Genomic DNA, 53,840 nt, shown 5'->3' with positions numbered 1-53,840 from the left:
CTCTTGCTTGCGTCATTTTAACCCCAAATCCAAACCACATTATAATCCAGTCCACGGCTGTCATTCACAGCCTGAGTTTCAGATCATGCTTACAAGCGCCACTGCGCAAGAAACATTCTTCCGATCACTGTTGTATCCAGATCCCCTCAACTAACCTCAGCGGTTGGAATCCGGATACAAAGGCGAACGCTTTCGCTTCTCCAGAATATTTATTGCTCCGTTGACTCTGTCCGTTATTAGTCTATAAACATAAACATAACTACTTAAACAAAAATACGAAAATATAAACAGCTCTATCATTCACAGCCTGCATTTAAGATCATTGCATATAACCACCACTGCTATATCATCTACTAACGGGATTGCCTAACTAATTGTTGCAACTCCTAATGAGCATTGCACAAAGCAAAACAAAAAAGCGATGCCAGGAGTCGCCTCCTTAGCACCGCAATATTTTGCTCTATCGGTGAAGCTATTACTTCGTCATTGCTGCAACGATCAGATCGCCCATTGCCGTCGTGCCAATTGCTTGGCTCTTGTCGACAGCAATGTCACCTGTACGGTGGCCAGCGTCAAGGACGTTTTTGACTGCATCTTCAATCGATTTCGCTGCATCATGGTAGCCAAACGTCAGGCGGAACATCAATGCAACGGACAGAATCGTTGCGATCGGGTTCGAGATGCCTTGGCCTGCGATGTCAGGAGCAGAACCGTGTACCGGCTCGTACAAGCCGAAGCTGCCTTCGCCCAGGGAAGCAGAGGACAACATACCGATGGAGCCCGTCAGCATTGCCGCTTCGTCGCTCAGGATGTCGCCGAACATGTTCTCCGTTACGATAACGTCAAAGCTGGATGGACGGCGAAGCAATTGCATCGCACAGTTGTCGACCAGTACATGCTCAAGCTCAACCTCAGGATATTCAACCGCAACCCGGTTAACTACTTCACGCCACAGGCGGGATGTCTCAAGCACGTTTGCCTTGTCGACAGAAGCCAGACGCTTGCCGCGAGTCATGGCGATATCGAACGCTTGGCGTACGATACGCTCAACTTCTTGTACGTTGTATACGCAAGTGTCAACGGCTTCTTCGCCGTTTGCGCCTTCGCGGCGGAATTTCTCGCCGAAGTAGATGCCGCCCGTCAGCTCGCGCACGACGATCAGGTCTGTGCCTTCCAGAACTTCAGGCTTAAGCGTAGACGCATCCTTCAAGCAATCGAATACCGTTGCTGGACGGATATTGGAGAATAGGCCAAGCGCCTTGCGAATGCCAAGCAGGCCAGTCTCTGGACGCAGCTCCTTGGAGTTGTTGTCCCATTTTGGACCGCCTACCGCGCCAAGCAGAACCGCGTCTGCCTTCTGGCAAAGCTCAAGCGTATCCTGCGGAAGCGGAGTGCCTTTCTCATCAATCGCGATGCCGCCGAATAAAGCATGCTCCGTTTCGAATTGATAGCCGAACAATTCCTCTGTTTTTTTCAAAACTTTCAACGCTTCGCCAACAACCTCAGGGCCGATGCCGTCGCCGCCTAGAACCGCAATTTTTTTAACGTCTGCCATTTTCACGAACACTCCTCTATATCATTCTCAGTCTATTATCATTTGTACCACAAAAGAGAGTCTAACACAAAGATATAAAATCTATGAACTTTATAGTCATTAACTATAAGCTAATTGCCTATTGCTTATTCCAGAAACAGATTACATGCAACCCCTGCGGCTTTTGGTTCGTTTAAGCTTTTAAGAATATGAGAAATAAAAAGTAACATGGAAGCTATAGTAGAGGATTGAAACCAATGACTACCAAATGGAACTTGAACGACCGCAATAAAGCGAGAATCTTATTTTTCTCGTTTCTGGCTGTGCTGCTGGCAACGGATCATGCATATTCCTTTTTGCTTTTTAATTCTTTTCTCGCCTATGCAGCACTGGAAATCTCTTATCTCCTGCCCTTATTCCGTCCCAAGAGCAAAGGCGAATGGCCTGCAAGCCTGCTGGTGTATCTGCTGTTTCTGCTTATGTCACCCAATATATTCTATATGGTCACGGACCTCATCCATCTCAATCTGTTCCCGTTCCGCTATACAGCCGGGCTGGTTATGAGGGAATGGTGGAACTTCTTCCTGCTCGTTACAGGCGTGCTGCTAGCCATATTTTATTATGTCACGATGATTAAGGGCATTCGCAGCCTGCTCGCTGGCAGCAGATGGAGCGGAGTCATCCTGCTCTTGTTCATTATCCTCCAAGCTGTAGGGATCTTTATCGGGCGATTCCTTCGTTTTCACTCGGTGCATCTGTTCACCGAACCGCTCTCGTTGCTGAGAGAATTCCTGAATGCAATCACAAGAGATGCCCTGATGTTTATCGGATGGATCACCATCCTCCAACTAATAATCATTTGGATGTTTTCATCTTCGCCAAAGGAGCAGACCCATGAGTGACTGGAATATTTATACGATTATGACCGGTTTGTTGGTTTTAACGGCCGCATTCCAAATCTATGTATCTATCGTTTTGTACCGACTGGAACGTTCAGCAACATGGACACTAATCGGCTTGCTGCTCCCGTTCGGGCTCAATGTACTGCTCTATCAAGCCGTCAAATTGGAACCTGCCGCAAGCTGCGATCTGGGTGAGCTTCCCGCAGACAGGCGCAAGCTGTGGAGAAGGACTCATCTTCTATTGCTGCTGCAATACATGATTCTATTCGGAGTGGTCGGCTGGTTCCTGTCTCCAGCCTGAGCTGGACGAACTATGTCTGGATTCAATGTAGTATCCGCTAAGGTCGATCAGAGCGACACACCCTCGCATACAAAAAAAGCACGATGGATCAATGCGCGGAACGCGGCCGATAAGGCAGCGTAACGTGCATGGTCCTTCGTGCTTTTTGCTATAACGCTTTAGATCAGGCTCATCTTGTCGCGGCGGCCCGGCGACTTGCGCTTGTCAATCAGACGATTGACCGCATCCAGGTACGCTCGTGCGCTCGCTTCCAGAATATCCGTGCTGAGACCGCGGCCTTGCGCCGTTACTTCGTCCTGCTTGAGAACGACATGAACTTCGCCAAGCGCGTCCTTGCCTTGGGAGACGGACTTGATGGAGTAGTCCTCCAGCTCGACCACTTCCTTTGTCGCTGCGTCAATTGCATTGTAGATCGCGTCGACGGAGCCGTTGCCTTCAGCAGTCTCTTCACGCACTTCGCCTTCAGCCGTACGAACGCGTACAGTCGCATTCGGCGTAGATTGATTGCCGTAGTGAACCTGGATCGTCTCCAGTGTGAACACTTCCGGCGTATCCGTCAGCTTTTCTTCGAGAAGAGCGCGAATATCCTCGTCATTAACGGCCTTCTTGCGGTCAGCCAAATCCTTGAACTTGGCGAACGCCGCATTCACCGCTTCATCCGCAAGCTCGTAGCCAAGGTCGATCAGCTTCTCGCGGAATGCATGGCGGCCGGAATGCTTGCCAAGCACGAGCTTGGATTCCTTCAGACCGATTGCGTCCGGGGAGATAATCTCGTACGTCGTCTTCTCCTTCAGCATACCGTCCTGATGAATACCGGACTCATGTGCGAAGGCGTTGGCGCCGACGATTGCCTTGTTGCCCGGAACAGGCATCCCTGTCAGCTTGCTGACAAGACGGCTGGTCTTCGCAATTTCCTTCAGGTTCAACGTCGTCTGGGCTCCGAAGAAGTCTGGACGAGTCGCCAGCGCCATAGCCACTTCTTCAAGCGCTGTGTTGCCCGCGCGCTCGCCGATGCCGTTAATGGTGCCTTCGATTTGATCCGCTCCGTTCATAATCGCTGCCAGCGAATTCGCTGTCGCCATACCGAGATCGTCATGGCAATGGGCGCTTAGCTGAATTTTCTCGATATTCGGCACCTGCTCCTTGAGCGTCTTGAAGATGTTGCCGAATTCCAGAGGATTCAAATAACCGACCGTATCCGGAATGTTGACGACAGTTGCGCCAGCCTTGATCGCCATATCCGTTACCTGGCAGAGGAAATCAAGCTCCGTACGGCCCGCGTCTTCCGGGGAAAACTCGACTTTGTCAAAGTATTGCTTCGCATACCGAATAGCGCGATCCGCCGCTTCCAGCACCTGCTCCTTCTCCATCCGAAGCTTATGCTTCCGGTGGATCGGGCTTGTCGCCAGGAACAAGTGGATGCACGGATCCTGCGCGCCTTTCAGCGCTTCACGTACGGCATCGATATCCTGCTCGCGCGAGCGGGACAAACCGATAACGGTAGCGTTCTTCACCGCGCGCGCAACCGCGTTAACGGCTGCCAGGTCGCCCGGGGATGCCGCAGGAAAGCCGGCTTCCATACGATCCACACCCAGCTTCTCCAGCTGCAGTGCGATCTCCACCTTCTCCTTCGTATTCAGGTTAACGCCAGGAGATTGCTCGCCGTCACGAAGCGTTGTATCGAAAATATAAATTTTCCGCATTATGTCCTCTACCTCCGTGAACAGAATGATCCCGATTGCACACAGAGCGGACATGCAAGGACGCAAGAAGCGGGCCTTGCATACGCTCCGGTGAACCGGGATTGATTATTCTTATTACATCAAGTATATGACTTAATGCGTAATTATTTCTTGATCCAGTGCATCAGTTCGCGAAGTTGCGCGCCTGTTTGCTCGATTGGATGAGCAGCTTCGTTGCGGCGAGTAGCCGTCAGCATAGCGCGGCCGGATTGGTTCTCCAAGATGAAGTCGCGAGCGAAACGGCCGGATTGGATATCTTCCAGAACGCGTTTCATTTCTTTCTTCGTCTCTTCAGTCACGATACGAGGACCTGTTACATAGTCACCGTATTCAGCCGTGTTGGAGATGGAGTCGCGCATTGTAGCCAGACCGCCTTCGTACATCAGGTCAACGATCAGCTTCAGCTCGTGCAAGCACTCGAAGTAAGCCATCTCAGGCGCGTAGCCAGCTTCAACCAACGTCTCGAAGCCTGCTTTAACAAGCGCGGAAGCGCCGCCGCAAAGTACTGCTTGCTCGCCGAACAGATCTGTTTCTGTCTCTTCTTTGAACGAAGTTTCGATAACGCCCGCACGCGTACAGCCGATGCCTTTTGCATAAGCCAGTCCGATTGCTTTTGCGTTGCCAGTAGCGTCTTGATGAATCGCGATCAGACCAGGAACGCCGAAGCCTTCTTGATACGTACGACGAACCATGTGGCCTGGGGACTTAGGAGCAACTAGGAATACGTCTTTGTCCGCGCTTGGCACGATTTGTCCGTAATGGATATTGAAGCCGTGAGAGAACATCAGAGCCGCGCCTTGCTTCAGGTTTGGTTCGATTTCTTCTTTGTATACTTTCGCTTGCGTCTCATCCGGAAGCAAGATTTGAACCACGTCAGCCACTTTAGTCGCTTCTGCAACTGTCAATACTTCAAAGCCGTCTTTCTTGGCAACGTCTGCGGATTTGCCCGGACGAAGACCGATTACAACTTTCAAGCCGCTGTCGCGAAGGTTTTGTGCTTGTGCGTGGCCTTGGCTTCCGTAACCGATAACTGCGATTGTTTTACCTTGCAGTACGCCTTGATCGGCGTCTTTTTCATAATACAATGTAACTGCCATGAGAATAATTGCCTCCTTTAATTTAACCCTTTTGAGCGGGTGTTTAAGCGGAGAGCCGAGAAACCAAGGTCTCCGTGCTTCCCCTCTTAAACTCCCGCTCAAAGCGGGATTTGACGATAATTGTTTTTGATAGGACAAGCTAGATTATTATTATTGCTTCACATTACCGCGGTTAAGTGCGGTTACACCAGTGCGTGAAAGCTCGCGGATGCCATAAGGCTTCATCAGCTCGATCATGGCATCTATCTTCTCGGTGTCGCCTACGACCTGCACCATTAGCGAGTGCGTGCCGATATCGACGACTGCGGCACGGAACGTCTCGACGACGCCCAGAATTTCCGGACGGGATGACGGCTCCGCATGCACCTTGATCAGCGCCAGCTCGCGCGCTACCATCGCATTGGCGCTCAGATCGATAACTTTGATCACATCAATCAGCTTATAGAGCTGCTTCGTAATTTGCTCAAGCGTATGATCGTCGCCAGAGGTCACGATGACCATGCGCGAGAGACCTTGCTCTTCGCTTGTGCCTACTGTGATGCTTTCAATATTGAAGCCGCGGCGTCCGAACAAGCCGGATACGCGCTGCAGAACGCCGGGCTGGTCATTGACGATAACTGCAATCGTATGCTTCTTCATTCCGCATCCCCCATGATCATTTGATCGATGGTGCTGCCTTGGGCTACCATCGGATACACGTTTTCGTCTCTGCGTACGACGAACTCGACAACCGCCGGACCCGGATGACGAAGCGCTTCCTCCCATGCCGTGCGTGCTTCTTCCTTGTTCGAAGCGCGGAAGCCTTTTACGCCGTATGCCTCAGCCAGCTTGACGAAGTCAGGGCTGCCTGCCAGATCAATATGACTGAACCGGTTCTCATGGATCAGCTCCTGCCACTGTCTAACCATGCCTAGAACCTGGTTGTTCAGAATAACGACTTTAACCGGAATATTGTTGATCGCGCAGATCGCGAGTTCTTGCGCACACATCTGCATGCCGCCGTCGCCGTTGATCGATACGACTGTGCGGTCCGGATTCGCCATCTGTGCGCCGATCGCCGACGGGAAGCCGAAGCCCATCGTGCCAAGGCCGCCTGAAGTTACCCAGGAACGCGGCTTGTTGAACGGATAATACTGCGCGGCCCACATCTGATGCTGGCCTACGTCTGTTGTCACGATCGCATCGCCACTCGTCGTTTCATGAATCATTTCCACAACCCATTGCGGCTTCAATTCCGTCTCGGAATCGATGTAACGGAATGGATATTGCTTCTTCGAAACCTGAATGTCCGCTCTCCATGCGTCAGCTTTGTCAGCGCGTACGGCTAGCTTGTTGGCTTGTGCCAGTACTGTCTTGACGTCGCCTACGATCGGAATGTCCGTCGGAACATTCTTGCCGATCTCCGCCGGATCGATATCGATGTGGACGATTTTTGCATTTGGCGCGAAGCCCGAAAGCTTGCCAGTTACACGGTCATCGAAGCGAGCACCGATATTAATGAGCAAATCCGCCGATTGAATCGACATATTCGCGGTATACGTGCCATGCATGCCCGGCATCCCGATCCATAGATCGTTGCCGCTCGGGAATCCGCCAAGACCAAGCAAGGTCGTCGTAATCGGAATTTCCGTCTTTGTTGCGAATTCCAGCAATTCCTCATGCGCCCCGGAGTAGACTACGCCGCCGCCAGCCAGAATAAGCGGTTTTTTCGCTTCCTGGATCGCTTTGATCATTTTGTCCACTTGCAGCTTGTTCGGCGAGATGGTCGGATTGTAGCCGCGGATGCTGACTTCATTCACCGGCTTGAACAGCGTCTTCGCTGCCGATACATCCTTCGGAATATCAATTAATACCGGGCCTTTGCGTCCTGTGTTGGCAATATGGAATGCCTCATGGATCGTACGCGGCAGATCTTCAACATTGCGAACAAGGTAGCTGTGCTTTGTAATCGGCATGGTAATGCCGGTAATATCCGCTTCCTGGAAGGCGTCTGTGCCGATCAAGGTCGACATGACGTTGCCCGTAATGACGACAAGCGGTACAGAATCCATGTAAGCTGTTGCGATACCGGTCACGAGGTTCGTCGCCCCCGGTCCCGAAGTAGCGATACATACGCCTACTTTGCCGCTGGCCCGGGCGTAGCCGTCCGCAGCGTGGATCGCGCCTTGCTCATGTCTGGTGAGCAAGTGATTGAAGTCGGGATTTCCGTGCATTGCGTCATAGATGTAGAGAACCGCGCCGCCCGGATAACCAAATACGCAATCTACGCCTTCCAGCAGAAGACTGCGAAGCAGAATTTCCGAACCCGAAATCACTTCAGGCTTGGAGAGCTTCTCGATTAATTCCTCTTTCGACTTTAATGTTGCACCTTGCATTGCCATCAGTCTTCCTCCTCTCAAGAAAAAACAAAAAAACCTTTCGTCCTCAGCCTCAAAGCTGAAGGGACGAAAGGTTGATCTTCCGTGGTACCACCCAAATTCGTTATATATCTCCCGATATATAACCTCCACAGGTTAGAACGCTGTGCACATATCGACGTTCTACCGTTGGCACTGTAACGCTTGCCCTGCGATACTCCCTAATACGCAACCCGGGTTGCTTTTCAGGAGGATAGCTCCGAGGTGAGCTCGTAGAAAAGGGGTTTTGGCGTCGGTTGCAGCTGATCCGATCGCTCTCTGAGCAAAAGAGCCCTTAACACTTCGTCCTCATCATTGCCGATTGATATGACTTTTCATTATTATATGCCGATTCTGACAGTTCGTCAAGAACAAGGCTCCCGTTATTTTACCGCATCCTTTAGCGACTGCACACAACCTTGCGCGAATGCTCATATACTAGTGTAGCCCTAGAGCGGCAATCCCATGCAACTGCGCCCTATAATAGCGCAGCGTAGAATGGAAGGATACCATGATTCGCGCACGCAAAGCAAGAACCGATGATGCCGAGCTTGTCCGGCTCATCCGTACAGAGCTGATTCCGATGTCCCATACCGCGAGGCCGCTGGATGCCCGTATGATACGCGAGCTGCCGAAGCGCTTCCGCAAAGGCATAACGTATGTCGCGACTAGATCCAAATTCGGGCCTCCGGTCGCCTTTGTTCATTTCTATGTGCATCAACAGCAGTTAATCGTCGACATGCTCGTTACGCATCCGGAGCATCGCGGACGGCATTATGGTACTGCCTTGATGGCGCATGCCGAGGCCTTCGGCAAAGCGCGTCATTGCCATATGGCCCGACTGTTCGTCGACCGGATCAATGGCAGAGCCCATCATTTCTACAACAAGCTCGGCTATCACACCGTCCGGTATGTTCCGGAGCTTCAATGTTATGAACTGCTTAAACCGCTGGCCTCGCCATCCTAGTAATTAAACCTTATCAGTACCCGTTGAAATATCCGCCGCCGGGATAGCCGCCTCCGCCATAACCGCAGCCGCCGCAAGACGGCACGCCGCAGCCACAGCCGCCGTATCCTCCGCCAAAGCCGCCTCCAAATCCGAAGCCGCCGCCCCAGAACGGAAGTGTTCCGATGGCGAGCAGATCAAACAGAAGCAGCGGCCATAAGAAGAAAGCCTTTGTTCTTGCTTTCTTGCCCTTCGAACCTTTTCCTTTGCCCTTAGACATAATGAGCCGGTTGCCCCGAAGCGCGACCAGCTTGCCCGAGACAACGGAACCGTCCTTGCGCATTGCATAGATGGATTTGCCGACCAGTTTCCGCACTTGTGCCCTGGAAACATTATTACGCATGCCAAATCCCTCCTTTCCCGTTATTCTTCAATGTATTCAGAGTGGCTTCGGCATGCCTGTATGTTTGTCCGCGGGCAAGCGCAAAGAGGCCTCGCCTCCGTCACGTTTGTGACGAAAGGCGAGGCCTCTTGAAACGCTCAGTATCGACTAAGCGTTGATTTTTTGTTTGGCAACGCCAGCCAGGGAGTTGAACGATGTAATATCGTTAACAGCCAGGTCAGCAAGCATCTTGCGGTTAACTTCTACGCCCGCAAGCTTCAAACCATGCATGAATTTGCTGTAGGACAGGCCGTTCACGCGAGCTGCTGCGTTGATACGAACGATCCACAGTCTGCGGATGTCGCGTTTTTTGTTACGACGGTCGCGGTAAGCGTACATAAGGGACTTGCCTACTTGCTCCTTCGCTGTTTTAAACAGACGATGTTTCGAACCGAAATAACCTTTAGCCAGCTTTAGAATTCTTTTACGACGACGAGCGCGGACAAAGCCGCCTTTAACTCTTGCCATGAGTGGAAACCTCCTGTGGGTTGAATTTGTATCTTAAACGATGATTATTTCAGGTTGGAAAGACCTTGCTGCAAACGGCGAACGTCGCCAGCGGCCATAAGCGGTTGACCCGCAAGAACGCGTTTTTGACGTCCCGATTTGTGCGAAAGCAAGTGGTTTCTGTAAGCTTTGTAGCGTTTCACTTTACCAGTACCGGTAATTTTGAAGCGGTCCTTCAGACTGCTGTGCGTTTTCATCTTTGGCATGTCAGTTTATCCTCCTTAATGTTGGTCCAGCCGTTAGCTGTTGGTTTTTGGTGCCAAAATCATAATCATGCTCCGGCCTTCCAGCTTGGGAGCGCGCTCGACATTGCATATTTCGGCAACCTCTTTGGACAGACGTTCCAGAATCTTCTGGCCGATCGACGCATGCGTGATCTCGCGGCCGCGGAAGCGTACGGAAGCCTTCACCTTGTCGCCTTCATTCAGAAACTTGACGACGTTGCGGAATTTCACTTGATAGTCATGTTCCTCAATATTGGCGCGGAACCAGACTTCCTTCACGTCAACGATTTTCTGATTCTTGCGCGCTTCTTTGTCTTTCTTCTGTTGCTCGTAACGGAATTTGCCGTAGTCCATGATGCGGCATACCGGCGGTTTGGCCGTCGGCGCAACGTTCACCAGATCCAGACCAGCGTCAGCAGCAAGCTGCAACGCGTCGCGAGTCGATTTAATGCCGATCTGCTCTCCATCCGCTCCTACCAAACGAACTTCTCTGGCCCGGATTTCATCGTTGATTTGATGTTCTCTGCTAATAACGTGCCACCTCCAAAATGGTATACGATCTTATTGATCCAAATAAAAAAAATGCGGATTCGCTAGAACCCGCATCTCATAACCGTTCATTGATTCTGCTAGTGCCGCTCCCGAAGGAACGTCAGCATACCCATCCGATTATCGCGAACCAGTCAGCCAAGCCGAAAGGTGAGAAGCGGGCGCTTCTGCTTGTGCGAATATGTCATAACACAATACTGAATTACTATAGCATACCGCCTATTGCATGTCAACAGCGGCGATTGCTTTATTTGCTCTGCACTTCTTCGATACGGACAACGCGCGTATGCTGCGTGTGGCTCCATGTCTTGTTGTTTTGCGTGAAGAACGCGTAGAACGTAATGGGCCACCAGGAGATCAAGAAGAATGGCAGCGTCAGCAAGTGCATGTACATCTTCTTGCTTCTCACCTTCTCCATCATCATCGCTGCCGGGAATTGCAGGACCGTAGCGGCAATCACTATTCCGATCAGCCACCATGGCAGGTACCCATAGAGCGAATGGATGACGTTAGGAGCCGGAAGCGCCATATCGATCCACATCACGGCTGTCAGCAGGAAGCCGAGCAGCGTATTGTAGACGGAAATCGTATAGATTGCGGCGTCGAACTTGACCAGGTTGCGTTCCTTAATGCTCGCCCATAGAAGCGGGAAGAAGTAATTGCGGGCCACGTTGAAGTGTCCCTGCATCCAGCGCAGTCGCTGTCTGGCAGAAGCGCGGAACGATACCGGCTTCTCGTCGTACACCTTGGCGTCGTAATTCAGGATCGGATAGATATTGCGCTTTACGCAGCGCATGGAGAACTCCAGATCCTCCACAAGGCTCGTTGCGCCCCATCCCATTTCCTTCAGCAGATTGGATTCGAAGCACATGCCCGTTCCACCCAGGAAGTTACTCATTTTCAAGTTGGTTCTCGACAACTGCCACAAGCGGTTGCAGTACCAGTACGTAATGGCGTAAGCTGCCGTGATCCAGGAATCGCCCGGATTTTTGGTATCGAGGTAGCCTTGAATGACTTGATGGCCCTCGCACAGATCGTCGTTCATCAGCTGCAGGAAGTCGCGGTTGACCAGGTTGTCGGCGTCGAACATGACGATTGCGTCATATTGGCGCGGCATCGCCCATAGCTCCTTGAGCATCCATTCGATCGCGTAGCCTTTGCCCCGCAGATGGTAGTTCGTCCGCTCGCAGGCGTGCACGCCCATGCTTCTGGCAATATCGGCTGTGCCGTCTGTGCAGTTGTCGCAGATGACGAAGATGTCGAACAATTCTTCCGGATAATCAAGCTTCTTCAAATTTTCGATTAGGGCGCCAACTACCTTTTCTTCGTTGTGCGCGGCTACGAGCACGGCGAACGATTTGTTTGGCGCATGGCGCTTCCTGCTCTTATTCTTCATGAATCCGAACAGGGAGAGCGAGAATTGGTACACCGCGATACAGGCCAGTACAACCTGAAAAATAATAAACACTACGGTAAAAATCATACGGTATTGCCCCCTTAAAACCCCATTTTGTGTGTGCCCGCTCCTTATCTCTATACGAGTCGGGCTTTCTTTTTGTTTTCAGTCAGCCGATGTGAATTTTTAACTTTCTTATGACTTCCTGATTTTCTACGGAAACCTCCCACTTTGTCAAAATGGGAATTTGACTTATTTACGCTTAATTCCGTCAGAAAAACGCTTGCATTCAATCGGGGGAGACTGTTCCCCTCGCTTTTCGTCGCTTCCGTCTTATTCTCAACCAAATGCTTCGTTTTTAGCACAAATGTCCTTGATTGTTTCGATCTTATTAAAATTAATTAATCTGCCTTTCCCGAACAGCTGGGATCTCATGCCAGGATGCCGCGGCAATCGTCATACAACTCGCAAGAAGGGTGTCGAATATCGCGTCCCAGGATTGCGACAGGCTATAGGCATGAGCATTCCGCCCCAGCCTCTCCCTCAGTTCCTCGTCGGCAAATAGGAGCCCAAGCGCTTCAGCGAAGTTTTCCGCGTCGCCGGGACGCCTGAGCAAGCCATTCTCCCCATCTCTTACCGTATCGCGCACACCGCCTGCATCCGCCGCGATAACCGGCGTTCCGCAGGCCATTGCTTCTAGAGCGACATTGCCGAAGGTTTCAGTTGGCGAAGGAAAAAGCAGCACGTCGGCGGAGGCGTACCAGCGCTGCAGCTCCCCGGCGTCGGCGAAACCGATAAACGTAGCATTCACGCCAGCACGTTCACATCTGTCCATCAAAGCAGCGGCGGATGGTCCATCGCCCGCAATAACGAACACCGCATCCGGAGCCGACGCTCTCTGGAACATGGCAAAGGCATCAATCGCGGTCTCCATGTCCTTCTCCGGCGCCAATCTCCCGGCATAAAAGGCTAGAAAAACGTTCACGCCGATGCCGTTTCTCTCCCGATGCTCATGCCTGTTCACCAGGGGATGGAATGTCCCATGATCCACACCCCTGCTCCACAGCTTCAGCCTCGAGGGCTCCCAGCCACGGTCGATTAAGGCCAGACGAGTCGTCTCAGAAGGCGCAAATATAGCCTTACAGTCCCGATGAAACCAATTCATATACCTCCATAACAGCTTTTCCATCCATTGTAGATTGTAAAACGATAAATATTGATCGAAGTTGGTGTGGTAGGAAGCGATGAGCGGAATGTTGTATTTGCGGGCGTAGTGAATGCCGAACAGGCCTAGGTTGAACGGGGTGGCGACATGAATGAGATCAGGCTGGAAGCGGGCAAGCTCTCTTCGGATATGAGCCGGATTAGGAAGGGCAAGCCTGCATTCGGGGTAGAGGAAAAACGGCAAGCTCGCGAATCGTTCCACGGCATGTGATGGGGCAAGGGGATGAAAAGACACAGAGGGCTCCGGCGCAAATACTTTGCTGCGCACTCCCTTTGTCTCCAGGTAACAGGTCCACCTGCTTAGCGTCCGGGCTACACCATTCACATCGGGATCGTACGTATCGGTAAATATCGCGATTTTCAAATTCGCCTCTCCTCCTTGTTGTCCCGCAACCTACAGCTGCTCGCGGGCGTACTTACTTATAAGGATAGAGCGCGTATGTTTGAAACGGATTAAGAGGGTATGAAGGTAGAGTTAATTCAGAATTATTATTTCGTTAACGCTCCGGCAATAATCTTTTGTTACAATAGAAACAAGAGATGGAGTTCAGCCTGCCTACGGGAGAGAGGATGACAGCGATGCAGAGAATGATAGGTTGGATGAGAGCTAGAGAGCGAAGAATGCTAATGTGGGCGAATCGGAGGACTTCTGGCGGCAGGATGTACCAGGCGGTCGACAGATGGCTGAGCACGGTCACGCATATGGGCGGCGCTACGTTCACGCTCGTCTCCGCCCTGCTGCTTGCCTTGCTTGCACCCGCTCCCTGGAACACGGCAGGATGGCAATGCCTTGCGGCGGTTGCCATCAGTCATCTACCGGTTGCCATTGTGAAACGTAAATTCAAGAGGCTTCGTCCATACCAGGCGATGCCCGAGGTCCAGACCTGCCCGAAGCCGCTGCAGGATTCCTCATTCCCGTCCGGACATACGACAGCGATCTTCGCATGGATTGTGCCGTTGCTGCTGACCGGAGGAATCTGGACGCTGGCGTTCACGCCGGCGGCCATGATCATCGCCCTGTCCGTCGCCTGGTCGCGGATGCATCTGGGCCTGCATTATCCTTCAGACGTCGCCGCCGGAGCGATCATCGGTACGGTCACGGCTTACACCGTCTATTACTTCTGGATCTATCCGGCGGCTATCATATAGCCATCATTATTATTCATCTGTACCATCTTCATTGGAATCAGAGCTTGCGGCCGCTTCATCCCGCAGGCTTTTTTGTTTATTCTCGCGATGTTCGCGCAGCGCCTCCGAACCGATAACCACCTCTAACCGATGGATCGGCTGGCCCTTCTGCATAAATTTCATTTCGTATTCGGTAAATACGAGATCCTCACGAGGCTCGTCCTTATGCAGATGCAGCGAGATATTACGCATAACCAGCTCCATATCGGCGAAGCTGTTAAGCGAAAATTCGAACAGCGACTGGGAATCCGTCTTGAAATGAATTTCGCCGCGCTCGTTCAGAATCTCGATATATTTGGATACAAAACGCTGATGCGTCAATCTGCGGCGCGCATGCTTGCTCTTTGGCCATGGATCGCTGAAGTTCAGATAGACACGTTCCAGTTCGCCCGGAGCGAACATATTCTCGATGTCTTCAATGTTGGCGCGCAGCAGAGCCAGGTTCGGAGGCGTCTCCTCGCCCTTCTCTTCCCATGCGATACGCGCTTTCTCACTTGCTCTTCTCAGCAGCTCGTCGTACATGTCCACCCCAACGAAGTTGATATGGGGATTGCGTACGCTCATCTGGCTGATGAAACGCCCCTTGCCCATGCCTAGCTCCACATAAATGGGATTATCGTTGCCGAAAAACTCGCGCCACTTGCCGCGATGCGGCGTTGCGTCCAGCACAACCAGCTCCGGCTGTCCTTCCAAATTCTCTCGGATGCCTTTTCTACCTCTTAAACGCATATCGTTATTCTCCTCTTTTGTAGGCTAATCACATAACGTGCTTGATAAATGGTCAGTCCTTATTGTGACCAACTCTGCCCCCGTTGTAAAGCGTTTTTCTCCTAATCTCCCAACAGGAAAATGCTGCACAAAAAAGAGGCGTCTTCGCGAAGCCCTTCGTTGGCTCCTCGCGAGAAACGCCTCTTGCGATTCAGACATGTATCTCCTGCAATCAGTTCAGGAACTGGTACGAGATCGGCGCGTTGTCCTTGCCGTCCTTCTCCCATGCGTCTTCCAGCACCATATTCAGCTTCCGGCGCGCAGATACCTTCACGTCATGGTTGGCGTGGAAGTGTACGCCTGCCAGCGCCATCAGTTCCTTCACTGTCAGTTCTACGGTTACTTTCTCATCGCCATTCGGAATTTTTGTCAAATTCATCTCACATCACCTCATCGATTTATATAATCCCGTTTCCAATTAATCGACTTTTCATGTGTGCGGTTACATTTAGACTATGTCAGGTATTTTCATTGATTTGTCGCACTTTTAATATAACACATCATGTTAGGTTTTTCAAGCCTAAATTACGGTTTTCTCGCGTTAGCTTCCAGTTTTCCCGATATCCGAACGATTATTCTGTTGGCGTTGTGCAAGCATGGCTTTTCGGTCCGTTTTTCGTTAAAATGAAGGGTGAACGTTGTGGAAGAAGGGGAAATTCATGATTGATATAGGGGCGCCCGGACAACCGATGCTCTGGGCTGATAAAAGATTTCATACGTGGAATTACGAAATGAGGGAGCAATTCGGCGGCAAAGTATTCAAGGTGATGCTGGACGCCGGATTCACTTGCCCCAACCGGGACGGCAGCATCGCCAAAGGCGGCTGCACATTCTGCAGCGCACGCGGCTCGGGAGACTTCGCCGGCAGACGGCGCGACGATCTGGTGACCCAGTTCAATACGATTCGGGACCGGCAGCATCAAAAGTGGCCGGAGGCGGGTTATATCGGCTACTTCCAGGCCTATACGAATACGTATGCTCCGGTAGAGGAGCTTCGCGAGTATTACGAGGTCATTCTACAGCAGCCCGGCGTAGTGGGCTTGTCCATTGCAACTCGTCCGGACTGTCTGCCTGACGATGTCGTCGACTACTTGGCCGAGCTGAATGAGCGTACTTACCTTTGGATCGAGATGGGACTGCAGTCCGTCCATGAATCGACCTCCCAGCTTATTAACCGCGCCCATGATACGGAATGTTATCTCGACGCCGTAAGGCGTCTGCGGGAGCGGGGCATACGGGTATGCGCGCATATTATTTACGGCTTGCCGCAGGAGACTCATGAAATGATGATCGATACCTGCCGGGCAGTCGCGCGGATGGACGTGCAGGGAATCAAGATCCACCTGCTCCACTTGATGCGCAAGACGCCGATGGTAAATCAATACGAAGCGGGACTGCTGCAATTCCTGGAGCAGGACGAATATATTAAGCTGATCGTAGATTCGCTTGAGCTGCTGCCGCCGGAGATGATCGTTCATCGCCTGACCGGCGACGCACCAAGAGATCTGTTGATCGGCCCGATGTGGAGCTTGAAGAAATGGGAAGTGCTGAACGGCATCGACGCCGAGCTGCGCCGCCGCAATACGTGGCAAGGCCGGCTGTGGCAGCGGGAGGTGTAAGCGGTGGGATTCTTGTCCGTGCTAAGCATGGCCCATAAGTGGACTTCGGAGCGCGCCGGCAGCGGAGACGCCGTCATCGACGCGACAGCAGGCGGCGGCGTCGATACGCTAGCACTTGCTGAGCTGGTCGGCTCCAAAGGAGTCGTCTATTCCTTCGACATCCAGCAGTCCGCCCTTGATCGGACCCGCGAGCGGCTTGAAGCAGCGGGAGGGCTTCCTCAGGTGCAGCTTCTGCTGCAGGACCATGCGGGGATGGCGAAGGCGGTCGCGCCGGAACACACCGGCCAAATAGCCGCCATAATGTTTAATTTGGGATACCTTCCGGGCAGCGATCAAAGTATCGTGACCCAGCCAGAGTCCACGATTGAGGCGCTGCAAGCCGCGATGGGCCTGCTTCGTCCCGGAGGCATTCTGACATGCGTGCTCTACCCCGGCCATCCCGGCGGCGACCTAGAAGCCGCTGCTGTGGAAGCGTGGGCTGCAGGCTTGCCGCAGTCGCTCGGACAAGCAGTACTGTACCGCCAGCCGCAGCGAAGCGCCGCTCCCTATCTGATTGCGGTAGAGAAACGAAAAACCGTCTAGAACAACCATTCATTTCATTGTTCTGATAAACGAGAGGAGAATGTCCCCGTGGCAGTCAAAAAGCTTGAGCATATTGGCATTATGGTTAAAAATATTGAAGCATCTGTCTCCTTCTATACGGAAGTGCTTGGACTCGTCCATAAATATACGATGACACATACGAACGGCATCATTCGGCTGGCTTTTCTTGCTTTTCCCGGCCATGAAGAAACCGAGATTGAATTAATTGAAGGCTATAATGATTCGCTGCCTGCGGAAGGCAAAGTTCACCATATCGCCTTGACCGTAGATGATCTTGACGCAGAGGTCGAGCGCATCAAGGGATTGCCGGTAGAGCTGCGTGATACCGACATCACGACGTTGCCGAACGGTGCGAGGTATTTCTTCTTCTATGGTCCAGACGGCGAAATTCTGGAATTGTTCCAGCCTGGCCAACCTCTATCATTCTTTTCAAAATAGCAGTCACAGGAGGTTGCTCCATATGAGCATTAAAGCATACCCGCTTCAATTCAAAGCGGAGATGAAGGAACGGATATGGGGCGGCCGCGCCTTGGAAGACTTCGGTCTGGAGCTGCCTCCGGGCGATATCGGCGAAGGCTGGATGATCAGCGATCACCCCAACGGCATTACCCGTGTCGAGAACGGTCCGTTAAAGGGGCTTGGCCTGGATCAGATACGGGAGAAGTACGGCTGCGAGTGGCTCGGCACACGGGGCTCATCTGCTGGCAACGGTAGGTTCCCTTTATTGATCAAGCTGCTGGACTGCAATGACGATCTGTCCGTGCAGGTTCATCCCGCCGATGATTACGAAGGCTTGCCCGATGATGAGTCGGGGAAGACGGAGATGTGGTATATACTCGAGGCCAAGCCGGGAGCGAAAATCATATATGGGCTGAAGGAACACATCGATGCGCAGGCCATGGTGACAGCCATTGAAGAAGACCGGATTATGGATACGCTTCATGAAGTATCCGTCAAAGCCGGAGATGCCTTCTACATCCCTGCCGGTACGGTGCATGCACTCTGTTCTGGCGTTGTAGTAGCCGAGATTCAGCAAAACTCCGATACCACCTATCGCTTGTATGATTACGACCGTCCGGGACTGGATGGCAATCCGCGAGAGCTGCACATCAAGGATTCGCTGCAGGTCATTGCTTATCACGATGTCGGCGCCAGCCGGATGGACACATCGGATCTCCAGGCAGGGCATTGGCTGACGATAGCAGAATCGCCTTATTTTCACGTCGAGAAGGGCCTGATTAATTACAGCGAAGCAGCTGATACCTCCATAGAGAGCTTCATCATCCTGATGATTGCGGAAGGCGAGGGGCACCTGCGCTGGGGGGACGGCGAGCTGCCTGCGCGGACAGGTGACTGCTTCCTGCTCCCGGCAACACTGGGGCGTTATGAATTGTGCGGATCATTGACGGTGCTGCGATGCTCCGTTCCTGCTTCTTAAGACACGCTGAAGCAACACATACCAAAGAATAAGGACCATCCCGGCAGATTAATCTGCCGGGATGGTCCTTATTTTCGCCGTTATCAATCTTTGTTACGGTCGGACTGCGGCCGGTTCCAACGCCATCATGAACGGACGCGGCTTTGGCTTGCTTCCCTCTTGTCCAAGCGCATAGATCACCACAAGCAGCGTATGCCGGTCCCTGCGCAGCTCTCCCGTCTCCAGGAATACAGCCAGATCGAATGGCATAATCTCCAGAACAGCGTGCTTGTAAAGCTCCCGCTCGTGAAGCCCCAATGCTGCGAAGTTCCCGGAGACGATCTCCGGCGATTCGCCCAGCTTCTTCATCCAGCCGGACCATTCCTGCTTCTCCATCGTAAAGTCCCACCAGATCTTGCGCGGCTTGTAGTTATGGTTCAGGAAATAATCATATTTCATGAGACCGAGCACCGCATCCAGATCCAGCTTATCCTTGTACTCCTCCGCCAGTCCGGCCGCTTCCCCTTGGCTGACAGTTGTAAGGAAAGACCATAGCCGCGAGAACAGGTCCTCCAGCTGATGGCCGATCTTCTGCCAGCCGCGCTGCTCCCAATAATCGCCGAACAGCTGGAAGAAATCGAATGGAGACGGGAAGACGCGATCGACCAAATAAAGCAAAGTATGATCCATCCGGTGCGCATTCCAATATTTTTCCAGCACATCCTCTACCCGCTTAATGCGGACGATATCGCCGAACGGCATCAGATCGTTGCCCAGCATCTCATATGGCGCTCTGTCCATATAGATATAGCCCCACTTCTCGGCATCCAGACGCAATCCCGTTCCGCGCAGCATCTTCAGGAAGCCAAGCTGCAGCTCCTCTGGCCGCAAGGCGAATACATCATTGAACGTTCCTCTGAACGTATCGTAGTTTTCCAGCGGTAAGCCTGCAATCAAATCCAGATGCTGATCAATTTTGCCAGAATCCTTCACTTTCGTCACCGTACGGACCAGCTTGGACCAGTTCTGGCGGCGCTGAACCGCAAGATTAGTCGGATCATTGGTCGATTGGACGCCAATCTCGAAGCGGAAGATGCCGGGAGGCGCATGCTCGGCCAAATAATCGAGCACCTCCGGCCGCATGATGTCGGCCGTAATCTCGAATTGGAACACGCAGCCTTGATGGTTCTCAATGAGAAATTGGAACATCTCCAGCGCATAATCCCGCTTAATGTTAAAGGTCCGGTCCACGAACTTAATCAGCTTGGCGCCATTCTCGATCAGATATAGAATATCGGATTTCGTCCGGTCCATATCAAAGTACCGCACCCCCACCTCGATGCTGGACAAGCAAAACTGGCAGCTGAACGGACAGCCTCTGCTCGTCTCAAAATAAACAACGCGGCTGCCCAGATGAGGAATATCCTCCTTGAACCGGTGCGGAGAAGGCAGTTCATTCAGGTTAAGCTTCGGACGGCCGGGAGTAATCACAATCTCCGACTCTTCGCCTTTACGCTTGCGGTAAGCCAGCCCGAATACCATATGGAATTTTCCGTCGCCTTCAAGCTCCGTCAGCAAGTGATGGAAGGTCTCTTCCCCTTCTCCCATTACGATGAAATCGATATCCTGCAGACGCTCCATCCATTGCTCGGTATCATAGCTCACTTCCGGGCCGCCAAGGACGATACGGATGTCCGGTTTAATCTTGCGCAGCATATTGACGACGGTAATCGTCTCTTCAATATTCCAGATATAACAGGAGAAGCCGATGACATCGGGATTTCTGGAGAATAAGTCAGACACGATGTTCATCGCCGGGTCTTTAATGGTGTATTCCGCAATATCAATATCGAATTGATGCTCGCTGTATGCCTTCAGACAGCGCAGAGCGAGCGACGTATGAATAAACTTGGCGTTAAGGGTAGATAGCACGACTTTCATATGGGGATAAACCTCTCTAACTTTAGTCAGTGTGCATACGCCGCTATCCATGGGACAGCGACAAGCTGCCTTCTATTGTACCGAACTTCACGCCAAAAAAGAAGAGGCGTCCCTATTCGCCGCTTTCGGCAAGGACGTCCTCTTTTGAACTAGAATCTGGTTTTTATATAGAGCTGGTCTTTCAGCTGCAAGTCGATGACCGGATAATGAACACGCCATTTGCCTTCACCAAGCGGAGTCACTTCGTCAGAAGCGAGGCCTCTTGGTTGGAAGCTGTAATCGCGCTGGAACGAAATCGTCACCTGAATCTGCTCATCAGGCAGCATGCGATGAAGCTCATGCGCCAGATTCACCGACCATAATCTCAGCTCGCCTGCCGTCGCCGCTCCATAATAGAGATAGAAGACGGGATCGATATTAGCCGTAAATACGAGCCAGCCGTCCGCATCGCGGCGCACTTGCCAGTTCGTAATCTCAGCATTGCCCTCCAGCGTCTGCGCGACGGAAAATTCCTTTTTCATCAGCTTCTGAATCTCTTCATTCGCTACGCCTTTCAGCGAGTCCGGAAGCGGAGGCGTCAAGAATGCAGCCTTCTTCACCATATCCTCTGTCACTGATTCAACCAATTCAGCCGCGTGGAAGGCAGATACCGCAATACCGATGTTGGCCAAGGAGTTATCCATACCGGCAGTCGTAATTCCTACGAGCTCGCCGTATTCATTGAACAAGGCGCCGCCGGAGCTGCCATGGTCCGTCTGAGCATTCGTTTGAAGATAAGAAACGCCGTTCTCGAAATGATAATTGCTAATAAGTCCCGTAGAGACCGTATTCATCAAGCCTTGCGGGCTTCCGATCGCATAGACGCGATCACCCTTGCGGGCAAGATAGTCGTAGCTCAGACCAACCGGAACCAAATCCATAGGTTCTTCTGTACGCAAGATCGCCAAATCAGCTTCCTCGTCATAGGCGACGACACCCTTCACCTTGAACTCGTCATAATAGATCGAATTCGCAATAGCGGAAGTTGCGTCGAAGATGACATGATAATTGGTCAAAATCAAATCCTCGCCAATAACCACACCGCTGCCCAGCCCTTTGTTCGTCATGATCATCATGACGCTTTCGTCAAACAAATCAACAATTTGGGTGGAGGACAGCTTGTCTTCTTCGCGATAGACCGCTCCCGTTTCTTCTTCCTCCTCATACTTCTCCAATTGCTGATAATACCAGCTTTTCACCTTAATGGCGTTGGCAGCCTTATCCCACTCCACCTTAGCTTCCAGCTTCTCGGCGATGAAGCGGAGCGGAACATAGACGACGTTGTTTTGAGTTGTTGCCGCTGCATCCATCTTCACCGTCTTGCCGTTCACAATCGCTTCCTTCTGCCCGATTGCCAATGTAATCGTGAGCGTACTGCTGCGGATAATGACCGTCTGCGACTTCTTCTCATAGACCGAAGAAGCCTCCAGTGCATTCAGCAAATCCGTCAAGGGAGCAAGCGTTACGCCGTTTTCTTTGTAGATAGGTGCCGACAGCTTAAGCTGCTTTCCATCCACCCATAGTTGAATCGATGCCGTCGTCTCCTTGGCGGAGCTGGCAGCAGCCGCAACGTCCGTCGTTACAGCAGAAACGGGCGCCAGCAGCAAGCCTGCAACCAGCAGGGAGCTGGCTACAGCCTTATATCCTAGCTTCTTCATCTAGTTCTCCACGTCCTCCCATATTCACCTAGAAACATATACCAGATCATCCTATCATGTTGATCGGCACGTGTCTATGAAATGATAATAGAGTTCATAGAGAAAAACCGGGGCCTGCCCCGGCTTCAAATATCCTTGATCATACGGGTATATGAACTGCCGCCAACATCCAGCAAACCGTCCTCCCGATACCCTAGCTTCTTGTACAGCGCACGTGCGCGGTCATTGTATTGCTCGACAATCAGAGACAATCGGGCACAGCCGGCTTCAGCACCTCTTTGCTCGAACGCTCCGATCAATGCTTTCGCAATACCCTGACCCTGATAGCGTTCATCTACCGCAACAGCATCGAGATAGAAGTCGCCCGGACGGCACTCCGGTACGAGCGCTTTCGCCGCTTCCGGTCCGTGATCGCGCGCAAGCCTGTCGCGTATCGGTTGATCCAGCCGATCAGCCTCATCTCCTGAGTAACAAATCAGCATGCCTGCTATAGCGCCATCACGCTGGTCTACAATAATATTGCGATAGCTCAGCCGGTTATCCTCTTGCCGGATAGCATCGGCCAGTATGCGCCATGTCTCCTCCTCATCGCGGGTGCCTGACAGTGTGTATGCAATGGAATCGATGGCTGACAGCATTAACGGCATAATTCTATCCGCATCTTGTGGTGTCGCTTGATTAATCATGTGTGAACCCCTTTCTTCTGGCATAGGTTGCCCAAAACTAAAAAAAAGCCCGGAGACGTTCGTCCGTCTCCAAGCCTGTTCTTGTTATTCAGCTGGCGCCGTAAACGAGCGGCCTGCGAATTCCGTATCCAGCATATAAAACGCGTTGCTGTCCTTATCGATCCGCTTAAGCTTGTTAATAATGCTGTCGAACAATGCTTCCTCTTCCACCTGCTCATCGATAAACCACTTCAGGAAGTTGATCGTCGCATGCTCGCGATCATTCATCGCAAGATCGGATAAGTGATAGAAGCGCTCCGTATTTTGTTGTTCGTGCTTGTAGCCTTGCTCGAAGGCATGCAGCACGGAATCGTAATCGTTGTTTGGCTCAGGCAGCGCATCAAGCGTCGCGCGGCGTCCCCGGTCATTCAGGAACTTGTATATTTTCATAGCGTGGAACCGTTCTTCCTCAGCTTGTACAATAAAGAAATTAGCGAAACCATCCAGGCTATCACCGGAGCAATAAGCTGCCATGGCAAGATACACATGAGCGGAGTAGAACTCGAAGTTCATTTGTTCGTTAAGCGCTTTGGCTAGAGAATCTTTCATAAATGTGCACCTCTTCTTTTCTTATTTATACTTATTCTAACATAAAAGAAAGAGGCGGCATATGGCCGCCCTTTCTAAATCCACCACTATTATGGCTAACCGATCATTTTTTTCAATCGCTTATAAAGCAAATCCGGTGTTGGCGCGCTTATCGTTTTGGATTTCACTACAACGAAGCATTCCATCTTGCAGGTTTTGCAATTGCCCAGACAATCGCTTTTCTTGCGCTTAATGTCGGGATAGTTCTCCTTCATCGCCTTGTACAGAGACTTGGAGCCGTTTTTCAAATTACGCCTGCAATACTTGATCTTCTTCATAGGTCACCCCGCGCCGCTTTGTCCTTACTGATCATCGTTCTCACAGTTATGATAATCATTATCAATGAGATTGTCAAGAAACAAGCCTTAAAATTGGCGATGACTTTAGCTTATGTCGGTGGTTCAAGCAAAACAGCCTCATACGCTCTTCCTTCCTTAAGTTGTACTCCTTCTGCATGGTTCATTCATTTTCCTTTGCCTTCGCATCCTCATCAGCCAATGAACAACAAAAGTCCGAACCGGCGCTCACCGCCGAATTCGGACTTCTGATTTTTCGAGACTTGTGCTCTCCCCTTACTTGGAGAGGCCTTGCAGCACCTCAATGCCTTTATCCAGCTGCGTATCTTCCTTCGCCAGCTTCTCGCGGAGCAGCTCAACAAGCCTGTAGCCTGTCTTGTCGTTGAACACGCCGGTTGCTTCCAGCTCTTCAGCGCTCTGGAAAGCCTTGAGTGCCGCTTCGGTCTGCTCGTCGAAGACGCCTTCCTTGCCAAGCGGACCATAGCCCAGCTCACGCAACATTATTTGGAGTGTGATGACATTGTCCCCGTAGCTTCCCTTCTGCATCTTCGATCCTGTGGCGAGCGGTCTGACCTTCGCATATTCAGGCAGCGATACCTCATAATCCGGAGCGACGCCTTGCTTGTTAATCCATGTCCCGCCCGGTGTCTTCCATTGCGCTTCTGTCAGGCTCAGCACAGATCCATCGGGAAATTCCCTGAACGCTTGAACGACGCCTTTGCCGTATGTCGTCTCTCCTACAACTTGCGCTCCGGCAGATTCCTTCAATGCTGCCGCCATCACTTCGCTGGCACTTGCGGATTGTCCGTTCACCAGCACAGTGATTGGAACCTTCCACTCTTTCTCCTGATGGGACAAGAAGCTGACCGTCTGGCGCTCATTTTTGTAGACCACATCCAATATTTTCTTATCCTTCGGGATAAGAACGCTGGCGATCTCGATTGTAGACGTCAACAGCCCGCCCGGATTGGAGCGCATATCAAGCAAGAGCCCCTTCAGTGGTCCTTCCTCTTCCAGCTTGGCAAGCTCCTCCTTGAATTCCTTCGCCGTATTCTCGGCAAACCGGCTAATCGTAATATGACCGACACCGTCATTCAGCCGCTCCGCCGACACCGTATGAACTGGAATAGGGGCACGCTTCAGCGTAATATCTAACGGCCCTTCTTCGCTTGGGCGCTGGATCTTGAGCGTCACGGAGCTGCCCTCCTCGCCGCGCACGAGACCAAGCAGCTCCTGGAACGACAAGCCCTTGACCTCCTTGCCGTCAACCGCAAGAATGACATCGCCTGCCAGGACGCCACCGCGCTCCGCAGGCGTATCCTTAATGACCGAAGTAATGACGTACTGCTCTTCTTCCTTCCTCATGTTGGCGCCGATGCCATAAAACTCGCCTTCATAAGACTGGGTATAGGCCTCTCCCTGCTCTCCAACCAAATATTGTGAGAACGGGTCCTCAAGCGAAGCGACCATACCGCGGGCAGCGCCGTTGATCAAATCCTCCGGCTCCGCTCCTTCCAGATAGTCGTTCAATATTTTCGTATAGGAAGCATTAAATTGCTTAAATGTAGGCTCCTTCAAAATCGGGTAGCGCATCGAAACCGATAGCGATCCGAAAATGTATCCGATAATAAGCAGTGCAAATACGCCGATGACGTATATGAATCCCGATTTCTTTTTGACTGGTGCTTCGCTGTAATGATCCATTCGATTATCTCCTTGTATGTAAGCTGGATTTTCGCTACAATCAACTTTATTGTGAATGCTGTGACGGCAACAGAGAGGAGCTACCGCTAGTATGTATAAGCTGATTGCTATTGATGTGGACGACACGTTGTTAAGCGATAATTTGACGGTATCGGAAGGCACACGCTTGGCGATGGCCTCCGCAATCGAGATGGGCGTGACGGTAACGCTGGCTACCGGCCGCATGTTCGCTTCCGCTCAGAAGATTGCGAAAGGCATTAATCTTAATGTACCTATTATCACGTATCAAGGTGCTCTCGTCAAAACGCTGCTGGATGGACAAGTTCTGTATGAGCGTTCCGTGCCGGCGGATGCGGCGAAGGAGCTGTACGGCTACTGCAAGAAGCATGGCCTTCATCTTCAGTCCTATGTGAATGACGAGTTGTACGGCACTGAGGACAATGACCGGATCAAAGCCTATTCCAAACTATCCAATATTCCGTATTTAATTGAACCGGATTTTGCCAAGCTCATCGATCAACCAACGAACAAGATGCTGATGATTGACGAGCCCGACCGTCTGGACGAAATTGCAATCGAACTTCAAGCGCTGATCGGCGACCGGGTTCATATTACGAAGTCGAAAGCCCACTATCTGGAGTTCATGCACAAAGAGGGCACGAAAGGCCATGCGCTGAAGCATATGGCCGAGCATATCGGCTGCACAATGGAGGAGACGATTGCAATCGGCGACGCATGGAACGACCGTGAAATGATCCAAGCTGCCGGTCTTGGTGTCGCGATGGGCAATGCTGTCCCCATGCTGAAGGAGATCGCCGATTATGTGACGTTGTCCAACAATGAAGATGGCGTCAAGCATGTCATCGAGAAATTTATATTCAATCGCTGACGAACATCACAATCAGCCCTGCGGCTTTGGACCGCAGGGCTGATTGTGCAAGGAGGGATGAACATGAGCGACCAATGTCCGCTCTGTGGAAGCGGCAACCGCTGCGCGGCCCTGTTGGACGAGAATCCACGGGATTGCTGGTGCTTTCATGCCGCTATCCCGAAGGAGCTTCTTGCTCGTATACCCGTAGAGGCAAGGGGCAAGTCATGCGTATGCGAAAGCTGCGTCCGCGCTTACCGGATGGAAGAAGCTAAAACCTGACCTATTGACTCTTCTTGTCCGCTTAGAGACGGTAATTGCATGAACAAAAAGGACTTCCAGCAGCAGATCAATCCTGCTTGAAGTCCTTACGTCCATCTCATTAATGGGCAGTCCGAAACGTCTAGCATCGCACAGCTAACAATCTGTCCGCAGTTACCCTACGACACAGCCTTGCGATCGCGTTTGCACTCGGTGCCTTGGCATTCCTTGTAATTGCCCGTGAAGTCAAGCCGGTGATCCAATACTTTGAAGCCGTATTCGCGCTCCAGCCGCTCCTCCAGCTCCGTCAGCCAGTCTTCCTTGATTTCCTCAAGCGCACCGCACTTCTGGCAAATCAGGTGATGATGCATATGCTCATGGTCTTCGCCGCGCAGGTCAAAGCGGGCAACGCCGTCCCCGAAGTTCATCTTCGCCACAATCTGCAGCTCCGCAAGCAGCTCCAATGTACGATAGACCGTTGCAAGTCCGATCTCCGGGAATTTTTCCTTTACAAGCATATAGACATCCTCTGCGCTTAGATGCTCCTGCTCGTTCTCCAGAAGAACCCGCACTATAATTTCACGCTGGGTCGTCAGCTTATAGCCATTTTCCATTAAGCTTCGTTTGATTTTATCTATCTCAGCCGAGACGTTCATCTTATCGCACCTCCATTGTTGGTATCGCAAGCGATCTATAGAAGGCCCGCCGCAATACGGCAGGCGCCAGAAATTTAGAATTATTCTAATCTAATGGTATTCGATTTTGCCCAAGAATGCAATAACCGATTGATTGCCTTCTTTTCATTCGCTTTCCTATTATTCGAGTTTATCCATCAAATTCCCTTCTTTCGCCAGAAAAAAAAGAAGCAGCCGCCCCTATGGCGACATGCTCCCCTCATGATTAACGCGTCAAATATCAGCCAACACTTGGTACCAAACACCTTTTTTGGCGTACAGCAGCTGGCGAACCTCGCTCCATCCGCCCAAATATTCAATATCGAACAAGCCTTCCGGCGTGACGAACTTTTCCTTGGATTCTTCGGCTATTGCCTCATGGCTAGGACGGAATCCATGCCTGACGAACAGGCGCTGCGCCTCTTCGCTATGCAGATAGTCGACGAAAGCCTCCGCCACCTGGCGGGTGCCGTGGCGATCCACGTTTTTATCCACGACTGCTGCGGGATTTTCAATCAGGATCGTATCCCTCGGAATCACGATATCATAGGACACGCCCTTCTGAATGCGGGCAATCAGCTCATTCTCGTAGGTCACAATCACATCGCCGACGCCATATTCGAAGGCAGCCATGGAGGCTCTGCCGCTCTTATCCAGCGACTCCACGTTGCGATGGACCGACTTTAGGAACGTCTTGGCATACTCCGCGGATTTCTCTCCCGTCTCCGCTTCCGCACGCTTGAGTCCGGCTCCGTAGATGGCATTGATGTCCCACTGGGCGCCGCCGGACGTCTTCGGATTGGGATAGAGCACCTTCACCCCGTCGCGGGCGAGATCCGACCAGTCCCGTATGCCCAGCGGATTGCCCGGACGCGTGCCAAGCACGACGATGGAGCGGGTAATCATACCTCTATTGTTATGTTCACGCCAATCATGCGTCAGAAGTCCCGCATCCGATATTTTATCCAGATCGCCCTCCATCGCAAGCACAGCTACATCCGCTTCGAATCCGCCTGCGATCGCTCTGGCCTGCGTGCCGGACGCCTCATACGATTCCTGGAATGTCACACGCTGGCCGGTCTCCTGCTCCCATTGCTTCTGAAATTCCGGCAGCAGCTCTGCGAAGGCATCCTTCACGACCGAATAGGCTCCTATTACGAGTGTGACATCGCCTTCAACAGCAGGCTGACCGGCTGCGGGCTCATCGTTCTTCGCACATCCAGCAGCCGCGATCAAGGTCATGGAAGCCAGCAGCGCAAGCAACAGATATTTTATGGGAATCGGATTACGTATCATAAGGGCAACACTCTTTTCTGCAACTAGGCTTGATTAGATATGAATCGGCATCGGATCGACTTTGAGCGGGTTCTCCAAGATCCAGCTCGCTTGATCATTGAACAGATAGGCACGGTGGACAAGCACGTTCACCTCATCGCCGGGATGCAGCACTTCCTTCTCCAGCGACCGGTAAGTGATTAGCTTCGTATCGCCGACCGCAAGCTCAACCATCCATTCACTGCCGCGGAAGTGAAGATGCTTCACGACAGCGGGCATCGAAGCGGATGCCAGCTTAATCTCGCCTGCCTTGCCAATCTCGATATATTCAGGACGAATGAGTGCCTTCGTGCCGGGCACATTCGACGCATCCTCGAAGCCTCGAAGCTCGGACAGATCATCGACAATGGATGATTCGCCGATAAAGCTGGCGACAAACGGCGTCTCCGGATTTTTGTAAATATCCCACGGACTGCCCTTCTGCTCCAGGCGGCCTTTGCTAATAATCATAATTTCATCAGCGACTTCAATCGCCTCGTCCTGGTCATGCGTAACGAAAATCGAGGTAATGCCTAAACGCTCGATCATATCCTTCAGCCATGTCCGCAGCTCCGTACGAATCTTGGCGTCGATCGCCGCGAACGGCTCGTCGAGCAGCAGCAGCTGCGGCTCCGGAGCAAGCGCCCTTGCAAAGGCTACACGCTGTCGCTGACCGCCGGAGAGCTGGTGGGGATAACGATGCTCGAAGCCCTTAAGTCCCGTCAGCTCGACCAAATACATCACTCGCTCGCGAATTTGTTCTTTGGTCTGCTTCTTTACTTTCAATCCAAATGCTATGTTGTCATATACCGTCATATGCTTGAACAGCGCATAGTTCTGAAAGACAAAGCCGATGCCCCGCTCCTGCGGAGGCAAGTCGTTAACCCGCTGCCCGTGGAATACGATATCGCCGGAGGTTGGCGTCTCAAGCCCCGCAAGCATGCGCAGTATCGATGTCTTGCCGCCTCCGCTCGGACCGAGCAGGCCGATCAGCTTGCCTTTCTCAATATCGAAGCTTACATCCTTGACCGCATGGAAATCGCCGAAGCTTTTGTTTAAGTCGCGAACCTCGATATGCATCTCCTAATGCACTTCCTTTCGTTTTTTGGCCCATTCCATCAGAAGCAGCAGCCCTACGGAGAATGCCGCAAGCACAAGCGCGATTCCATTAGCGGCCACTACGTTGAAATTCTCGACATCCTGATAGACGAGCGTCGTGGCGGTCTGCGTCTTGTTCATGATATTGCCCGAGACGACCAGCACCGCTCCGAATTCCCCCAGCGACCTTGCCACCGTCAGCACGACGCCGTAGACGACGCCCCAGCGAATGGACGGCCATGTCACTTTCCAGAACGTATACCACGAATAAGCGCCAAGCGTCGACGCCGCTTCTTCCTGCTGAGCGCCAATCTCCTGCAGCACCGGCATTACTTCCCGCACCATGATCGGGAACGTCACGAATAAGGTAGCCAGAATCATGCCGGGCAGCGCATAGACAATCTTGAAGCCGGCATCCTCGAATAATGCGCCAATCACGGTCTGAGGACCCAGCAATAACACAATCATTAATCCGCCGATAACCGGCGACACCGCGAACGGCAAGTCAACTATACTGTTAAGCAGTCGCTTCATCCTTGGGCCGATCCATTGCGCCCGTACTAAGTACAGCGCGAGCATGACACCAAAGCCCGTATTGATCGCGGTAACCACAACCACAATGATTCCCGTCATCATCAGCGCATGCAGCGCTTCGGGACGCGTAAGTCCGTCAATCAGGCCTTGCATGCCATTCTCCCAAGCACCCAGCACAATCTTCACCAAAGGTGCGATGAGCAGCAAGGCAAATACAAGATACGTAAGCCAAATCCAGGTTCTTCTTATCGTCATGCGCCGGTCCTCCTAACTTGCAGGAGATTGACCAGCCATAGAATGAGGAATGACAGCGTCAGCAGCATGACCGACACAGCGGCAGCGCCTTGCGGATTATTGCTTTCGATTTCTCCAAATATAAAGACCGATGCCACAAGCGTCTTCCCCGGAATGTTGCCAGCGACGAGCACGACTGCGCCGAACTCCGCCAATCCTCTGGAGAATGCCAGCATGGCCCCGCTCAGAATGCCAGGCAGCATCGTGGGCAGAATGACGCTGAAAAACGTCTTCGCCTTGGATGCTCCAAGCGTATAGGAAGCCTCCTCCTCGGACTTGTCGAGCTCTTCCAGCAGAGGCTGGATAGCGCGAATCACAAAGGGAAATGTCACAAAAAGCATGGCAATCACAATTGCCGGTTCATGAAATACGATTTCGATGCCAACCGATGCCGCTAATGAACCTACCAGACTATTAGGCCCGAGCAACAGAAGAATCAGAAGCCCTCCGACAGCGGTAGGCAAAGCAAACGGCAAGTCGACCAGGCTGTTCAAAAAACTTCTCCCGGGAAAACGATACCGAATGAGCACCCAGCCGATCATCGTGCCGAGAGCTATGTTAATCAAGGTCGCAATGACTGCCAGCTTCACCGTGAGAAGCACGGCCTTCCATGCAAGCGGATCGGAGACACTGTCCCAGAACGGCGTCCAGCCGAGCGAAAAGGACTGTGTATAAATGCCGAAGATGGGCAATACAATGAGACAGATGAAATAAAGAATAATGGCAGATCGAAATCCGAAGCTCCATCCTCTTCCACGAAACATGGCATTCACGATAACTAAACCTCCAAACCATCGGCTCGAGCCGCAGGTGTTAAACCGCCTAATTACACAATTCCTATTAACTTACTAGGTATTAATAATGTAGCATTCACCGGAGAAGGAAGTCAATGGTTATTTAAGAAAAAATGATAAATTCGATAGCCTTTCTTTATACCAATATATGCAAGCGACAAAAAGCCATGACCACTGCTCTGATGTGCAGCGGCCATGACTTTTCCTTCATGCCTTCTTACATATATTGTACGTTTACCGGCGTTCTCGTTTTGGCCGATTCCATAATGGCCAGAATGACCATTGTCGTATTGAACGCATCTTCCATTGTGACGAAGAACGGCTCGCCCGTAATCAGCTGATCGACGAAGTGACGAATGCTCTCATAAGCGAAGCCTTTCGGCTTACCGTGAATGAAGTGGCGCACGAGCATATCCGGCCGATCGGCCTTCGTCTCTGTGAACCGCTCCATCATTTGGCTATGCGTAGGGTCGATATTGAACATCCCTTTTGTGCCGGTAATATTCAGCTTCATATCGTTGACGTTCGGATTCGTATTCGGGGTAATCCAGCCATTCTCCATCGTAGCAATGCCGCCGCCGCGGAACTCCAGTATCGTCTGGTAGATATCAACGGTATCAACACCCTCTTGCTTCAGCACGCCTTCTCTGGATACGGCATATACCCGCTCCACCTCATCGTTGAACAGCCAGCGCAACACATCGACGCTATGATAGCCGAGGAACCAGAGGATGGAGGACTTCGCCGCCCAAGGGAGCAAATCAGTAGCAACCCACTTAATATCGTTCAACCGATAGTACGCGCTGTACGGCTCGCCGATATCACCGTCCACGATTGATTGCTTCGGAATGGCAAATAGCGGGCTCCATCGGCTATGCAGGTCTACCATCATGCGCACGCCGCTTTTCTCCACCGCATCCACAATCTCCAGCGCTTCCTCACGTGATGTCGTCAGCGGCTTCTCGATAATGAAATGCTTGCCTGCATTGGCGCAATCCACAGCGATGCGGGTATGAGCGAAGTCCGGCGTTACAATGGCAACGGCATCGATATTGCCGTGCTCCAGCATGTCTCTGTGGTCCGTGAAGATGCCGGATTCAGGAATATTGAACTTGGCCGCAAGCGCCGCGGCGCGCTCCTTGTTCATATCGCAGATGGCCGCTACCTCGGCTCCCGGATGATCATTATAAATGTAAGCATGCGTCTCTCCCCAGGTTCCTGCTCCAACAATACCCATTCTGATTTTTGTCATCCATGTCATCGCCTTTCATCATCTGTTGTGTCGCTAGTATAGTAGAAGCTATTATTTCACGCCGCCGAAGGTAAGGCCGCGAATCATATATTTCTGCACAATCATCGCAAAGAGCAGTACCGGCAAGATCGTCACGATGCCGATTGCGGACATCTCGCCCCACACGACGCCGCTTACAGACAGGAACAGAGTTACCGTCGTCGGCAGGGTGCTCGCATCGGAGCTCGTCAGGAAGAGCGCAAATACGAACTCATTCCAGGAGTTGATAATACAGAAGATCGAGGTTGCGATCAGTCCAGGGGTAGCCAGCGGCAAGATAATGCGAATGAACACCTGGAACCTTGATGCCCCGTCGACAAAGGCCGCTTCCTCCAGCGCAACCGGAATTTCCTCGAAGAAGCTGCGCATCATCCAGATCGTGAACGGAATGTTGAACAGCATGTAGCAGATGATCAACACCAGATGCGTATCCAGAATGCCGAGCAAGCTGGCCATAACGAAGATCGGAATGACCGATGCCATCGGCGGCAGCATCCGCAGGCTCAGCACCCAGAATGCGCGGTTCTCTTTCTTCTTAAATTCGAATCTCGCAAATCCGTACGCCGCCATCCCGCCGATGAAGATCGAGATGAACGTCGTCAGCAGCACAACAATCGAGCTGTTTTTCAAATAATCAAGCGCATGCCGGTTTTCAAAAATGTTTTTGTAATTCTCGAAGGTCGGCGAAAAAATCCATATGCTTGGATCATACGTCTGCGTCCCCGTCTTGAGGCTAATAATAAGCATCCAGATGAACGGGAAGATGCAGAACACGGATACGATAAGGAGAAGAACGGCCGTCACCACCGTCAGTTTTTTATTCCCTAGCGGATTCATCCCTTATTCTCCACTCCTTTCCGATAAAGCCTGATCAGAATCATGCTGATCACCGTCGTTAAGATAAGCAGTACGACCGATACGGCAGCCGAACGTCCGATCCAGCCCGTTCCCGCAAAGCCGAGCCTATAGATATGGAGACTCAGGAACTCTGTAGAGCTGCCCGGACCGCCCTGTGTGAGCGAGTATGGAATATCGAACATCTTAAGCGAGTCAATCGCCCGGAAAATAACCGCCAGCAAAATCATCGGCCACAGCATCGGCAGCGTAATATGACGGAACGTCTGCAGCTTGCCCGCGCCGTCTATGGCAGCGGCCTCGTACGGATCGGTCGGCAGTGAGCGCATACCCGCATAGATGATCAGCGCCACGAACGGCGTGTTCTGCCAGATGTCGACGAACAGCGTCGACCAGAATGCATTTTCCCCCGAGAGCCATATCACTTTGCCGCCAAAAAACTGCAGGAAGTAGTTGAGCACGCCGTACTCCGCATTCATCATCAGCTTCCATACTTGACCGGTAATACTCGGTGTCATCGCCACCGGCACGATCATGCAGGCAAAGACGAGAAATTTCAGCTTGAACTCCCGATCGAGGAGCACGGCCAGCCAGAAACCAAGCGCAAGCTGGGTGACCGTCGCCAGAACCATAAAGCCGAGGCTGATGCCGACCGAATACCAGAACTCGGCATCCTTACCGGTGAACAGCCGGATATAATTTTCAAGACCGACGAAATCGAAGGTCGGATAGCCAAGCTCGTAATTCGTTACACTTAACCCATACAAGAATATCGTTGGTATAATCGTGAGCGCGCCAAGTATGAGGATGGCGGGCATAATGTAAATCAGATGAGGCCGTTTCTCAAAGTAAGAGCGAATCATGGATGCCACCTTCCTTGCTGATGAACTGGCCGGACCGCCCCCACTTGCGCAGCCCGGCCGCCAGTTCCGTTATTGCGTTATATCTTCAAGCTCTGTCTGTGCCTTCGCCGCTGCATCTTGTACAGTCATCTCTCCGAACATCGCTGCGCTCACATAGTAGCCGACACGGTCCAAAATTTGGCCCAGCTTCTCATGCGGCGGAATCCAGGAGATTCCCTTCTCTACCAGCACGTTCGCATCGCTCAGCGCTGCCAATTGTACCGGGTAGGACGGATCAGCCGCTACCAGCTCTTCGTTTTCGTAGATAGACGTTCTGACTGGTACGCCGCCGCCGTCAACATAGGCTTTTGCGTTTTCCTTGCTGTTCATATAGACGATGAATGCCCATGCCGCATCTTTGTTTTTTGATTGCGACGAGATCGACATGTTCCAGCCTGCAAGCGCACTTGCTTTGCCTTCAGGACCTTCCGGCGTTGGTGCAAAACCAACCTTGTCGTACACCTGCGAGCTTGCAGGGTCCAGAATCCGCTTCGCCAGCGCTGTGGCATCCAGCCACATGGCCGTTCTGCCCGTCATGAAAGCCGACAATGCTTCTTCATGCGTGTAGGACACAACGTCCTTCGGAGCATTTTTCAACAAATCTACGTAGAACTGAAGCGCTTCAACCGTCTTCGGATCGGTCATCGTTACGTCACCTGTCTGTTGGTTCAGGAAGCCGCCGCCGAAGTTGTACATCACCGTCATCAAACCCGATGCTGCATGAACGCCGCGCTGCGCTCTCATGGACACGCCGTACAGGCCGTCTTCCTTGCCGTTGAAAAATTGAGCCAGCTCCAGGAACTCATCCATCGTTGCCGGCGGCTGCTTGCCGTACTTGTCGAACAAGTCCTTCCGGTAAGCGATGAACCGCGTCTCGCCAGCGGTCGGAATGCCGTATACGCTGCCGTCGTACTTGCTGATGCCATTGCGGTAAGCCGGTACGATATCCTCGTAGTCGAACCAAGCTGGCGTCTTGTTCTCATTGGAGAGATAAGCGTCCAGCGGCTCTATAACCTTCTTCGCGCCGTATTCGCTCATCCAGAAACCATCGACCATCAGCACATCGTAGCTGCCTGTTTTTCCTGTGTAGTCAAGCAACTGCTTGTTCTTCAGGTAGGTCTCCTCCATCACTTCCCACTTCACTTTGATGCCGGTCAGCTTCTCGAAGTCGCTGGTCAGCTTCTGGAAGGATTCTGTAGACGGATGACTCGCAAAAGCAAGATTGAGAGTATCTCCGCCGTATTGGCTCTTAATGGTCTCGCCCCAAGCCTCCAGCGTATCCGTCGCGCCGCTTGGCGCTCCTCCGTTCCCGCTGCCTTCATTGCCGTTCCCCTTGCTCGTTCCGTTGCCCCCATTGCCTGCTCCGCATGCGGAGATCATCGCGACCAGCAATACTACCGCCACGATTTGTGTCCATCTTTTCAACATTGCCTGACACTCCTCTGTCTTTGATTTGTGTAAGCTAACTTGACGCTCTCTACCGTATTTTTCTTTGTGCCCGGTAGGGATAGTTCAAATAATAGACCGATAAAGCGGTTTCAACAATGTATTGGAACGTCCGCTCTTGTCTTCTGAAAACTAAACTAAGCTTTTTAAACAAAAAACAAACCTTCATGTGAAGGTTCGTTACACTTGGCTGCTATTTTTCTCTTTATATTCCAGCGGCGATACACCGTAATATTTTTTGAAAATTTTCGAGAAATAGGGATAGTCGTTGAAGCCGCAGTTCTCTGCGATCAGATTAATTTTGGCAGCTTCCTCCCGCAACAACATTTCCCTCGCCTTCTCCAAACGATATTCGCTTATATATTGGGTAATGGGCTTTTTCATAACCTCACGGAATATTTTGCTCAAATAGGCGGTGCTTAAACCGCCATGTTCTGCGAGCACGGATAAATTCAATGCCGCATCGCCGTACTGACGGTCGATCATGGCAATGGCATCCTCTACAACGCGTTTGTTGCGCGGCGCACGGCTGTCCGCTACGATGCTGATGATCTCGGAAAGATAATCCTTCCAGTTACGCAGCAGCTCCTCCAGCGTAGCGGCAGGTCTGGAAGCGGGGTTGCTCTCGTCTCCGGCCGAGCGCTTATGCACAAGCAGCAGCTCCGCCCGGAAGGCCAGCCCGAAGTGACCCATAATCCGCTTCATCTCCAGCAGTGAATAATCCCCCTCTTGAAGATGAGCGCCCCACGCGTCGATCAGCGCGTCGCATTCCGTCCTATTTTCGGCCATGAGGCTTTTGATGAGCATCGCTATAGTATCCTTCATCAGGCGGATGCTAGCCGCGTTCATGCTCGCCATCCACTTCGAGGGATCGTTCAGCAAGACGCGCGAGATGACCTCCTGCAGCATCTCCGCCGTCACCGGCTTAAGCAAGTAGTCGGATACTTGATGGCGCAGCGCCTGCTGCACGTATTGGAACTCCGCATACCCGCTCAGCACGACAATCGCCATATCTGGATGCCGCTCCCTCACTCTGGCAATCAGCTGCAGCCCGTCCATGACAGGCATCTGGATATCGGTCAAGATCATGTCGGGCTTGCTGAGGCCGATGCACATCAACGCTTCCTCGCCATTGCGCGCCTCGTCAATCTCGATCATGCTGCCGCCGGACTGCTCCAGCAGCTTAATAATGCCCCTCCGAATGACGACCTCATCGTCAACGATTAAGATTTTCATAGTCCTTGCCCTCCTTCGGCAGCTTGATCCGCACCGTCACTCCGCCTGTCATAGATTCCTCCAGCAGCAGCCCATAACCATTGCCGTAACGCAATCTGATTCTCTGCTGCACATTCAATAGCCCGATGCCCCGTCTGCGGCTGTCATCCTGCTCAGGCACCTCTTCAGCCTCGCTTTCGAAAAGCCGATTCATCGCTTCCATCGCCTGCTCATCCATTCCCTGTCCGTTATCCTCGATGTAGAGAGCATACGTCTGCTCGTCGCAGTCTTCCGCATAGATTTTTAGATAGTAGTCCCGTTCCCCGGCGAATGCATACAGAAAAGCGTTCTCTACAATCGGCTGCAGCGTCAGCTTCACAATCGGATAGCCCCCGAACGGCTCCAGACCGTCCATATCAATCTCAATGTCGGGATAACGCTCCCGCTGGATGTCCAAATACGTCCGCACATGCTCAATCTCCGTCCGCAACTCCACCTCCGCCTTCGGATTATCAATGGTGTAGCGGAAGAAATCCGCCATCGCCCGGCTCATCCGACTGATCGGCGGCGCTTCATGAAGAATCGCCTGGCAATTGATGACCTCTAGCGTATTGTACAGAAAGTGAGGATTGATCTGATGCTGCATCGCCAGCAGCATGGCGTCCTTCTGCTTGACCTCCGCATTGATTTTCTCCATCTCCACCACATACACTCTGTCGATCATCTCGGACAGATTGGCGAGCATCTTGTTGAAATTCCGGCCGAGCAGTCCGATCTCATCCGTATATTTGCTAGTGAAGCGCACATCAAGGTCACCGATTTCGACCTTCTTCATGAGCTGGAGCAGCTTCTTGATGGGCTGCGTCAGCATCCAGGTGAGCAGAAACGACATCACAAGCGTGATGAGCAGAATGACGATAATCACGAGCGGATGGACGATCTGAATTTGCCTTACTTTGTCCAGGATCGCCTTCTTATTCGTATACGCCTGAACCTCGAAGCCGCTGTAGTTCAGCTTGGATTCCGTCTTCAGGTACATCGCGTCGCCAGCGCCCGAGCCGTCCGGGAAGGACGAATAAACGATATGTCCCTTCGCGTCCTTCAGTTCAAGCATCAAGTCATTGGTCGCCAGCAACCGGAAGGCATCGCTGAACATCTTGCCGTTCAGCCTGACGACGAGCATGCCGTCGCGCCCGTCCATATCGTATTTGCCCATCATCAGATAGATCGACGTATAGGAGCGGTCCTGGTAGAAGAGATGCTCCTTTGTCGGCTTTGACCAGATATCTGTCTCTTGGACGAGAAAATGCTTGTACCATGTCTGATTCCGGTAATCGATATCAGGCACTCGATCCAGCCCTGTATCATGGATGATCGTCTCCTGCCCTTCCTCCCTATCCTCCTTGATGAACAGGAAGACCGATTCCAGCTCGCTGGAGTATTGCGTCCGGAACGCCTCCAGCTTATGCTGCAATCTCTCTCGGTCAGATGCTTCATCGATCTCCACGCTATTCTCCGAATAATAAAAAAAATATTGAACGTTCTGTACGACCCGGCGCAGTTGGTTGTCGAGGTTATAGCCGGCCTGATTAATCGATCTCTGCGTCCGGTCCAGCTCGTTATCCGTAATCATGCCCTGATAATACTGCTGATAAATATAGACCAGGCTGAACACGCCGATAAACGAAACGATCAAGATCGAAATGAATATTTTCGTAAAAAATCGGCGGTCCATCAGTCTTTTCACAAGCATCTGCACTAGCCGCTTCATGTAAGCCCCTCCAATTCTGAGGTAGATGACAAGCTGTCGGAGCGATAATGCAGTATTATAGCATGTTCCTCGGGGGAATTGTCACGCCCTCATGCAAAAGGGCTGTCCTAAGGTCTTTGGAATCGACCCTGGACAGCCCTTTTCAGGTATTCAATTTGTTTAAATTTGCACCAGCATTAGAATGATCGATGACAGCCCAAAGCATGTACTCACCAGGCATAGCACCATTAGCGCCTGCTTATTGTTCAGGCCTGCGCGCAGCAGCCGGTAATGAACCTGGCTAGCATCGGCTTCATAGATCGCTTTGCCTTGCAGGAAGCGCTTGATGACAACAAAGATATTGTCGAAGATTGGCACGCCGATTGCCAATATCGGAATGAACAACGACAGAATCGTCGCTTGCTTGAACGCTCCGTCCAGCGCGATAACCGCTAGCAAGAAGCCCAGGAACGTCGCGCCCGCGTCGCCCATAAACACTTTGGCAGGAGGTTTATTGAAGCGAAGATACGCAAGCGTAACCCCGACCAGAATGATCGCCATCATCGCAGAGTTCGACTGCCCCATTGTCAGGGCTACAACAAACAGCGTAATGCCGGAGATCGCGGACAAGCCTCCTGCGAGACCGTCCAGACCGTCAGAGAAGTTAATAACCGTCGTTACGCCGAAAATCCATAGAATCGTCAGTACAAACTGCAGAATAACCGGAAGCACCACATATTCACCGGAGAAAGGGTTGAAGAAGCCAGTGAATACGTTGCCCGACAGATAGACCAATACGGCGGCTGATACTTGCACCAGCATTTTCGGAAGCGCCGGGAAGTCCTTGCCCTTCGTCTTGTACCAGTCGTCGATCGTGCCGATCGTAAGCAGCAGGACGCCGCCCAGGAACAAGGCGCCGGTCTCCCAATTTATCTCTCTCGCAATCGCGATATAGGTAATGAAAAAGCCAATGAAGATGGCAAAGCTGGCCGTTAGTGGAATAGGCTCTCGATGAAGCTTGCGCTCCACGTCCTTCCGGGGCTTGTCCACAAAATCAAGCTTGAACGCCAGCCGACTGAACGGCGGTATCAACACATATACGATAAGAAACGACATGACAAAAGCAAGTACGTAAAAAATACAAGTCACCACCATTAATCGATATAGATCACGATAATTATACAACCCCTCTAGTAAAATGTCGACTTTTGGTAGAGTGGAATGAAGGGGGTGGTAGATTAATATTTTTTAAGCATTGGGGAGTAATCATGTGATAGGAGGAGTTGCAGTGAGTTATTTGGGGATTTTTTGCTTCTAGCAGCATGATTCCGGGTCTTGCGACGCTAAGGCAGATTAAGATTTTCTAGTAATGCTATTTCGGGATTTACGACGATCGAGGCGATTTAAGCGTTTCTGGCAACATTATTTCAGTCTCATTCTACTCTTCTTCCCCTCCTCTCATAAAAAAAGAGCTGTCCCTTCCAAATGAACCTCCTCCTCCAACAGAGCAGCTTAACACTCAGCTGCAACTGTCTTAAGAGAATTAATCGATTGAAAGGACAACTCCTTGTATGCACCTATCCTGAAAAGAAGGCTGCTTACTCACCTTCGATATAATACCGTTCCTCACCCGTGCGAATAGCAGCCTGGCCTTGCGTGAGATCGGTCATCCACGCGATAAAGGCGTCCGCTTCCGGCACCTCCGGCAAGCATAGTACGATGACCTTGTCGGTGAACTCCGTCCCGCCAAGGCGCGTGCCGCGGCCGTGAAGCTCATTCTCAAGCTTCCCGTACCACGTATAGTCTACCTCGACGAACACTTCCCGGTGCAAGACAAGCTCAATCTCGCCTGCTGCCTCAATGCCCGCTACCGCTCCATCTGTATAGGCACGGACAAGACCGCCAGCCCCCAGCATGATGCCGCCAAAGTAACGGGTAACGACGACTGCGACGTTTTTCAAGCCTTTGTTCTTGATGACCTCAAGAATAGGCTTGCCCGCCGTGCCGCTCGGCTCCCCGTCATCGGAAGCCTTCTGGTGCTGATCGCGCTCACCGACCATATAAGCAGAGCAGTTATGAGTGGCGGAGCGGTGCAGCCGCTTAATCTCATCGATAAAAGCGACTGCCTCCTCCTCCGTCTCTACAGGCTTCGCATGGCCGATAAAGCGGGATCGCTTAATCACGACCTCCGCATTCGCTTCCGCTCTAACCGTCCTGTATCTGTTCAGCATACGCCGAATGCTCCCGGCTGGCGCCGATTACAGGCGCGCTTCAAGCTCGGCTTTTTCCTTCTCGAAGCCAGGCTTGCCCAGCAGAGCAAACATGTTCTTCTTGTAAGCTTCAACGCCTGGTTGGTCGAACGGATTCACTCCCAACAGGTAACCGCTGATGCCGCAAGCCTTCTCGAAGAAGTATACCAGGTAGCCAAACGTGTATGGCGTCATGTCGGCAATGTTCACGATCAGGTTTGGAACTTGGCCGTCTGTATGTGCAAGAAGCGTGCCTTCGAACGCTTTTTTGTTGACAAAGTCCATTGTTTTGCCGGTCAGGAAGTTCAGTCCGTCCAGGTCATCCGCATCATGCTGAATCTCAATGTGCTCCGCAACTTCACCCACTTGAATAACGGTTTCGAAGATGTTGCGGTTGCCCTCTTGGATGAATTGGCCCATGGAATGCAGGTCGGTCGAGAAGTCGACGGAAGCCGGGTAGATGCCCTTGTAATCCTTGCCTTCACTCTCGCCGTACAGCTGCTTCCACCACTCCGATACAAAGTGCAGGGAAGGCTCGTAGTTGACAAGGATTTCTGTTTCTTTACCTTTGCGATACAATGCATTGCGAACTGCCGCATATTGGTAAGCTTCATTCTCAGCCAGGTTCGGGTTGGCATACACTTCGGAAGCGTCAGCCGCGCCCTTCATCATAGCGTCGATATCAATACCAGCTACTGCGATTGGCAGCAAGCCAACAGCCGTCAGAACGGAGTAACGTCCGCCTACGTCGTCCGGAATGATAAAGGACTCGTAGCCTTCTTCGCTCGAAAGCTTTTTCAAAGCGCCCTTCTCTTTGTCCGTAGTGGCGTAGATGCGCTTGCGCGCCTCTTCCTTGCCATATTTCTTCTCCAGCTCAGCGCGGAAAATACGGAATGCGATCGCAGGCTCTGTCGTTGTGCCGGATTTGGAGATGACGTTGATCGACCAATCTCTGCCTTCAAGCAGCTGCAACAGATGCGTCACATATGTAGAGCTGATGTTGTTGCCCGCGAACAGCACTTGAGGCGTCTTGCGTTGTTCCTTCGACTGCACGTTGTAGAACGAATGCGACAGCATCTCGATCGCTGCGCGCGCGCCCAGGTAAGAACCGCCAATGCCGATAACGATCAGCACTTCGGAATCATTTTGAATTTTTTCCGCCGCTTTCTTAATGCGCGCGAACTCTTCTTTATCGTAATTCGCAGGCAGGTCAATCCAGCCCAGGTAATCCGAGCCTGCGCCCGTACCGTTATGAAGCTGGTCATGTGCCACGCGAACTTGATCCGTCAAATAATCGATTTCATGCTGTCCAACGAAGGACAACGCTTTGCTGTAATCGAACTTCACCGTATTGCTCATCGTTATAACTACCTCCCAAAATGTACGAAGCTGCCGCGCCCTTACGAAACAGAGCGTTCAACTTTTCATTAAGAATAGCGAATATTCATCCCAAAAACAAGCTTATCGTACGTGAAATCTAGATGAAGACCACGCATTTTCACAGGCTTAATAGTACGGGGATATCATCAGATAGACGATAACGCCCGTCAAGCTGACATAGAGCCAGATCGGCATCGTCCAACGCGCAATCTTGCGGTGCTTCTCTACCTGGCCCGAAATTCCTCTTGCCAGCGAGAGCAGCGCAAGCGGCACTACAACAATCGCCAGTACAATATGCGTCAGCAGAATGAACAGATAGATCGTCTTCAGAATGCCTTCGCCGCCGTAAGGCGTCGATTCCGTCAAGTAATGATACGTGACGTAGGACACCAGGAACAGTGTTGTCGTTCCGAAGGCCAGTCCGATAAACGTGCGGTGCATACGTACGTTTTTTCTCAAAATCGCAATCAAGGCAACCACTAGCGCCAGGAACGTAAAGCTGTTGAAAATCGCGTTCAGCAGAGGCAGAATCTTCACGTCGAATCCTACTTCGCCGTGATACGCCGGCAGGAAGAACAGAATGGCCACCAGCGCGACAATGACGACTGTTAGCACAGCGACAATCGGGGTATAGTTTCTTTCTTTCATCGTGGATGTAATCCTCCTTCATGGGTACACAAGAGACTATTGTGCATGCTACTACTTTAGCCCATTTGACCCATACGGCACAACGCGAATACAGCCCCGAATGTCACAAAAAAACGACTCTTTCCGGGGTTGGCTCCTTACAAATGGAGAGGGCCGCATCGCATATGCGACACGGCCCTGTTCCCGATTTCCGGCTTATTCGTAAATATACGAGCAGCAGTAGTCCGTTACTTCGGCAACTTGAAGCTTGAATTTCGTGTTGGCCGGAACCGTGAACTCACCTTCGCCTTGAATATGGCGCCATTCTGTCTCGCCTGGCAGAAGCACTTTCAGATCACCTGCGAGAATTTCCATAATCTCCACGCAATCCGTACCGAACTCATAGTCTCCCGGCAGCATAATGCCCAGCGTTTTTTTGGTGCCGTCTGCGAACAGAACCGCACGGCTTGTGACTTTGCCGTCAAAGTAGACATTGGCTTTTTTGACGACTGTTACATTTTCGAATTGCGACATAATGAAGATGCTCCTTTATGATATAGAATCAAGATCCAAGAAAGCCGCGGCTTACAGCAAAGCTTTCACTTTGCTTACGACGTTCTCGACCGTAAAACCGTATTCCTTGATTACGCGGTCGCCAGGAGCGGATGCGCCGAAACGGTCGATGGCGAGGATATCGCCTTGGTCGCCCGTGTAGCGTTCCCAACCGAACGGATGCGCCATCTCTATAGCAAGGCGAGCTTTCACGTCCGGCAGAATAACGGAATCGCGGTATTCCTTCGATTGTTTCTCGAACAGATCCCAGCTCGGCATGCTGACGACGCGAACTTGAATGCCTTCATCAGCCAGCGCTTTTTGAGCGGCTACAGCCAGTTGAACCTCGGAGCCTGTCGCCAGAATTTGTGCTTGAGGCTTGCCACCCGCCGCATCGGACACGACATAAGCGCCTTTGCGCAAGTTATCACGTACTCCGCTTACTGTGCCTTCAAGAATCGGCAGGTTTTGACGAGTCAGTACAAGCGCGACCGGATTCGATTGGTTCTCAATTGCGTATGCCCATGCTGCGGATGTTTCGTTCGCATCCCCTGGACGGATAACTGTAAGGCCAGGAATGATGCGGATCGATGCCAGTTGCTCGATCGGCTCATGCGTTGGACCGTCTTCGCCAACTGCGATGCTATCATGCGTCAGCACGTACACAACCGGCTGGTTCATCAGAGCAGCAAGACGGATCGCAGGACGCAGGTAGTCTGTGAACACGAAGAACGTGCCGCCGAACACTTTGATACCGCTATGCAGGCTGATACCGTTCATTGCCGCAGCCATACCAAATTCACGTACGCCGTAGTAGATATTGCGGCCGTCGTAGCTGCCTGGCTTGAATTGCTCGATGCCTTTCAGGTGAGTCATTGTGGAGCTCTCCAGGTCAGCGGAGCCGCCTGCCAGATTCGGTACGCGTTTCGCCAGAGCGTTCAGCGCATTGCCGGAAGCAACACGTGTGGACACAGGCTTGTCCTCTGTCGTGTAAGCTGGAAGCTCAGCATCCCAGCCTTCTGGAAGCTCGCCTGCGATCGCCAGTTCGAATTGCTTCGCAAGCTCAGGATGAGCTTCTTTGTACGAAGCAAGCAGCGCGTTCCACTCGGAGTTGGCTTGCTCGCCTGCGCTCTTCACTTCTGCGAAGTGAGCACGCACTTCATCCGGCACATGGAACTGATGGTCTTCGGACCAGCCATAGAATTGCTTCGTCAGCTTCGTCTCGTCCGCACCAAGCGGCGAGCCGTGAGTTCCTCCATGACCGCCTTTGCCGCCTTTGTTCGGGCTGCCGTATCCGATCATCGTCTTCACTTCGATCAGCGTTGGCTTAGAAAGCTCGCCTTGCGCTTCTGCTACTGCAGCGGACAGTGCATTCAGATCATTGCCGTCCTCTACGCGAAGCACTTGCCAGCCGTAGCCTTCAAAACGCTTCTGAACCGACTCGGAGTAAGACAGGTTCAGGGCGCCGTCCAGGGAGATGTCGTTGGAATCATACATCACGACAAGCTTGCCCAGTTGCAAGTGGCCCGCCATGGAAGCCGCTTCATGCGAAATGCCTTCCATCAGGTCGCCGTCGCCGCAGATGGAATAAGTAAAGTGATTGATGAGATTGAATCCTTCTTTGTTGTAGACAGCTGCCAGATGCGCTTCTGCCATCGCCATGCCTACAGCCATCGCTACGCCTTGTCCCAGTGGTCCAGTCGTCGCGTCTACGCCTGCAGTGTGGCCGAATTCAGGGTGACCCGGAGTCAGGGAACCCCATTGACGGAAGTTTTTCAGCTCATCCATCGGCAGGTCATAGCCGGAGAGGTGAAGCAAGCTGTAGAGCAGCATGGAGCCGTGTCCTGCGGACAGGACGAAACGGTCGCGGTTCACCCAAGTCGGGTTCGACGGGTTATGCTTCATATTTTTCGCGAACAATTGGTAGCCCATCGGAGCTGCGCCCATCGGCATGCCCGGATGTCCGGAGTTAGCCTTTTCGATTGCATCAATTGCAAGCGTGCGGATTGTATCGATAGAGAGTTGGTCGATTGATTTTTGAGTAACGGTCATTTTGAATCCTCCTAAAAGTTTTGTGAAGCAAAACTTGCTTCGTAAGCAGTCGCTTAAGTTTTGTATAGCAAAACTTGCCTCGTAAGCAGTAGCTTAAGTTTTTGTGAAGCAAAACTTGTTTCTAAGCTACATTTTAGTTCCGCTAATCTAGTGGGTCAATGAGGTTAAAAGTTTTGAATATTGTATCACTCGCGATTAATTGAATACAACTGTCTTGTTCTGGTGAACCAGGACGCGGTCTTCAATATGCCACTTGACGGCTCGCGCAAGAACGACACGCTCGATCGTGCGGCCAATCCGCTTCAGATCCTCGACATTGTCGCGGTGGCTGACGCGCTGTACGTCCTGCTCGATGATCGGACCGCCATCCAGCTCCTCCGTCACGTAGTGAGCAGTCGCTCCGATAATTTTCACGCCGCGTTTGTAGGCTTGCGCATAAGGCTTGCCGCCTACGAATGCAGGCAGAAAGGAGTGATGAATATTGATGATGCGGTTCGGGAAATGCTCGATAAATTTTGGCGATACAATCTGCATATAGCGGGCCAGCACGATAATGTCCGCTTTGTCCGCAACCAGCTCCATCTGCTTGCGCTCGGCTTCCGCCTTCGTATCCGGCGTAACCGGCACATGATGGAACGGAATGCCGAATGATTCGACAAGGCTGCGCATATCGGGATGGTTGCTGATAACCATGGCGATATCGGCATCCAGATCGCCCGCCTGCCACTGCCACAGCAGCTCCAGTAAGCAATGTTCTTCCTTGGAGACCAGAATCGCAAGGCGCTTCTTGCGGCTTGCGCGGAACGTGTGCCACTTCATCTCGAAGCGGTCGGCAACACGCGCAAAATCTTCTACAAGAACCGGCAGCTCCTTCTCCAAATCGTTTAGATCGAACTCAAAACGAATGAAGAACATGCCGCCCTCCGGGTCCATGGTATATTGGTCGGATTGCACGATATTCGCACCATGCTCATACAGAAAATGAGACACAGCGGCTACGATGCCGGGACGGTCCGGACAAGAAATCAGCATGCGTGCGCGTCCGCTCTTATCTTGCGCTCCGTTCGTACGCTGCACTTGATTGGATGGAGATGACATACGATAATCTTCCTTTTCTAAAATATTTTTGTATCTGCTTGGATGAGTTAAGCCTGTGCCAGGAACGCCTTGCCTGCGAACCATGCCGTCAGGCGCTGGTTCACCTGCTCTTCTGCAAGATCTCTGGACAATACGCCTTCAGCAATAATCATATCGTACAGACGCTCCATCGGCTCGCGCGGATCGGCTTTTTTCGCCTTGGCATCGTTCTTCAGCAGCGTCCAGACATCAATCACAAATTGACGGGAATCAATCTCTTGCTTCCCGAAGAAATGATGCAGACGTTCCACATCCTCCAGGAATTCTTCACCGAAGCGATTTCTCACTTCACCGCGCAGAAGTGCAATCTCAACCTCGTACATCGGACGTACCGTTTTGTCCTCTTTGCCGATCCACGGCGTCTCCAGGATGAACGGTCTGCCCTTTAGCGCTTCATGATGAACGATATTAGAAATCGCGGATTGTCCAAGCCATCCCGCACCGATCGGCGCATGACGGTCTTTGCCCGCTCCTCTTGGGTTTTTGCTGTCATTGATATGGACGACTGCGACGCGGTCCAATCCGACGGTGCGATCGAATTGCTCCAGCACGCCGTCCAGATCGTTAATGAGGTCATACCCGGCGTCATGCATATGGCATGTATCCATGCAGACTGTCAGGCGCTCGTTATACGTCACTTTGTCCATGATGGCTGCGATTTCGTCGAAGCTGCGGCCAATCTCTGTGCCTTTGCCCGCCATGGTCTCCAGTGCGATATTCACGTTTGTGTTGCTCGTACCCGCCAGCACTTCATTCAAGCCTTCTGCGATTCTTGCGATGCCGAATTCCGCATCCTTATCGGTATATGCGCCGGGATGCAAGACGATGTTGCGCACGCCGATATAATCGGTACGGCGAATTTCCTCCTGCAGGAAATTGACAGCAAGCTCGAACGTGTTCTCCTTGTAGGAGCCCAGGTTAATGATATAAGGCGCATGGACAACGATTTCCTCGATGCCGGCTTTGTTCATAAGCGCCTTGCCTTCTTCGATATATAGCGATTCAATCGGTTTGCGCCGTGTATTCTGCGGTGCCCCGGTATAGATCATGAAAGTGCCGGAGCCGTAAGTCATGGCTTCCTTCGCAGCAGTCTGAAGACCCTTGTCCGAAAATGATACGTGGGAACCTATTTTCAACATATTACTTTCGCCCCTTTCGGTTGATCAAACCTTATTTTACAAGGAATGTCGAAATAAATCTAGGAATACGCTATAATTCATTATTGAGGTGACAGTTACAATGGGCACAGCGCCGAATTGGTTCATGTATTTCATCGTTTTTTGGGCCGTAGTCATGGTTATTGCCATGTCCATAGGCGGTTTTTTCATGTTCCGTAAATTTCTGAAGGTTCTTCCGATGAGAGACGGGAAGTCCAAGCTGGATTGGCAGAACTATTGGGTTGAACGCAGCCGCAGCATGTGGGGCGAGGAAGCCAAGCAGTTTCTAGATGAGCTGGTATCTCCAGTGCCGCAGGCATTCCGGGATATCGCCAAACATTCTATAGCCGCAAAAATCGGTCAGGTCGCTATCGAGCAAGGTGCCAAAACCGTTACGAAAGAGCATTGCATCGAGGGCTACATACGGGCTACACCGAAGCGGGATTACCGCAGCCTCGTCCACTTTTTGGACAAAAAAGGAATCGATTATATGCCATATCAGCATCTGCTGAACAAATAGACAGAGCTGCCAAGTGGCAGCTCTGTCTGACATTTATGCAACCTCAGAGCGCTTTATTTCGTTTTAGTATACAGGAGGTGCTTCATCTATGAACTTAACAAACAAGAAACGCAAGAAAGCCGCAACTGCCGGAGCGCTGCTGCTGGCTGTCATGCTGACCATGTCCGCATGCGGTGCAAATGCCAACAATCCGAGCAACAGCGGGAGCCCAAATAACAGCGAATCCGGTTCCCCAGTCGACCAGCTCCCGGACAACAATGGCGTACAGGAACCAGGTGCTCCGTCCAATGACGATGACAACAATTCCTCAACAGATAATAACAATGGCACTCCTGCCGAGTCTGCTCCAATTAGCGCAGAGGGCACATATACGGGCCTTATCGATTCCAACTCGCTGGAGATCACGACGGATAGCGGAGCAGGCGCTTACCGCATTCCGGAGGAGCTTCGAGATGTCGTTGATGAATTGCCTGCAGATGCCAAAGTGAAATTCGAATATACCGAAAAAGCAGTTGAAGGCGATACAAGCGTCAAGCAGCTGTGGCTGACGAAGATTGAAGCAGTACAGTAACTTCTGAATGTTAAGGAGAGTGCGGTATGCGGGTAGCCATTGCCGGAGGCAGCGGATTTATCGGAAAGGCGCTGACGAAAGCCCTGCTGGAGCGGGGAGATGAAGTATGGATCATCACGAGAGGCAGCCGCGGCAGATCGTCTGATCTTGCGCCGCGGGTCACACCCGTGACGTGGGATCAGTTGCAACGGGAGCCCGGCAAGCTGGAGGGGATCGATGCGATCATCAATCTGGCCGGCGAGAGCATTAATCAAAGATGGAATGCCGCAGCCAAGGAACGAGTTCTCCGCTCCAGACAATGGGCGGCGGCTCAGGTTGCCGAGCTGGTGAATGCTCTTGATCGCAAGCCTGCCGTTGTCATCAATGCTTCCGGCATATCCGCATATGGCATTTCGGCTACGAAAGTCTTCGATGAAGACAGCCCGACAGCCGTCACCGATTTTCTATCCGAAGTTGTTCGCGAATGGGAAGCTGCAGCAGATGCCATACCGGCAGAGCGGCTTGTAAAGCTGCGTATCGGCGTCGTCCTGGATCGCAAAGACGGTGCATTCCCGCTTATGGCCCTTCCCTATCGGCTATTCGCCGGAGGCAGAGTTGGCAGCGGCAAGCAAGGCTTGTCCTGGATACATATCGAAGATATGGTCGGGCTGATCCTGCATTGCCTGGACAACGAAGCGGTCCATGGTCCCGTAAATGCATCAGCACCTGAGCCCGTTACAAACGACGAGTTCGGCAGAGCCGTCGGCCGGGCATTCGGACGGCCTCATTGGTTTCCCGTACCTGTGCCGATGATGCGGCTTCTATTTGGAGAGATGTCCACCTTGCTATTGGATGGCCAACTCGCCAAGCCAAAACGGGCGCTCCAAACCGGTTACTCGTTCCGCTATCCGACGGTCGACAGCGCCATGCGCCAGCTGGCGAACCGTTAATTAACCCGTTTTTAATTCGTACATGGGTCCCTTATCGCCCGCAAGACGGATTCGATCGCCGAACTCCAGCTTGTAGGCTTTGTAAGGGACCATTAATTTGCCATTTAACAGGCTTCCGTTTCTGGAACCTAGATCCTTGACATGATGTACCCCATCGATTCGCTCAATCTCCAGATGAAAGCGCGAAATACCATCCGCATGATCGGCATAGCCCACCCCGTCGCCGGATCTTCCGATTTTGAACAGATCCGCCACCAGCGCAATTTGTTCTTCCTTACCGTTCCACGTCCGCGAAAGCCATGCGCTGCGCGCGCCAGTACCCAGCATAACGGTCTTTTGCGACGGATCATGATCATTAGCACCCAGCAGTGTCGTCGGAGGGAGAGAAGCCCTCGCTTCAGCGTTAGCGGTTGGCTTTGGATTAGGTACGGAATAGCTGCCCATCGACTCCGTCGTGGCCGGCGATAGTTCGAGTGCAACGGCACCTGACGGCTTGCTCCATGAAAAACGGGACGGAAGCACGCTGGAATGCGGCTCGAAATCCTCTTCCATATCGGACTGCTCCTTCTTTGTCATGAGCAAGTCCTTCCCTTTTTTTCTTATCATGATGAATCCCGCCAATGCAAACAAAGTCAGCCCGGAGCTAATCAGCAGGTTTTGCTGCGTCGGCTGATCCATATAGAGGAACCGCCAGATGCAAGCTGTGGCGAGTAAAAATGCAGCCCCTGCAATCCATTTTCCTCTTCCTTTGCCAACGTCGTTTTCATCATCCTCATCCCCCTCATAAGACCATGAAGGTTCTTCTTGCTTATGGGAATGCATAACTCCGTCCATAATCCTATTGTGCATGGAATGAGACTCTTGCTGCTGCATTAGCGAAATAGGTGTGGCTAATGATGGCGTTGCTGATTGAAGCAACGACTCTTCCGCAACTTGCTTGCTCTGTCCCCTGGACATTTGGGCTGTAGCATTAGCCGAATAAGGCGGCAATTCTGCGCTCCGCTCCACTGAATATTTTGGCGGTTGAGGATAATCTACCGCTGGTCTATGGATAACCGGTGACTCCCTCGCAATCAAATCCAGCAGCGTCTCTCTGAGCTCTGTCAGAGAAGCCCGGTTATGCTGAAGCAATTGCAAAATCCGTTTTAATCCCGCTCCATCGAGAGGTTCTACGTACGAGGTCCACCGAACAGCGAGCGACAACAGTTCCTCCCCGTAATGCCGTTCCTCACCCCGGTCTTTCAGCGGCACATATACAAGCTTCATATCACCGAATCTCTCGCCCATAAACATAAACTGCTCACCCAGCAGACAGCCTTCCGGTCTAAGCATATACTCTTTGCATTCCATGAGGGCATCCGTCAAAGCGAGAATCAGCGAGTAGTACTGCTCCATGGTCAGCATGTCCTGCTGTAGCCGGTGAATCATCATTTTGCTGCCCGTCAATTCGTAACGAAACGTGATGGTTCCGTCAATCTCATACCAGTCCATCGGAAGCAAATACGGAATGCGCTGCGAGCGAAGCATCTGCAGCTCCAATTCATCCAACTCGCTTCTGCTGATGCCGTCCTCTCTGTCAATCGTCATCTCATGTCCCCGGTTCATGGCAAAATCCATGCGCAGCCTTCGCATCTTAAGTCCTCCTTTCATGATCACATTTAACCCATCATCCACACTGTAATCGCCGCTGGCGCCACAGCTAACATAAACGGAAAGCTCTTGCCAGATCTGGCCCAATCGAACCAATTGAACGTTCGGGCTGCGCCTGGATACGCGATGATCATCAGAGCTGCCATGCGCTTGGCAAACGCACGGTTAAAGGCCAGCATTAGCACACCGAATGCACCCGCATACAGAATCGAATACATCATGAGCTGCGCAATCATGGCAGCGCCTATCCAAGCTCCCAAAGCGCCAAACAGCTTCACGTCCCCTGCGCCAATTCCCCCGAACGCATACAGAATAAGCAATGGGATAAATCCCGCTGCCGCTCCGGCTGCTGCATACAGCCATCCCTGTGCCTCAGTGCCGCCAGCTAAGACATGATAAAGCATGCCAAGCACAAATGATGTTCCGGTCAGCCAATTTGAAATCATCTGATGCCTCATATCCGTAATGAACGCAATTAATAATTGTACGGCCGCAGCCCAAAGAACCATTGTCATCTCCGTGCTTCTCCTTTCCCGGACCGCAGCGACGGTTTTCGGTTACTTTTGTTTTTTCTCAACGGAGAAATGCTTGGCGACGCTGCCGGGCTTGCTAACCCCTTCAACAGCCAGCTCCCAAATGCCCGGAGTCGTATTGCCCGATACATGCCAGGTCCACTCCACATAGCCGTTTTCATCCGCAGTCGCATCCCCCAGATGCTTCGCCTTGCTCGCTCCGCTTTTATAATTCACGCCAAGCGAAACCACCGCTCCCGGTTCTGTCTTCACGATGACGGTCGCTTTATTGCCGGGACGTACCGGCGTAGGCTCAATCGAAACAATATGCAATGGAAGCGTGTCCCCATCTTCTTCATCCATGCCGTACGTCGCGGCTGCCGCATCGCTTATCCACACCCGTTCATAAGCTTGCTCCCTCAGAATGATCGGCTTGCTGTAGAATGGCAGCCTGACCGGATATTCGTATTTGAGAGCGATAGCGATATAAGGCTCTTCTTTCTCTTTAAGATCCGGCAGCGCTATGTAATCCAATGAAATTTTGTCCGCCCGAAGCAGATAGGGATGGGCATATTGTCGTACAAAAGGTTCTATTACCGCTCGGCCAAGCTCTGTCGCGGCTACATTTTGCAGCGGACGCCAGTCTCCCCGCAGAGCGGATGATACCAGCTTGCCAGCCGGGTCAGGAAGCCATTCCGCTATCTCGGCGGCAGTCTCGCTCCACTCGGGCAAGGGCTGCCGCTCTGAGGCCGCCTCTGTTGTCCCACTTTTATCCAATTGTGTTCTAGCGAGTTCAATGGGATAGATGTGGGCGGCAATTTGACGCACGCTTTGCGAAGCTGTCATATGCAAGGCCATCTGTGCAGCGCACATGGAAATAAAAAGGGAAAGGATGACCAGCAAAAACAAAATGAACGGCATTACAAGAGCAGCTTCCAACACGATCGAGCCGCGCCGCTCATGCAACCAGACCTTTGGCAGCCGTTTGCCGGTTGAATTAATAGGACCAACCCACGTTTTGCGTCGTTTCATAGCGGTTGCCCACAACCTTTCCCTGAAGCAAATCAAGCCGCCCCAGCATCCCCATCACGCCCGGAAGAAACCACAGCTTCATCGACACCTTCGCTTCTCCCGTAACGCCTGACGGAACCCGAGCAAGCGTAAGCCCGGTATTGTGTTCAATAACCGCAATCATACGGCCAAGCCTCTTCTCTTTGCTCCCGCCGTGAAGCAGCATGAATATCCTTAAATAATCCAGATAAGAAAGCTCAGCCTTTATGTACTTGGATAAAGGTGCGGTCCCTTTCGTCGCGAACGAAATCATATCCTCCATCGTTTTCTCCAGCCCGTAAATAATGGCGGCTGACAAAATGAGCAGCGGATGCCCCAATGAACGGCTGGC

The 53,840-nt window shown here is 52.0% G+C and carries 55 protein-coding genes (1 of these 55 running past the window's edge); 13 read left to right on the top strand and 42 right to left on the bottom strand.

The window, feature by feature from the left end; translation table 11 throughout:
* Window positions 1-475 precede the first annotated feature (475 nt).
* The gene (leuB, locus tag AC0YNW_RS21875; protein WP_387476526.1) at window positions 476-1,555 is read right to left on the bottom strand and encodes a 3-isopropylmalate dehydrogenase; all 1,080 of its coding nucleotides are present in this window, start codon (window positions 1,553-1,555) and stop codon (window positions 476-478) included.
* Between the two features lie 236 nt (window positions 1,556-1,791).
* On the opposite strand from leuB, the gene AC0YNW_RS21870 reads away from it, so the two are divergent.
* Together AC0YNW_RS21870 and AC0YNW_RS21865 are read left to right on the top strand one after the other, a co-directional pair.
* Window positions 1,792-2,436, top strand: a complete 645-nt coding sequence (locus tag AC0YNW_RS21870) for a DUF1361 domain-containing protein (RefSeq protein WP_475833740.1) — start codon at window positions 1,792-1,794, stop codon at window positions 2,434-2,436.
* Window positions 2,429-2,737, top strand: coding sequence for a hypothetical protein (locus tag AC0YNW_RS21865; RefSeq protein WP_475833739.1), 309 nt, complete (start codon window positions 2,429-2,431; stop codon window positions 2,735-2,737). Before AC0YNW_RS21870 ends, AC0YNW_RS21865 begins: the two co-directional genes overlap by 8 nt.
* A 158-nt stretch (window positions 2,738-2,895) precedes the next feature.
* On the opposite strand, the gene AC0YNW_RS21860 is transcribed toward AC0YNW_RS21865, so the two are convergent.
* From AC0YNW_RS21860 to ilvB, 4 genes are all read right to left on the bottom strand, one after another.
* Window positions 2,896-4,440, bottom strand: a complete 1,545-nt coding sequence (locus AC0YNW_RS21860) for a 2-isopropylmalate synthase (RefSeq protein ID WP_387476532.1) — start codon at window positions 4,438-4,440, stop codon at window positions 2,896-2,898.
* Between the two features lie 143 nt (window positions 4,441-4,583).
* Window positions 4,584-5,576, bottom strand: coding sequence for a ketol-acid reductoisomerase (gene ilvC / locus AC0YNW_RS21855; protein WP_119798765.1), 993 nt, complete (start codon window positions 5,574-5,576; stop codon window positions 4,584-4,586).
* A gap of 150 nt (window positions 5,577-5,726) precedes the next feature.
* Entirely contained in the window at window positions 5,727-6,215 is a 489-nt protein-coding gene (ilvN, locus tag AC0YNW_RS21850; protein ID WP_387476534.1) for an acetolactate synthase small subunit, read from the bottom strand.
* Complete coding sequence (gene ilvB / locus AC0YNW_RS21845; RefSeq protein ID WP_475833738.1) at window positions 6,212-7,957, bottom strand: biosynthetic-type acetolactate synthase large subunit; 1,746 nt, start codon at window positions 7,955-7,957, stop codon at window positions 6,212-6,214. Before ilvB ends, ilvN begins: the two co-directional genes overlap by 4 nt.
* Window positions 7,958-8,483: 526 nt before the next feature.
* On the opposite strand from ilvB, the gene AC0YNW_RS21840 reads away from it, so the two are divergent.
* Entirely contained in the window at window positions 8,484-8,939 is a 456-nt protein-coding gene (locus AC0YNW_RS21840; RefSeq protein ID WP_475833737.1) for a GNAT family N-acetyltransferase, read from the top strand.
* Between the two features lie 13 nt (window positions 8,940-8,952).
* Here the strand turns inward: AC0YNW_RS21840 and AC0YNW_RS21835 are convergent, their stop codons facing one another.
* From AC0YNW_RS21835 to AC0YNW_RS21810, 6 genes are all read right to left on the bottom strand, one after another.
* Entirely contained in the window at window positions 8,953-9,321 is a 369-nt protein-coding gene (locus AC0YNW_RS21835) for a hypothetical protein (protein WP_475833736.1), read from the bottom strand.
* A gap of 147 nt (window positions 9,322-9,468) precedes the next feature.
* Window positions 9,469-9,828: a 50S ribosomal protein L20 gene (rplT, locus tag AC0YNW_RS21830; RefSeq protein WP_387476543.1), complete on the bottom strand. Its 360-nt coding sequence runs from the start codon at window positions 9,826-9,828 to the stop codon at window positions 9,469-9,471.
* Window positions 9,829-9,872: 44 nt separating this feature from the next.
* Window positions 9,873-10,073 carry a 50S ribosomal protein L35 gene (gene rpmI, locus AC0YNW_RS21825; protein ID WP_068682086.1) on the bottom strand — a complete coding sequence of 67 codons (201 nt, stop codon included), beginning with the start codon at window positions 10,071-10,073 and terminating at the stop codon, window positions 9,873-9,875.
* A 33-nt stretch (window positions 10,074-10,106) separates the two neighbouring features.
* Entirely contained in the window at window positions 10,107-10,604 is a 498-nt protein-coding gene (gene infC, locus AC0YNW_RS21820; RefSeq protein WP_387476911.1) for a translation initiation factor IF-3, read from the bottom strand.
* Window positions 10,605-10,887: 283 nt separating this feature from the next.
* Window positions 10,888-12,123, bottom strand: a complete 1,236-nt coding sequence (locus AC0YNW_RS21815) for a glycosyltransferase family 2 protein (protein WP_475833735.1) — start codon at window positions 12,121-12,123, stop codon at window positions 10,888-10,890.
* A gap of 310 nt (window positions 12,124-12,433) precedes the next feature.
* On the bottom strand, window positions 12,434-13,624 hold the full coding sequence (locus AC0YNW_RS21810; RefSeq protein WP_475833734.1) for a glycosyltransferase family 4 protein: 1,191 nt from the start codon (window positions 13,622-13,624) through the stop codon (window positions 12,434-12,436).
* A gap of 215 nt (window positions 13,625-13,839) precedes the next feature.
* Between AC0YNW_RS21810 and AC0YNW_RS21805 the strand changes: the two genes are divergently transcribed.
* Entirely contained in the window at window positions 13,840-14,409 is a 570-nt protein-coding gene (locus tag AC0YNW_RS21805) for a phosphatase PAP2 family protein (RefSeq protein WP_475833733.1), read from the top strand.
* A 9-nt stretch (window positions 14,410-14,418) separates the two neighbouring features.
* On the opposite strand, the gene trmB is transcribed toward AC0YNW_RS21805, so the two are convergent.
* Complete coding sequence (gene trmB / locus AC0YNW_RS21800; protein ID WP_475833732.1) at window positions 14,419-15,177, bottom strand: tRNA (guanosine(46)-N7)-methyltransferase TrmB; 759 nt, start codon at window positions 15,175-15,177, stop codon at window positions 14,419-14,421.
* A 211-nt stretch (window positions 15,178-15,388) separates the two neighbouring features.
* A complete protein-coding gene (locus AC0YNW_RS21795; protein ID WP_120108160.1) occupies window positions 15,389-15,595 on the bottom strand; it encodes a hypothetical protein in 207 nt (68 codons plus the stop codon).
* A gap of 280 nt (window positions 15,596-15,875) precedes the next feature.
* Between AC0YNW_RS21795 and mnmL the strand changes: the two genes are divergently transcribed.
* Genes mnmL through AC0YNW_RS21775 form a run of 4 tightly spaced genes read left to right on the top strand, consistent with a single transcriptional unit; the run spans window position 15,876 to window position 18,876 of the window.
* On the top strand, window positions 15,876-16,835 hold the full coding sequence (gene mnmL, locus AC0YNW_RS21790; RefSeq protein ID WP_475833731.1) for a tRNA modification radical SAM protein MnmL/YtqA: 960 nt from the start codon (window positions 15,876-15,878) through the stop codon (window positions 16,833-16,835).
* 3 nt (window positions 16,836-16,838) lie between these two features.
* Window positions 16,839-17,417 (top strand): tRNA 5-(aminomethyl)-2-thiouridylate-methyltransferase MnmM, encoded by a 579-nt coding sequence (gene mnmM, locus AC0YNW_RS21785; protein ID WP_475833730.1) that lies wholly within the window; start codon window positions 16,839-16,841, stop codon window positions 17,415-17,417.
* 48 nt (window positions 17,418-17,465) lie between these two features.
* The gene (locus AC0YNW_RS21780; protein ID WP_475833729.1) at window positions 17,466-17,876 is read left to right on the top strand and encodes a VOC family protein; all 411 of its coding nucleotides are present in this window, start codon (window positions 17,466-17,468) and stop codon (window positions 17,874-17,876) included.
* 22 nt (window positions 17,877-17,898) lie between these two features.
* The gene (locus AC0YNW_RS21775; RefSeq protein ID WP_475833728.1) at window positions 17,899-18,876 is read left to right on the top strand and encodes a type I phosphomannose isomerase catalytic subunit; all 978 of its coding nucleotides are present in this window, start codon (window positions 17,899-17,901) and stop codon (window positions 18,874-18,876) included.
* A gap of 93 nt (window positions 18,877-18,969) precedes the next feature.
* Here the strand turns inward: AC0YNW_RS21775 and AC0YNW_RS21770 are convergent, their stop codons facing one another.
* From AC0YNW_RS21770 to AC0YNW_RS21745, 6 genes are all read right to left on the bottom strand, one after another.
* Complete coding sequence (locus AC0YNW_RS21770) at window positions 18,970-20,796, bottom strand: B12-binding domain-containing radical SAM protein (RefSeq protein ID WP_475833727.1); 1,827 nt, start codon at window positions 20,794-20,796, stop codon at window positions 18,970-18,972.
* A gap of 149 nt (window positions 20,797-20,945) precedes the next feature.
* On the bottom strand, window positions 20,946-22,493 hold the full coding sequence (locus tag AC0YNW_RS21765; RefSeq protein WP_475833726.1) for a trypsin-like peptidase domain-containing protein: 1,548 nt from the start codon (window positions 22,491-22,493) through the stop codon (window positions 20,946-20,948).
* 125 nt (window positions 22,494-22,618) lie between these two features.
* On the bottom strand, window positions 22,619-23,179 hold the full coding sequence (locus tag AC0YNW_RS21760) for a GNAT family N-acetyltransferase (RefSeq protein WP_475833725.1): 561 nt from the start codon (window positions 23,177-23,179) through the stop codon (window positions 22,619-22,621).
* Between the two features lie 84 nt (window positions 23,180-23,263).
* Window positions 23,264-23,767 carry a ferritin gene (locus AC0YNW_RS21755; RefSeq protein ID WP_475833724.1) on the bottom strand — a complete coding sequence of 168 codons (504 nt, stop codon included), beginning with the start codon at window positions 23,765-23,767 and terminating at the stop codon, window positions 23,264-23,266.
* Between the two features lie 95 nt (window positions 23,768-23,862).
* Window positions 23,863-24,084 carry a DUF1450 domain-containing protein gene (locus AC0YNW_RS21750; RefSeq protein ID WP_120108175.1) on the bottom strand — a complete coding sequence of 74 codons (222 nt, stop codon included), beginning with the start codon at window positions 24,082-24,084 and terminating at the stop codon, window positions 23,863-23,865.
* 294 nt (window positions 24,085-24,378) lie between these two features.
* Window positions 24,379-25,806, bottom strand: coding sequence for a S41 family peptidase (locus AC0YNW_RS21745; protein ID WP_475833723.1), 1,428 nt, complete (start codon window positions 25,804-25,806; stop codon window positions 24,379-24,381).
* 91 nt (window positions 25,807-25,897) lie between these two features.
* On the opposite strand from AC0YNW_RS21745, the gene AC0YNW_RS21740 reads away from it, so the two are divergent.
* Both AC0YNW_RS21740 and AC0YNW_RS21735 read left to right on the top strand, forming a co-directional pair.
* The gene (locus tag AC0YNW_RS21740; protein ID WP_475833722.1) at window positions 25,898-26,695 is read left to right on the top strand and encodes a Cof-type HAD-IIB family hydrolase; all 798 of its coding nucleotides are present in this window, start codon (window positions 25,898-25,900) and stop codon (window positions 26,693-26,695) included.
* Between the two features lie 63 nt (window positions 26,696-26,758).
* Window positions 26,759-26,956: a cysteine-rich CWC family protein gene (locus tag AC0YNW_RS21735; RefSeq protein WP_387476578.1), complete on the top strand. Its 198-nt coding sequence runs from the start codon at window positions 26,759-26,761 to the stop codon at window positions 26,954-26,956.
* Between the two features lie 158 nt (window positions 26,957-27,114).
* On the opposite strand, the gene fur is transcribed toward AC0YNW_RS21735, so the two are convergent.
* The 19 genes from fur to AC0YNW_RS21640 all read right to left on the bottom strand — a co-directional run bounded on the left by fur (window position 27,115) and on the right by AC0YNW_RS21640 (window position 48,238).
* Window positions 27,115-27,591, bottom strand: a complete 477-nt coding sequence (fur, locus tag AC0YNW_RS21730) for a ferric iron uptake transcriptional regulator (RefSeq protein ID WP_387476580.1) — start codon at window positions 27,589-27,591, stop codon at window positions 27,115-27,117.
* Between the two features lie 252 nt (window positions 27,592-27,843).
* Window positions 27,844-28,905 carry a sulfate ABC transporter substrate-binding protein gene (locus AC0YNW_RS21725; protein ID WP_475833721.1) on the bottom strand — a complete coding sequence of 354 codons (1,062 nt, stop codon included), beginning with the start codon at window positions 28,903-28,905 and terminating at the stop codon, window positions 27,844-27,846.
* A 33-nt stretch (window positions 28,906-28,938) separates the two neighbouring features.
* Window positions 28,939-30,003 carry a sulfate/molybdate ABC transporter ATP-binding protein gene (locus AC0YNW_RS21720; protein WP_387476584.1) on the bottom strand — a complete coding sequence of 355 codons (1,065 nt, stop codon included), beginning with the start codon at window positions 30,001-30,003 and terminating at the stop codon, window positions 28,939-28,941.
* A gap of 3 nt (window positions 30,004-30,006) precedes the next feature.
* Complete coding sequence (locus AC0YNW_RS21715) at window positions 30,007-30,804, bottom strand: sulfate ABC transporter permease subunit (RefSeq protein WP_387476913.1); 798 nt, start codon at window positions 30,802-30,804, stop codon at window positions 30,007-30,009.
* Between the two features lie 2 nt (window positions 30,805-30,806).
* The gene (gene cysT, locus AC0YNW_RS21710; protein ID WP_475833749.1) at window positions 30,807-31,613 is read right to left on the bottom strand and encodes a sulfate ABC transporter permease subunit CysT; all 807 of its coding nucleotides are present in this window, start codon (window positions 31,611-31,613) and stop codon (window positions 30,807-30,809) included.
* A gap of 247 nt (window positions 31,614-31,860) precedes the next feature.
* Window positions 31,861-32,895 (bottom strand): Gfo/Idh/MocA family protein, encoded by a 1,035-nt coding sequence (locus AC0YNW_RS21705; RefSeq protein ID WP_475833720.1) that lies wholly within the window; start codon window positions 32,893-32,895, stop codon window positions 31,861-31,863.
* Window positions 32,896-32,946: 51 nt separating this feature from the next.
* Window positions 32,947-33,771 carry a carbohydrate ABC transporter permease gene (locus AC0YNW_RS21700; protein ID WP_387476588.1) on the bottom strand — a complete coding sequence of 275 codons (825 nt, stop codon included), beginning with the start codon at window positions 33,769-33,771 and terminating at the stop codon, window positions 32,947-32,949.
* Entirely contained in the window at window positions 33,768-34,652 is an 885-nt protein-coding gene (locus tag AC0YNW_RS21695; protein WP_387476590.1) for a carbohydrate ABC transporter permease, read from the bottom strand. Before AC0YNW_RS21695 ends, AC0YNW_RS21700 begins: the two co-directional genes overlap by 4 nt.
* 69 nt (window positions 34,653-34,721) lie before the next feature.
* Window positions 34,722-36,119 (bottom strand): extracellular solute-binding protein, encoded by a 1,398-nt coding sequence (locus AC0YNW_RS21690; RefSeq protein WP_475833719.1) that lies wholly within the window; start codon window positions 36,117-36,119, stop codon window positions 34,722-34,724.
* A gap of 198 nt (window positions 36,120-36,317) precedes the next feature.
* Window positions 36,318-37,373, bottom strand: a complete 1,056-nt coding sequence (locus AC0YNW_RS21685) for a response regulator transcription factor (protein ID WP_475833718.1) — start codon at window positions 37,371-37,373, stop codon at window positions 36,318-36,320.
* Window positions 37,354-39,123, bottom strand: a complete 1,770-nt coding sequence (locus AC0YNW_RS21680; RefSeq protein WP_475833717.1) for a sensor histidine kinase — start codon at window positions 39,121-39,123, stop codon at window positions 37,354-37,356. The genes AC0YNW_RS21685 and AC0YNW_RS21680 overlap by 20 nt, the downstream gene beginning before the upstream one ends.
* A gap of 159 nt (window positions 39,124-39,282) precedes the next feature.
* On the bottom strand, window positions 39,283-40,257 hold the full coding sequence (locus AC0YNW_RS21675) for an MraY family glycosyltransferase (RefSeq protein ID WP_387476917.1): 975 nt from the start codon (window positions 40,255-40,257) through the stop codon (window positions 39,283-39,285).
* Between the two features lie 443 nt (window positions 40,258-40,700).
* Window positions 40,701-41,333 carry a YigZ family protein gene (locus AC0YNW_RS21670; protein ID WP_387476598.1) on the bottom strand — a complete coding sequence of 211 codons (633 nt, stop codon included), beginning with the start codon at window positions 41,331-41,333 and terminating at the stop codon, window positions 40,701-40,703.
* Between the two features lie 27 nt (window positions 41,334-41,360).
* Window positions 41,361-42,710: a glucose-6-phosphate isomerase gene (locus AC0YNW_RS21665; protein WP_475833716.1), complete on the bottom strand. Its 1,350-nt coding sequence runs from the start codon at window positions 42,708-42,710 to the stop codon at window positions 41,361-41,363.
* Window positions 42,711-42,857: 147 nt separating this feature from the next.
* Window positions 42,858-43,379 carry a DUF420 domain-containing protein gene (locus AC0YNW_RS21660; RefSeq protein ID WP_387476602.1) on the bottom strand — a complete coding sequence of 174 codons (522 nt, stop codon included), beginning with the start codon at window positions 43,377-43,379 and terminating at the stop codon, window positions 42,858-42,860.
* Window positions 43,380-43,574: 195 nt separating this feature from the next.
* Window positions 43,575-43,892 (bottom strand): pyrimidine/purine nucleoside phosphorylase, encoded by a 318-nt coding sequence (gene ppnP, locus AC0YNW_RS21655; RefSeq protein ID WP_120108218.1) that lies wholly within the window; start codon window positions 43,890-43,892, stop codon window positions 43,575-43,577.
* Window positions 43,893-43,943: 51 nt separating this feature from the next.
* On the bottom strand, window positions 43,944-45,962 hold the full coding sequence (tkt, locus tag AC0YNW_RS21650; protein WP_475833715.1) for a transketolase: 2,019 nt from the start codon (window positions 45,960-45,962) through the stop codon (window positions 43,944-43,946).
* A gap of 195 nt (window positions 45,963-46,157) precedes the next feature.
* Window positions 46,158-47,060: a formyltetrahydrofolate deformylase gene (gene purU / locus AC0YNW_RS21645; protein ID WP_387476607.1), complete on the bottom strand. Its 903-nt coding sequence runs from the start codon at window positions 47,058-47,060 to the stop codon at window positions 46,158-46,160.
* Window positions 47,061-47,107: 47 nt separating this feature from the next.
* Window positions 47,108-48,238 carry a deoxyribonuclease IV gene (locus AC0YNW_RS21640; protein ID WP_387476609.1) on the bottom strand — a complete coding sequence of 377 codons (1,131 nt, stop codon included), beginning with the start codon at window positions 48,236-48,238 and terminating at the stop codon, window positions 47,108-47,110.
* A gap of 100 nt (window positions 48,239-48,338) precedes the next feature.
* Here AC0YNW_RS21640 and AC0YNW_RS21635 point away from each other — a divergent pair, with 100 nt between their 5' ends.
* The 3 genes from AC0YNW_RS21635 (at window position 48,339) to AC0YNW_RS21625 (ending at window position 50,276) form a co-directional block, all read left to right on the top strand.
* Window positions 48,339-48,776, top strand: coding sequence for a DUF2621 domain-containing protein (locus AC0YNW_RS21635; protein ID WP_387476611.1), 438 nt, complete (start codon window positions 48,339-48,341; stop codon window positions 48,774-48,776).
* Between the two features lie 88 nt (window positions 48,777-48,864).
* A complete protein-coding gene (locus AC0YNW_RS21630) occupies window positions 48,865-49,347 on the top strand; it encodes a hypothetical protein (RefSeq protein WP_475833714.1) in 483 nt (160 codons plus the stop codon).
* 26 nt (window positions 49,348-49,373) lie between these two features.
* Window positions 49,374-50,276, top strand: coding sequence for a TIGR01777 family oxidoreductase (locus tag AC0YNW_RS21625; RefSeq protein WP_475833713.1), 903 nt, complete (start codon window positions 49,374-49,376; stop codon window positions 50,274-50,276).
* Here AC0YNW_RS21625 and AC0YNW_RS21620 read toward each other — a convergent pair whose 3' ends face one another.
* The 4 genes in view from AC0YNW_RS21620 to AC0YNW_RS21605 are tightly spaced (at most 42 nt apart) and all read right to left on the bottom strand, a layout consistent with a single transcriptional unit that may run on beyond the window.
* A complete protein-coding gene (locus tag AC0YNW_RS21620) occupies window positions 50,277-51,908 on the bottom strand; it encodes a DUF6382 domain-containing protein (RefSeq protein WP_475833712.1) in 1,632 nt (543 codons plus the stop codon).
* Window positions 51,909-51,934: 26 nt separating this feature from the next.
* Window positions 51,935-52,441 (bottom strand): A24 family peptidase, encoded by a 507-nt coding sequence (locus tag AC0YNW_RS21615; protein ID WP_475833711.1) that lies wholly within the window; start codon window positions 52,439-52,441, stop codon window positions 51,935-51,937.
* A gap of 42 nt (window positions 52,442-52,483) precedes the next feature.
* On the bottom strand, window positions 52,484-53,470 hold the full coding sequence (locus AC0YNW_RS21610; protein ID WP_475833710.1) for a TadE/TadG family type IV pilus assembly protein: 987 nt from the start codon (window positions 53,468-53,470) through the stop codon (window positions 52,484-52,486).
* A protein-coding gene (locus AC0YNW_RS21605) for a hypothetical protein (RefSeq protein WP_475833709.1) crosses the window boundary here: on the bottom strand, window positions 53,436-53,840 show its 3' portion. 1,815 nt of this gene lie beyond the right edge of the window; only the last 405 of its 2,220 coding nucleotides appear in the window; its start codon lies beyond the right edge, outside the window; it ends in the stop codon at window positions 53,436-53,438. The genes AC0YNW_RS21610 and AC0YNW_RS21605 overlap by 35 nt, the downstream gene beginning before the upstream one ends.

It is taken from the genome of Paenibacillus sp. J31R120, assembly GCF_056269225.1.
Note: the sequence above shows the minus strand (reverse complement) of the source record. Positions and strands in the feature narration are given on the sequence as shown.

Excerpts from the sequence above, each read along its gene's own strand:
- leuB (WP_387476526.1), bottom strand. The coding sequence starts at position 1,555 with ATGGCAGACGTTAAAAAAATTGCGGTTCTAGGCGGCGACGGCATCGGC.
- AC0YNW_RS21870 (WP_475833740.1), top strand. The coding sequence starts at position 1,792 with ATGACTACCAAATGGAACTTGAACGACCGCAATAAAGCGAGAATCTTA.
- AC0YNW_RS21865 (WP_475833739.1), top strand. The coding sequence starts at position 2,429 with ATGAGTGACTGGAATATTTATACGATTATGACCGGTTTGTTGGTTTTA.
- AC0YNW_RS21860 (WP_387476532.1), bottom strand. The coding sequence starts at position 4,440 with ATGCGGAAAATTTATATTTTCGATACAACGCTTCGTGACGGCGAGCAA.
- ilvC (WP_119798765.1), bottom strand. The coding sequence starts at position 5,576 with ATGGCAGTTACATTGTATTATGAAAAAGACGCCGATCAAGGCGTACTG.
- ilvN (WP_387476534.1), bottom strand. The coding sequence starts at position 6,215 with ATGAAGAAGCATACGATTGCAGTTATCGTCAATGACCAGCCCGGCGTT.
- ilvB (WP_475833738.1), bottom strand. The coding sequence starts at position 7,957 with ATGGCAATGCAAGGTGCAACATTAAAGTCGAAAGAGGAATTAATCGAG.
- AC0YNW_RS21840 (WP_475833737.1), top strand. The coding sequence starts at position 8,484 with ATGATTCGCGCACGCAAAGCAAGAACCGATGATGCCGAGCTTGTCCGG.
- AC0YNW_RS21835 (WP_475833736.1), bottom strand. The coding sequence starts at position 9,321 with ATGCGTAATAATGTTTCCAGGGCACAAGTGCGGAAACTGGTCGGCAAA.
- rplT (WP_387476543.1), bottom strand. The coding sequence starts at position 9,828 with ATGGCAAGAGTTAAAGGCGGCTTTGTCCGCGCTCGTCGTCGTAAAAGA.
- rpmI (WP_068682086.1), bottom strand. The coding sequence starts at position 10,073 with ATGCCAAAGATGAAAACGCACAGCAGTCTGAAGGACCGCTTCAAAATT.
- AC0YNW_RS21815 (WP_475833735.1), bottom strand. The coding sequence starts at position 12,123 with ATGATTTTTACCGTAGTGTTTATTATTTTTCAGGTTGTACTGGCCTGT.
- AC0YNW_RS21805 (WP_475833733.1), top strand. The coding sequence starts at position 13,840 with ATGCAGAGAATGATAGGTTGGATGAGAGCTAGAGAGCGAAGAATGCTA.
- trmB (WP_475833732.1), bottom strand. The coding sequence starts at position 15,177 with ATGCGTTTAAGAGGTAGAAAAGGCATCCGAGAGAATTTGGAAGGACAG.
- AC0YNW_RS21795 (WP_120108160.1), bottom strand. The coding sequence starts at position 15,595 with ATGAATTTGACAAAAATTCCGAATGGCGATGAGAAAGTAACCGTAGAA.
- mnmL (WP_475833731.1), top strand. The coding sequence starts at position 15,876 with ATGATTGATATAGGGGCGCCCGGACAACCGATGCTCTGGGCTGATAAA.
- AC0YNW_RS21775 (WP_475833728.1), top strand. The coding sequence starts at position 17,899 with ATGAGCATTAAAGCATACCCGCTTCAATTCAAAGCGGAGATGAAGGAA.
- AC0YNW_RS21770 (WP_475833727.1), bottom strand. The coding sequence starts at position 20,796 with ATGAAAGTCGTGCTATCTACCCTTAACGCCAAGTTTATTCATACGTCG.
- AC0YNW_RS21765 (WP_475833726.1), bottom strand. The coding sequence starts at position 22,493 with ATGAAGAAGCTAGGATATAAGGCTGTAGCCAGCTCCCTGCTGGTTGCA.
- AC0YNW_RS21760 (WP_475833725.1), bottom strand. The coding sequence starts at position 23,179 with ATGATTAATCAAGCGACACCACAAGATGCGGATAGAATTATGCCGTTA.
- AC0YNW_RS21755 (WP_475833724.1), bottom strand. The coding sequence starts at position 23,767 with ATGAAAGATTCTCTAGCCAAAGCGCTTAACGAACAAATGAACTTCGAG.
- AC0YNW_RS21750 (WP_120108175.1), bottom strand. The coding sequence starts at position 24,084 with ATGAAGAAGATCAAGTATTGCAGGCGTAATTTGAAAAACGGCTCCAAG.
- AC0YNW_RS21745 (WP_475833723.1), bottom strand. The coding sequence starts at position 25,806 with ATGGATCATTACAGCGAAGCACCAGTCAAAAAGAAATCGGGATTCATA.
- AC0YNW_RS21740 (WP_475833722.1), top strand. The coding sequence starts at position 25,898 with ATGTATAAGCTGATTGCTATTGATGTGGACGACACGTTGTTAAGCGAT.
- AC0YNW_RS21735 (WP_387476578.1), top strand. The coding sequence starts at position 26,759 with ATGAGCGACCAATGTCCGCTCTGTGGAAGCGGCAACCGCTGCGCGGCC.
- fur (WP_387476580.1), bottom strand. The coding sequence starts at position 27,591 with ATGAACGTCTCGGCTGAGATAGATAAAATCAAACGAAGCTTAATGGAA.
- AC0YNW_RS21725 (WP_475833721.1), bottom strand. The coding sequence starts at position 28,905 with ATGATACGTAATCCGATTCCCATAAAATATCTGTTGCTTGCGCTGCTG.
- AC0YNW_RS21720 (WP_387476584.1), bottom strand. The coding sequence starts at position 30,003 with ATGCATATCGAGGTTCGCGACTTAAACAAAAGCTTCGGCGATTTCCAT.
- cysT (WP_475833749.1), bottom strand. The coding sequence starts at position 31,613 with ATGTTTCGTGGAAGAGGATGGAGCTTCGGATTTCGATCTGCCATTATT.
- AC0YNW_RS21705 (WP_475833720.1), bottom strand. The coding sequence starts at position 32,895 with ATGACAAAAATCAGAATGGGTATTGTTGGAGCAGGAACCTGGGGAGAG.
- AC0YNW_RS21700 (WP_387476588.1), bottom strand. The coding sequence starts at position 33,771 with ATGAATCCGCTAGGGAATAAAAAACTGACGGTGGTGACGGCCGTTCTT.
- AC0YNW_RS21695 (WP_387476590.1), bottom strand. The coding sequence starts at position 34,652 with ATGATTCGCTCTTACTTTGAGAAACGGCCTCATCTGATTTACATTATG.
- AC0YNW_RS21690 (WP_475833719.1), bottom strand. The coding sequence starts at position 36,119 with ATGTTGAAAAGATGGACACAAATCGTGGCGGTAGTATTGCTGGTCGCG.
- AC0YNW_RS21685 (WP_475833718.1), bottom strand. The coding sequence starts at position 37,373 with ATGAAAATCTTAATCGTTGACGATGAGGTCGTCATTCGGAGGGGCATT.
- AC0YNW_RS21680 (WP_475833717.1), bottom strand. The coding sequence starts at position 39,123 with ATGAAGCGGCTAGTGCAGATGCTTGTGAAAAGACTGATGGACCGCCGA.
- AC0YNW_RS21675 (WP_387476917.1), bottom strand. The coding sequence starts at position 40,257 with ATGGTGGTGACTTGTATTTTTTACGTACTTGCTTTTGTCATGTCGTTT.
- AC0YNW_RS21670 (WP_387476598.1), bottom strand. The coding sequence starts at position 41,333 with ATGCTGAACAGATACAGGACGGTTAGAGCGGAAGCGAATGCGGAGGTC.
- AC0YNW_RS21665 (WP_475833716.1), bottom strand. The coding sequence starts at position 42,710 with ATGAGCAATACGGTGAAGTTCGATTACAGCAAAGCGTTGTCCTTCGTT.
- AC0YNW_RS21660 (WP_387476602.1), bottom strand. The coding sequence starts at position 43,379 with ATGAAAGAAAGAAACTATACCCCGATTGTCGCTGTGCTAACAGTCGTC.
- ppnP (WP_120108218.1), bottom strand. The coding sequence starts at position 43,892 with ATGTCGCAATTCGAAAATGTAACAGTCGTCAAAAAAGCCAATGTCTAC.
- tkt (WP_475833715.1), bottom strand. The coding sequence starts at position 45,962 with ATGACCGTTACTCAAAAATCAATCGACCAACTCTCTATCGATACAATC.
- purU (WP_387476607.1), bottom strand. The coding sequence starts at position 47,060 with ATGTCATCTCCATCCAATCAAGTGCAGCGTACGAACGGAGCGCAAGAT.
- AC0YNW_RS21640 (WP_387476609.1), bottom strand. The coding sequence starts at position 48,238 with ATGTTGAAAATAGGTTCCCACGTATCATTTTCGGACAAGGGTCTTCAG.
- AC0YNW_RS21635 (WP_387476611.1), top strand. The coding sequence starts at position 48,339 with ATGGGCACAGCGCCGAATTGGTTCATGTATTTCATCGTTTTTTGGGCC.
- AC0YNW_RS21630 (WP_475833714.1), top strand. The coding sequence starts at position 48,865 with ATGAACTTAACAAACAAGAAACGCAAGAAAGCCGCAACTGCCGGAGCG.
- AC0YNW_RS21625 (WP_475833713.1), top strand. The coding sequence starts at position 49,374 with ATGCGGGTAGCCATTGCCGGAGGCAGCGGATTTATCGGAAAGGCGCTG.
- AC0YNW_RS21620 (WP_475833712.1), bottom strand. The coding sequence starts at position 51,908 with ATGCGAAGGCTGCGCATGGATTTTGCCATGAACCGGGGACATGAGATG.
- AC0YNW_RS21615 (WP_475833711.1), bottom strand. The coding sequence starts at position 52,441 with ATGACAATGGTTCTTTGGGCTGCGGCCGTACAATTATTAATTGCGTTC.
- AC0YNW_RS21610 (WP_475833710.1), bottom strand. The coding sequence starts at position 53,470 with ATGAAACGACGCAAAACGTGGGTTGGTCCTATTAATTCAACCGGCAAA.